The sequence below is a fragment of the Novosphingobium sp. G106 genome, assembly GCF_019075875.1.
GTDB lineage: Bacteria > Pseudomonadota > Alphaproteobacteria > Sphingomonadales > Sphingomonadaceae > Novosphingobium.
On record NZ_JAHOOZ010000001.1, the window covers coordinates 6,088,727 to 6,144,988 of the forward strand.

The window sequence follows — 56,262 nt, forward strand, 5'->3', positions numbered from 1 at the left end:
GCATAGGCGCGGCCGTTCCAGCGCCAGACCGGGAAGCAGAAGCCGGGGCCGCCAAGTTCTACATCCGGCCAGCCTGTCGGCGTGCGGCGCGGCAGGAAAGTGGGGACCGCCACTTCGTTGAACACCAGCTTCCAGGTGCCGCCGGCCTGCTTGCTGACCAGCCAGAAGCTCTGCCCGGTCATGCCGTAGCAAGCGGCGCTGCCTTCCGTGATCACCGCATCGGGCAGGCCGTCGCCGTCGATGTCGCGCACCTGCTCGACCGTGCCCGGCGTATAGCTGCCGGATGAGCCCCCTTCCTCACAGGACTTCTACTGCCGGCCGACCTTCTTGAACCCCGCGGCGCGGAAGGCGGCAGCCTCGTCGACGGGAGTGAGGCGTGTCTGGGCAAGTGCGGGAGTGGCGGAGACGAGGCAGGCGAGGGTTACGGCGGCAACTGTCGAGCGCATGCAAATCTCCGGTCCGGGCGGCTTTGGGGCAGGCTATCACAAGCGCCGGGCCCGGCAAGCCGAATGCCCCTACCCGCATGGGCCGGGACGGACTGATCTCTCAGGCGAAAGTGGTATCCGCGATCTGGACCTTCCATTCGTTGGGCAGGACATTCCAGGCATTGGCGTCGTTACTGACGAAGCCGCCGGTGGGGAGGGCGAGCCAGTCGGTAGAGGCGCCGTTGTCGTTGCGCCAGGTGATGTCGGTGCGGCCGTCGCCGTTGTAGTCGCCGGTCCCGGCCACCTTCCAGCTCGCCGGAAGGACGGCCCAGGCATTGGCATCGTTGCTCGCGAAGCCACCCGAGGACTGCCCGAGCCATTCGGTGAAAGCGCCGTTGTCGTTGCGCCAGACGATGTCGTCGCGGCCGTCGCCGTTGAAATCGCCGGTCCCTACGACGTGCCATGCCGTTGGCACGGTATTCCACGCGTTGGCGTCGTTGCTGGTGAAGCCGCCGCTTTTCTGGCCGAGCCACTCGGTGAAAGAACCATTGTCGTTGCGCCAGATGAGATCGTCGCGGCCGTCGCCGTTGAAATCGCCGGTGCCGGCGACATGCCAACTTGTCGGGACATTGTTCCAGGCGTTGGCGTCGTTGCTGACGAAACCGCCGTTCGGTTGACCGAGCCAGCTGGTGAAGCTGCCGTTGTCGTTGCGCCAGACGAGATCGTCGCGGCCGTCGCCGTTGAAATCGCCGGTGCCGGCGACATGCCAACTTGTCGGGACGTTGTTCCAGGCGTTGGCGTCGTTGCTTACGAAGCCGCCGTTCGGTTGACCGAGCCAGCTGGTGAAGCTGCCGTTGTCGTTGCGCCAGACGAGATCGTCGCGCCCGTCGCCGTTGAAGTCGCCAGCCCCGGCGACGTGCCAACTCGTCGGCAGATTGGCGAAGGCATTGGCGTCATTACTGACGAAGCCGCCGCTCTTCTGGCCGAGCCAGTCGGTAAAGGCACCGTTGTCATGGCGCCAGACCAGATCGTCGCGGCCGTCGCCGTTGAAGTCGCCCGAGAGGCCGTTGTTGGTGTACGACGGCAGATCGGCCGCGAGAGTAAGGTCCACCCCGCCGCCGCCCGCGGCGCTGGCTACCAGGTGGTAGTGGTCTGGAAGCGCCGCCTGCAGCGTCAGCGAGCCGCCGGTGTATGTCAGCGTGGATCCGGAGAGCGCAAAAGCGAAGCCGGCAAGGCTGGCGTCGGTGATGTGGATCTTGTCGCCGACCAGAAGATCCTCGATCGTATCGCCGTTTAGGCCCGCCGCGGTATCCTCGAACACGTCGTTGCCATTGCCGCCGATGAGGTCGTCGTTGCCGTCTTTCCCGGTCAGTACGTCGTTGCCGTCGCTGCCGAAAAGCAGGTTCGCCAGTGCATTGCCCGTCAGCACGTTGGCCAGTTCGTTACCATAGCCCGAAACGACGTTTCCGCCCAGGATCATGTTCTCGACCGCGGCAGGCAGGAAATAACCATCGACGGTCACCAGGACATTGTCGATGCCTTCGTTCGGCCGCTCGACGATCACATCGCTGGTGGAATCGACGATGTAAGTATCGTTTCCGCGGCCGCCGATCATTGTGTCGTCGCCGGCCTTGCCGTTGATCGTATCATCGCCGTCGAAGCCGTAGATAGTGTTGTTGGCGCTGTCGCCCACCAGCGTATCGTTGGCGTTGGTCCCGCCATTGCTGACCGCGAGCGACAGGTCGATGATCTGGACGCCCGCCGCACCCGAGACCGACAGGTAGCGACCGTCGCTGCTCACGACCAGCGCATCGCCGAAGCTCTGGCCAGTGCTGGAGACTGCGGCGCCTACCGGATAGCCGCCCGCAGGCGACCAGTCCGAGGTATTGAGCGCAAAGACCTCCTGCGAGGTGGAATCGAGAACATAAAGCTTGCTGCCGTCCGGGCTGAAGGCGAGGCCGGTGACGGCGCTGTTGAGGAAATATCGATCGTAAAGGCTGGTGATGTAGTGAAGGCTGCCGTCGTAGACGTTGAGCCCTACACCCTGGACCACGAGACTGCCCGACGGCGAAATTGCCTGCACGCCGAAGTTGTATCCCATGACATTGTCGGCGTAGTTCTGGTGCGAGGCAATAACGGCGCCTGACGCGTCATGGATGAAAAGCGGTGCGTCGGAGATGTTCGAGGGCAGGTGCAGGATTTCGGACTTGTTGGGCGTCGCCGTCAGCGTTCCGTTCTGGGCGAAGATTTGTGCGCCGCGGGTGAAGGTGCCTGCCGCAAAATCGAGCGTCGTAACCGGTTCCCAACCGGAGCCCGGGTAGTTCTGTGTGAGGAGAACTTTTCCATTCGGCAGGAACGAGGCGTCGAAGAAATAGCTGTCACCAGTAGTGGTGTATGTGGTGCTCGTTCCCGTGGTCAGATTGAGCCGATAGACGTAGGTTTCCACGACCGAGCCGTTCGCCGGCCCGACCGCCATTTCGGTGGCCACCAGATAGTGACCGTCCGCTGATATATCCATTCCGCCGAGCTTCGTGCCAAGAACCCAACTGCCAGTCGTCGCCCCGCTGACGGCGTCGTAGGCCGTCAGCGTTCCGCCACGCGACACGTAGAGCGTATGTCCGTTCGGAGCGAAGACCGTGTCGTTCGCGGCTCCCGTGGCCAAGCCCTTTATGGCACCGTCGGGTTGCTCCACACCCCATCCGGCAGTTGCATTCGATCCGTCCTGGGCAAGTGTCAGTTCGACACCGCCGGCCGCGCTCGCAAAGGCGGTCAGATGAAAGCCGGTCGGCAGATTCTGCAGGGTGAGCGAACCGCCCGTATAGTTAAGCGTCGAACCCGTCAGCGAAAAGTTGAAGCCGGTGATGTTGGCATTGCTGACGCGAATCCGGTCGCCGAAGGAGAAGTCGGTGATCGTGTCGCCGCTCAGCCCGGCTGCGGTATCCGTGAAGACGTCGTTGCCGCCGCCGCCCGTCAGCGTGTCGTTGCCGCCGGCACCGGTGAGGCGATTATCCCCCCGCATTACCGATGATGACGTTGGCCAGCACATTGCCCGTACCGGCCAGGGAAGCCGATCCGGCCGCCAAGGTCAGCCGCTCTACATTCGCCGCCAGGGTGTAGCTGACCGTGGTGACGACGAGATCGTTACCTTCGCCCGGGAGCTCGACCACGACATCGCCGCTGCTTTCGACATAGTAGGTATCGTCGCCGTTTCCGCCGATCATCTTGTCGTTGCCGCCGTAACCGAACAACTGGTTCGCCGTGCTATTGCCGGTCAGTAGATTGTCACCTGCATTGCCGTAGCCAGTTATGGCGCTTCCGGTCAGCGTCAGGTTCTCGACCTCCGAGGGCAGGCTGTAGGAGTCAACGCTGGTCGTGACGGTATCGGTGCCTTCGCCGGCACGCTCGACGACCTGATCTCCCAGAGAGTCGACGACATAGCTGTCGTTTCCTCGGCCGCCGGTCATGACGTCGTTACCGGCTCCGCCATTGATCGTGTCGTTGCCGTCGAACCCGTAGATATTGTTGTTCGCGCTGTCGCCGGTGAGGGTGTCGTTGGCGCTGGTTCCAGCGTCGCTAACGGCGAGCGATAGATCGATGATCTGGACGTTTGTCGGACCGGTGACCGACAGATAACGGCCGTTGCTGCTTACGCGCAGACTATCCCCGAAGCTCTGGCCGGCTTGATTGACTTCGCTGCCCACCGAATAGCCGCCCGCAACCGACCAATCGGCAGTGTTGAGTACGAAGACCTCTCGTGCGTTGGCATCCAGCAGGTAGAGCTTGCTGTCGTCCGGGCTGAAAGCAAGCCCGGTGACATTGGTGAATTCGGGATAGAACCTCTGGAGGCTACGGATGTAGTGCAGGCTACCGTCGTAGACATTGAGCCCGACGCCCTGGACAATCAGGTTGCCCGACGAAGAAATCGCCTGAACGCCGCCGTTGTAGCCGGAGACATTGTCGGCGTAGCCCTGGTGCGAGGCGATGACGGCGCCTGATGCGTCATGAATGAACAGTGGCGCATCGGAAATGTTCGAGGGCAGGTGGAGTATCTCGGACTTGTTGGCCGTTGCAGTCAGCGTCCCATCCTGGGCGAAGCTCGACGTGTCGCGGGTGAAGGTGCCGGTAGTGAAATCCAGCGTCGTCAGGGGCATCCAGCCCGAGCCCAGGAAATTCTGGGTCAGCAGGACTTTGCCCGTCGAAGTGAACGAAGCATCGAAGAAGTTGGCGTCGTAGCCCTCGGCCTTGGTAGTGAAGGTCGTGGTCACGCCCGTCGTCAGGTCCAGCCGATAGACCGAAACGTCGCGCGCGGTTCCCCAAGGATTGTCGGTGCTGGAAACCGTAGGGCCATAGGTAAGTTCGGTCGCGACGAGGTAATGGCCGTCGGTCGACACGTCCATGCCGCCGAGTTGTGTGCCGACGGCCCATGTCGCCGTCACGGCACCGCTGGCCACGCTGTAGGCAGTGACCGTCCCACCGCTGGATACGTAAAGCTTGCTGCCGTCCGGGGAGAAGACCACGTCTTTCTCCGCCCCTGTTGCCAGACTCACAATTGCTCCGCTCGGCTGAACCACCGCAGCGCTCCCCCTGATTTTAGGCCCGTTTTTGGGGCTAACGAAGCGGTCAGTCATTCGCAATGCCAAAGTCGCCGTCACATGCGTGTTGCATCCATTCCGGAGCCTTCCCACATAGGTTCCGGCCGCCTCGCCCGCCGCGCCGCCGCCCCTTGCCCGAATCGAACAAATCTGGAACACCGCCACGCTATGTCGCTGACTCACATTACCGTGCGCGGTGCGCGCGAGCACAATCTCAAGGGCATCGACGTGGCGCTGCCGCGCGAGAAGCTGATCGTCATCACCGGGCTGTCGGGCTCGGGGAAGTCGAGCCTGGCTTTCGACACGATCTATGCCGAGGGGCAGCGGCGCTATGTCGAGAGCCTGAGCGCCTATGCGCGCCAGTTCCTCGAGATGATGCAGAAGCCCGATGTCGAGCATATCGACGGCCTCTCGCCCGCGATCTCGATCGAGCAGAAGACCACGAGCCGCAACCCGCGCTCGACCGTGGCGACGGTGACCGAGATCTACGACTACATGCGCCTGCTCTGGGCGCGCGTCGGCATTCCCTATTCGCCGGCCACGGGCCTGCCGATCCAGGCGCAGACCGTGAGCCAGATGGTCGATCGGGTCATGGCGCTGCCCGAAGGTACGCGGCTCTACCTGCTCGCGCCCGTCGTGCGCCAGCGCAAGGGCGAGTACCGCAAGGAATTGGCCGAGTGGCAGAAGGCCGGCTACACGCGCGTGCGCATCGACGGCGAGATGTACGAGATCGAGGCCGCACCGGCGCTCGACAAGAAGTACAAACACGACATCGAGGTCGTGGTGGATCGCCTCGCCGTGCGCGAGGGCATCGAGACGCGTCTGGCGGACTCATTCGAGCAGGCGCTGAAGCTGGCCGAGGGGCTGGCCTATGTCGATCTCGCCGAGGGCGTCGTGCCGGGGCGCGAGGAAGAGCAGGCCGGCGGTGCCAACGTCACGGGCGGGGCGATGAAAGGCACCGGCCTACCGCCCAACCGCATCGTCTTCAGCGAAAAGTTCGCCTGCCCGGTCTCGGGTTTCACGCTGGAATCGATCGAGCCGCGGCTGTTCTCGTTCAACGCGCCGATGGGCGCCTGCCCGGCCTGCGACGGGCTCGGCGAGAAGCTGCTGTTCGATCCGCAGATGGTCGTGCCGAACGAGGCGCTGACGCTCAAGCAGGGCGCGATCGTGCCCTGGGCCAAGTCGAACCCGCCGAGCCCCTATTACATGCAGGTGCTCGCCAGCCTGGCCAAGGCCTATGGCTTCGACCTGACCACGCCCTGGCAGGACCTGCCGGGCGAGGTGAAGCTGATCATCCTCCACGGCACCGGCGGCAAGAAGATCCCGCTGACTTTCATCGACGGCAAGAAGAGCTACACGGTCGACAAGGCCTTCGAAGGCGTCATCGGCAATCTCAACCGCCGCCTGCTCCAGACCGAGAGCGCCTGGATGCGCGAGGAGCTGTCGAAGTACCAGACCGCGCAGCCCTGCGAGACATGCCACGGCGCGCGGCTCAAGCCCGAGGCGCTGTCGGTCAAGATCGCCGGCGAGGACATCTCGATGTCGACGCGGCGCTCGGTCGCCGATGCCTATGCCTGGTTCTCGACGCTCGCGGAAAAGCTGAACCCGACGCAGAAGCAGATCGCTCATGCCATTCTCAAGGAAATCAACGAACGCCTTGGTTTTCTTAACAATGTCGGGCTCGACTACCTGAACCTCGACCGCACTTCAGGTACGCTCTCGGGCGGCGAGAGCCAGCGTATCCGGCTGGCCAGCCAGATCGGTTCGGGCCTGTCGGGCGTGCTCTACGTGCTCGACGAACCCTCGATCGGCCTCCACCAGCGCGACAACGACCGGCTGCTCGAAACCCTGAAGCGCCTGCGCGATCTCGGCAACACGGTGATCGTCGTCGAGCATGACGAGGACGCGATCCGCCATGCCGACCACGTGGTCGACCTTGGCCCCGGTGCGGGCGTCCACGGTGGCGAGATCGTCGCCCAGGGCACGCTGCAGGATATCCTGTCGAACCCGAACAGCCTGACCGGCCAGTACCTGACCGGCGCGCGGGCGATCGAGATCCCGGCCAAGCGGCGCAAGGGCAACAAGAAGAAGATCACGGTCGAGGGCGCGCGGGCGAACAACCTGCGCAACGTCACTGCGAGCATCCCGCTCGGCACCTTCTGCTGCATCACCGGCGTCTCGGGCTCGGGCAAGTCGAGCTTCACGATCGACACGCTCTATGCCGGCGCCGCGCGCACGCTCAACGGCGCGCGCGTGATCGCGGGCCCGCACGACCGCATCACCGGGCTCGAGAACTGCGACAAGGTGATCGAGATCGACCAGTCGCCGATCGGCCGCACCCCGCGCTCGAACCCCGCGACTTACACGGGCGCCTTCACCCAGATCCGCGACTGGTTCGCCGGCCTGCCCGAAAGCCAGGCGCGCGGCTACAAGCCGGGGCGGTTCAGCTTCAACGTCAAGGGTGGCCGCTGCGAGATGTGCCAGGGCGATGGGCTGATCAAGATCGAGATGCACTTCCTGCCCGACGTCTACGTCACCTGCGAGGAATGCGGCGGCAAGCGCTACAACCGCGAGACCCTGGAAGTGAAGTTCAAGGGCCACTCGATCGCCGACGTGCTCGACATGACGGTCGAGGATGCCGAGGAGTTCTTCAAGGCCGTCCCGCCGATCCGCGAGAAGATGCACATGCTCAACGAGGTCGGCCTGGGCTACGTCAAGGTCGGCCAGCAGGCGACGACCTTGTCGGGGGGCGAGGCGCAGCGGGTCAAGCTGGCCAAGGAGCTCAGCCGGCGCTCGACCGGGCAGACGCTCTACATCCTCGACGAGCCGACTACCGGCCTGCACTTCGAGGACGTGCGCAAGCTGCTCGAAGTGCTGCAGCGGCTGGTCGACCAGGGCAATTCGGTCGTGGTGATCGAGCACAACCTCGACGTCATCAAGGTCGCCGACTGGATCATCGACCTCGGCCCCGAAGGCGGCGTGCGCGGCGGCGAGATCGTCGCCGAGGGCACGCCCGAGCAGGTCGCCGCCAACCCGCGCAGCTTCACCGGCCACTACCTCGCGCCGCTGCTGGAACGGGGCAGGGTGGCCGCGGAGTAAGAACCTCCCCTGCAAGGGGAGGGGGACCGCCCGCGAAGCGGGTGGTGGAGGGGTGTCCCGCTCTCAGGATAGGGTGATACCCCTCCGTCAGTCGCGACGCGACTGCCACCTCCCCCTCGCAGGGGAGGATCAAAGGAACCGAACCTACCCCCGCGCGTTATCGCGTCAGGCCGGCGCGATCCCCCGCATCGATCTTCCGCAAGGACCCCATATCCGCGCGGCGCCGGCCACTTCCGAGGAGGGGAGTCCATGAGACAGCCTATCGCGATGATCGCCCTTGCCGGCGCGCTGGCCACCGCACCCGCGGCGGCCCAAAGCCCGGTCGCACCCGCCAGCGACATTCCCGCGGCGGTGTTCAACGCCACGCTTACCGGCGCTTCCGAAGTCCCGCCCGCCGACGCCGACGGCACCGGCACTTTCACCGCCAAGCTCAATGCCGCGCACAACCAGCTCTGCTACGAGCTCAAGGCCGACAAGATCGACACCGCCACCGCCGCGCACGTCCATTCGGGCGCGGTCGGGGTCAGCGGCCCGCCGGTGGTCATGCTCGACCCGCCCATCAACGGCGTCGCGGTCAAATGCGCCGCGGTGACGATGGACCTCGCGATGAAGCTGATGGACAACCCAACCGGCTACTACGTCAACGTCCACAACGCCGCTTTCCCGAACGGCGCGATCCGCGGTCAGCTCCACAAGGCGCCCTGACCGTCCCAGGCAAGAGGATAGCGTTCACTATCCTCTTGCTCCGGCTCCCCGGATGACCCATCTTCCCGTGCGATAGCGCCGGGCGGAAAACCGCAGGCGCGGATGGCTTCCCGGGAGAGCACCATGAACATCGACACCCTTAACCGCCGCGCCGCGCTTGGACTCATGGGCGCGGGCGTAGCCGCCACCGCCTTGCCGCCGCTAAGCCTCGCCGCCGCCACCGCACAACCCTGGCTCGCCACCCCCGCGCAGGTCGCGGCCGAGCGCATGCTGCTCGAACTGCTGAAAGATCCCGAGCTCAAGCGCATCCAGGGCGAAATCCGCGCCAAACTGGCCGACAGCCCGCGGGCGAAGAACATCCCCGATGCCATGGCCACGCTCGACGGCGCCATCGCCCAGTGGACCAATTCGCTGATCTTCGCCGAGCTGATGAAGGACACCGCGCGCCCCGGCTTCCTCTGGGCGACCGACGACACCCCGCGCGACTGGCTCGGCCACCATCTCGGCGGCGTCGGCACCTCGGGCGACAACCCCGACAACATCTACCGCACCGCCGGGATCGAGGGCGGCGGCCGCTACGAGATTCTCGGCCAGTACCACCCCGACAGCCGGCCGACCCAGCTGCTGATCGAGATCCACGGCGTCGATCTCGCCCAGCCGAGCACGATGATGACGCCGACCGCCAAGGGCGGCGGCAAGGCGCCCGATCCGCAGGCCTCGTCGCAGATCAACCAGGACGCGCTCGTCGTCGATGCCCAGGGGCGGTTCCGCATCACCGTCGGCGGTGAGCCTTCCGGCCCGAACCATCTGGCGATCCCGCCAGCGGGCTTCGTCTCGGTCGGCGTGCGCGACGTGCTGTCGGACTGGAAGCAGCGCGCCGCCGGGCTGACGATCAACCGGCTCGACCGTGTCGACGCGCCCGCGTTCGGCCTCGAACAGGCGCGCGCGCTCGTCCACCGCGACTTGCCCGGCTATATCGATTTCTGGTCGAACTTCCCGAACATCTGGTTCGGCGGCCTCGCGCCCAACACCATATCGAAGCCGCAGCAGCGCCCCGGCGGCTGGGGCTTCGTCGCGGGGATCAACTACCACCTCGCGGCGGACGAGGCGCAGGTGATCACGCTCGATCCGGGCGGCTCGAGGTACACGGGCTTCCAGATCAACGACCCCTGGATGATCGCGCCTGACGCGCGCGCCCGGCAGGTCTGCCTCAACGGCAGCCAGGTGACGCCCAATGCCGACGGCACCGTGACCTACGTGATCGCCGCGAGCGACCCGGGCGCGGCCAACTGGCTCGACACCACCGGCTACCACGACGGCCTCGCCATCCTCCGCTGGCAGGCGATCCCGCCGGGGCTCAAGGGCGATGGCCTGATCCGCGAGTTCAAGGTGGTGAAGCTGAGCGAGCTTGCGGCGATCAAGGGCCTGCCGCGGGTAACGCCGGCCGAGCGCCGCGCGCGGGTGGCGGCGCGGAAGGCGGACTATGAGACTAGGGTGCGGTGAGGGTTTTCTAAGGCACCGGGCGTGGGTACTACAGACTACGTGCTGCGATTAATAGAGCATCTGTCGATGTGTTCGGACCATTTATGATAGACAAGGCCGTGCTGCTCCGCCCTCGATTTGGTATGATGATTTTGCGTCTGTCTAAATGAATTTCTTCAGCAAAATTATGAGATTTTATCAATGAAACAATGTCTTCGACATACTTAGAGGCTGACGCTGGAAGTCCCCGGTTGAGCGCGCTGTACTGTCTTCCGGATCCTCTTTGTAGGAACAGTTTTCTAAGTACTGTAAGGAGTACTTTGACAGCGGGCGGTAATGTCGATTCTAGAATGGCGTTGTTAGTTCCAGCAAATGCCGCGTATCTTTCAACCGTTGTGTCTCCGCGTAACACATCACTTGGGAGATCTTGCCTGGAAACAACCCCCTCTAACGTATCGATTACGCAATCCAGAAATGTCGGGTAGTTCTCCTCTTCAAGTTTGGAGCTGTCTCGACCCATTTCGACTCGCGAAAAAACACATGATTTAAATGTTAAAGATGAAAAGTTTATATTTGCATCCACGGTTATAGAATCAAAATTTGCATCGGATATTATAATGGGATCACCTTTATAGGCGCTTCCTTTTTCGGTAATTATTGCGATAATGTCCGATGCAGTAATTGATAGTTTGGGGTTTTTGCTCGCCTGAGAAAGGGCGATAGATAACTTGCTTTCCGCATCAGCGATTTTTTCTGAGGTTAAAGAAAGACCCAGTGGCTGGAGGCTTCGTTTTATATCTTCTAGGCCGGCGTGCTCAACGAATGGTGACTCGATAAAGCGCTTCAAGTCACCGCTTCCCGCTGCGTCAGCAAAATCTATATCGATGAATTCGCGTGCTCCGACGCGTCCTGGTACCGCCCCCAGTCCCGGAAGTCGTCCAGCAAGTAGGTTGGCGGGTTCGTCAGCATCTCGTCCAAAGACGGCCCGAAATACCGCTTTAATATCGCTCTCCTGTAATCCTTTGCTACCCTCTGCGCTTTGCCTTGCTTTTGTAGATAGGCCTTCAATGAATAGGCGCAATTCCAAAGCCTCTGCGCCAGCGCCCCAAATTTGCTTAACTTCGCGCTCGCAAATACTATTTAAAAGGTGGTCCCAGCCAGAGGTAGGATTGAGCGCAGCTAATTCTTCGCTATCTTTCAATAGGCCGCTATTAGCTAGGTATCCAAGCAGGAGCGGGCGGGTCGGTAGCCAATTGGGCAGCATATTTGATTTGAGTTTGAGGTATTTTGCAATTTGCTCATCATTAAATCCGGCAAGTTCTAGAACAGTGTCTTTCGTACTGTAGCCTATGGCCTGTCTAGATTCATCTCTACTGTCAAAATAGTTCTCGCGACCTGCGAGAAATATGGATGCATTTCCTGGGGTCTGCTCAAAAAACTTTTTCACTAACTCGACGGCTAATCGACGGGCATGCTTGAGATTTGAAATGGAAACGCCAAATTGCGGAGGGGTTAGCTCATCGAATCCGTCGAGAAAAAGTGTTACAAAGCCCGCTCTCCATGCGGAAATCAGTCGGTTTGGATCTTCAAATCCAATTAGTTGAGCGTGACGGAATAGCGCCTCATCAGGATTAAGTTGAGCTATGTGTTTTCGAAGATTTAGATATATCGGACATTGTATTGTTTTGTTTTCCGAAAATCTATCGCGACACCTTGAGTAAATATCTCTCAAGGTCATGCTTTTTCCAGATCCATAATCACCATAAATTATAAATCGTTGACCGCCGATCGTCTGCTCGGAAAGTTTAAGGGCTGTTTTGTTTTCGCCTGTTAGGACGTTATTAAGGGCTGTTTGTATATAGGATGAAGGTGGAACATTATAGTCATTGTCATCGGCTGGATTTCTAATGCTTCCAAAAAAATGATCTCCCCGCAATCTGATATAATGCCTGCCGTCAAAAAGTCGGGAGAACAGCGTTGAAAACGAAATAATCTCTTTTGGGCAATTTACTTTATATGATCGAACTACGTCGTTTTGATCGGCTGTTGGTTCGTCCAATGTTATCAATATAATTCGAAAGTTATATTCAGAAAATCGCGGAGATAATTTGAGTTGTCTTACCAAATCTCTGCATTTTATTAAATCATATTCGGTCTTATTCTTTTTTTCGCTCTTTAGTTGCCTCGATAACGATCAATTCGGTGCCTGTGTCGATAATTTCGTCACGTTCACGGCCATCGAGAATGATCGAACCGGTGGCTGCTGCGCCTCGGTAAAGGTGGCGAGCGACCTGCCGTACCGAAGCTTCAAAGTGCTCACCGGAAAGTGCATCGGCATGAAAATCGGGCATTGGCTCAGGATGGATTGAGGCAGGTCTGTTCGTCAAGATCGTTAATTGCAAAGCGACCGAAACAGATCTTTTTCGTTTGGGGGCATTCTGTCGCAAGCTCTTATTGGTCTCGCTCAGCCCACCATGAAAAAGGAGTTGGCCGATTTGGAACCCCCGACGTACCCACATCGATTTATGGGAAGATTTGGAGCGGGACACTATGAACTCACCAACCCAAACTCCAACGTCCCAATCCCCTCGAACACCCGCCGCGTGAACTTCCAGCCCTCGGGCGTCCGCACCAGCGTGTCGGCGTAGATGCCGAGGTATTCGACGCTCTCGGCCTTGCCCTTGTACTTGCCGCCCTCGCGGATGCCCGAGCGGGCCGTGGCCTCGTCGCCCGCCACATCGATCACCGCGGGGGCATTGTGCTGGAGGACGAATTCGAGCGGCTCCGACAGCATCGCGAGCGCGCCGCGGATCGCCTCGAGCCCGGCGAAGCGCAGCCCCAGGTGCGGGATCTCCCAGACCGCGTCGGCGGTGAACAGCGCCAGCACCGGCGCCCAGTCGCCGCGGCCGGTCAGCGTGGCATAGGCGCTGATCACCCGCTGCACGGCCAGCTGGTCGGCCAAATCGGCCAGGTTTTGGTCATTCGGCATCGCACGCTTCCTCTCGTTTCGCATTTTCCTACTCATGCCAAATCTGCCTAGTCTTGGCGCGTCCAATCTTCACGAGCGCCGTCATGACGTCATCCACCCGCAACCCCCTGATTTCACCGGACCTTCTCGCGCAAAACCGCGACTCACCGAAACATTTTTGCCTGCGCGACATGGGTGACCTTCCTGAACTTCGCGGGCTTCATCCGGCGCTTTACAAGCCCGCCGCCCCGCCGCATTCTCGCGCCGTCCGCACGAGGGGAGAGCGTGCCATGAGTACCAGCGCCGATCCGGTAGACGTCGTCACGACCTTCCTCGCGCTATGGGAGCAGCCCGGCGGGCTCGACCAGTCGGTGCGCGAATATTTCCTGCCGACGACCGTCTGGGAGAACGTCGGCCTCGCCACGACCACCGGGCAGGACGAGGCGATCGCGCTCAACGCGCAGCTCTGCGCTGCGGTCGGCATGGCGACGATCCGCGTCGACAACCTCGCGGTCGCCGTGACCGGCAACAAGGTGCTGACCGAGCGGATCGACCATATGGTCAATGCCGCGGGCGAAACGACCTACTCGGCGCCGGTCATGGGCATCTTCGAGATCGAAAACGGTAAGATCGCCGCCTGGCGCGACTATTTCGACAGCGCCGGCGCCGCCGCGCTGATGCAGGGGAAGGCGTGATGCAAAGCCCGGCCCAGATCGTCTCGGACTTCATCGCGCTGTGGGAGGAGCCCGACGGCTTCCCCCAGGCGGTCGACACCTATTTCACCCCCGACACGGTCTGGGAGAACCACGGCCTGATCACCACGCGCGGGCCCGAGGAGGCGATCGGCTTCTACGACCAGTTCGGCGCGGCCACGGGCATGAAGGGGATGCGGATCGACGTCCTCGCCATTGCCGAGACCGGCGCGAAGGTGCTGACCGAGCGGGTGGACTACATTCTCGGCGCCGGGGGTGAGACGGTGATGACCGTGCCGGTGATGGGGATTTTCGAAGTGGAAGGCGGGCGGATAACCGCCTGGCGCGACTATTTCGATACAGTCGCAAATTCGCCGCCCGCGGGTTGAGGCAGGCGAAGGCGATAATACAGGAGGGTAAAGCCATGAAGTACAAGGTTCTGACTATCGCGATGCTGGCCGCGGTTTCGCTGGGGGCCTCGGGCGCCCAGGCCGCAACCGTAAAGCTCGGCGCGACCATGACCGGGCCGAACGAGCCCGCGGGCGGCGATCCTGACGGCACGGGGACTTTCGTGGTCGAGATCGATCCCGATGCCGGCGACTTCTGCTACACGATCACCTCGGCCAAGATCGCCGCGCCGACCATGGCCCACGTCCACAGCGGCGCGACCGGGGTGAACGGGCCGCCGGTCGTGACGATCGACCCCAAGGGCAACGACGAATGCATGGCGGTCGAGCCCGGCGTGCTCAAGCCGATCGTCGCCAATCCCGAGAACTACTACGTCAACATCCACAACGCCGAGTTCCCCGGCGGCGCGATCCGCGGGCAGCTGGTGAAGAAGTAGGGGAGGGGGCGCGTAAAGGGGAAGTCCAGAGCGTGATCGCCCGACACTGGCACCGTCATCCCGGACCTGATCCGGGATCCCGCTGCCTTTTCGATCTCACGTCCGCAGGCGATGAGCGGGATCCGGGATCAAGTCCGGGGTGACGAACTGGAGGCAGGCAAAGTCGGGCGGGCTCCAGGCCCCAAAACAGGATGGGGCCGGCATTGCTGCCGGCCCCGCTGTCGTCGCCTACCGCTGTCTACGCAGCTTCCGCTTCCTCGGTTGCCCGACGATCCCAGTTCGAACAGGAGCCTGGCCGCTGTGATGCTTCACCGAGCACCCCGAATGCGTTCCGCACCGTCGGGTACTGCTGCATCGTGATGCTCGTCGCATCGAGCCCGACCGTTTGGTTCCAACCCGCCTGGGACAAGTCCCCGCGCGAAGACCTTCGCGATCGTTACGCCTGTCGCCCTGGTCGGTCTGTCAGTGCCCGAAGGCCATCCGGACCGGCAAAGCTCCGACCCCGACAATGGGAGCCGGCGATGGGTCCCGTCAGGCGGGTGGTCGGGGTCCGAGAACCCGTTCCGTCCGCCTGGCGGTTCCAACCGATCGCTGCATTCCGTCAGGTCCGCATTTCCTTCGGGATTGCTCCCTCGGGAAAGCTTCGCTGCCGTGCCTTCCGGAGTTGTCGTCCGTCCTGCCGAAGCAGGCCTTCCGTCGCTCCTTCCGGGCCGCGGCGATTCGGCCAACGGCTGCGCGCCACTCACTGCATCTGCGGTTCGCCAGGTTCGTTCCGAAGAACTCCCGAGGCGCGTTTTCCGACGCTGCTGCGGGCATCGCTGTCGCTTCGTTTGGGTTGAATTTCTCCAACTCTTTCAGGGGTTTATTCCTTCCAGAGAGGGGAAGTTCTTCCCTTCCGATGGACAGAAGCTGCGCCCACGAACCGAGTCGTGCAAGTATTTTTTATGACACTTATCCACAGATCGCCGTAATGCCTGTGGACAGCGCTGGATAAGTCCGTCAAGTGCTTGGATTCTGCGCTGAACGGATCGGCGCGCTCCCCAAATTTTTATCGATCGCGCTGGGCCAGCAGCCTCAGGCGAAGCGCGTTTAGCTTGATGAAGCCCGCGGCGTCCTTCTGATCGTAGGCGCCGGCGTCGTCCTCGAAAGTGACGTGGCGTTCCGAATAGAGGCTGTTCGGGCTCTTGCGGCCGACCACCGAAGCCATGCCCTTGTAGAGTTTGAGCCGGACGGTGCCCGCCACCTTCTCCTGGCTGTGGTCGATCGCCGCCTGCAGCATCTCGCGCTCGGGGGCGAACCAGAAGCCGTTGTAGATCAGCTCGGCATAGCGCGGCATCAGTTCGTCCTTGAGATGCGCGGCGCCGCGGTCGAGCGTGATCTGCTCGATGCCGCGGTGGGCGCGCGCATAGATCTCGCCGCCCGGGGTCTCGTACATGCCGCGGCTCTTCATGCCGACGAAGCGGTTCTCGACGAGGTCGAGCCGGCCGATGCCATGCTTGCGGCCAAGTTCGTTGAGCGCGGTGAGCAGGGTGGCGGGGCTCATCGCCTCGCCATTGAGCGCGACGCCGTCACCCTTTTCGAAGTCGACCGTGATGTACTCGGGCTGGTCGGGCGCATCCTCGGGATTGACCGTGCGGCTGTAGACGTAGTCGGGCACTTCCTCCCACGGATCCTCGAGCACCTTGCCCTCGGACGAGGTGTGCAGCAGGTTCGCGTCGGTCGAGAACGGGCTCTCGCCGCGCTTGTCCTTGGGGACGGGGATCTGATGCTTCTCGGCCCAGGCGATCAGCGCGGTGCGGCTGGTCAGGTCCCACTCGCGCCAGGGGGCGATGACCTTGATCGAGGGTTCGAGCGCATAGGCCGAAAGCTCGAAGCGGACCTGGTCGTTGCCTTTGCCGGTAGCGCCGTGGGCGACGGCATCGGCGCCGGTCTCGCGGGCGATCTCGATCAACCGCTTCGAGATCAGCGGCCGCGCGATCGAGGTGCCGAGCAGGTAGTCGCCCTCGTAGCGGGCATTGGCGCGCATCATCGGGAAGACGAAGTCGCGGACGAATTCCTCGCGCAGGTCGTCGATGTAGATGTTCTCGTCGGGCAGGCCCATCAGCTTGGCCTTGGCGCGCGCGGGTTCGAGCTCTTCGCCCTGGCCGAGGTCGGCGGTGAAGGTCACGACCTCGCAGCCGTAGGTGACCTGCAGCCACTTCAGGATGACCGAGGTGTCGAGGCCGCCCGAATAGGCGAGTACGACCTTCTTGATGTCCGACATGATGCAGGCTCCGCTTGATTGCGGGGCGCGCCTAACAACTACAGGTTGTCACCGCAACCGTTACTCGGCCGCTTCCCGGCTCTCCGGCCGAAACTTCGGATCGAGATGCCACTCCGGCGCCTCATCGAGCGCCGAGAGCCGCGCGGCCTCGTGGATGATGTAGTCTCGCGTTATCGGCACGGCATCGCGACGCTTCACCGACTGGATCTGGAAGTTGACCATTCCCGCGCCGCGGAAGCTCTGCTCGGCGCCGACCAGGTAGAACTGCCACATGCGGTAGAAGCGTTCGTCATAGAGGTCGACGATCTCGTCGCGGTGCAGCTTCACGCGGCGGTACCATTCCTCGAGCGTGTGCGCGTAGTGGTAGCGCATCACTTCGACGTCGGAGACTTCCCAGCGCGTACGCTCCATCGCCGCGACCATCTCGCTCATCGCGGGCAGGTGATGGCCGGGGAAGATGTACTTGCGCGACCAGGGATCGTCGCCGCCGGGCGCACCCTTGCGGCCGATCGTGTGGGTCAGCATGATCCCGTCGGGGGCGAGCAGCTCGCTGGTCTTGGCGAAGTACTCGTCGTAGTGGCGCGCGCCGACGTGCTCGAACATGCCGACGGAGCTTATGCGGTCGAACGGGCCTTTGACGTCGCGATAGTCGATCAGCTGGAACTTCACCTTGTCGGCGACGCCGGCGGCCTCGGCGCGCTCGTTGGCGAACTTGACCTGGTCGGGGGCAAGGCTGACGCCGAGCACTTCGCAGCCGAAATGGCGGTTGTAATAGAGCCCGAGCCCGCCCCAGCCGCAGCCGATGTCGAGCAGCCGCATCGGGCTGCCGTCGGGGTTGGTGGCGCCGAGCCGCAGCTTGGCCGCGATCAGCGCCTTCTTGTCGATCTGCGCGCGCTCCAGGCTGTTCGCCGGATCGCGGTAATAGGCCATCGAATATTGTCGATCCTCGTCGAGGAACAGCTCGTAGAATTCGCGGGTGAGGCCGTAGTGGTGGACCACGTTCTTGCTCGCGCGGTCGCGCTTGTTCTGCTCCCACTTGTAGGCCAGCGTGTCGAAGGTCTTGCGCAGCGCGCCCTTTGGCTTGCCGATACCGCCACCGCGGTTGGCCTGGCCCATGATGTAGAGCACGAAATCGCGGATGTCGTGCGGCGCCTCGACCACCAGCCGGCCGTCGGTATAGGCCTCGCCGGCGCCCATGCGCGGGTCCTTGGCGATGTGCAGTGCGGCGCCCTTGTCGGTCAGGCGGACCATCAGGATATCGCCGCCACCGGGGCCGTATTCGTAAACCTTGCCGTCATGATCCGTGACGACCAGCCGACCCTCGCGGATCAGCGCCTTGAGCATTTTATCGAGCAACCACATGTGCTTGACCCTAGCTCCTGTTTTGTGGCTGGCAAGTGAACAGGCTTACTCCGCTGCGGCGCGTGCCTCCGGCGCGAGGTGCCATTCGGGCGCCACGTCGCTGGCGCGCAGTCGGGCGCTTTCCTCGTAGACGTAGTCGCCGGTCATCGGGATCGCGTCGCGCCGCTTCACATATTGGAGCTGCCAGTTGACCATGCCGCCGTGGCGGAAGGCCTGTTCGGCGCCGGCGAGGTAGAACTCCCACATGCGGTAGAACCGCTCGTCGTAGAGCGCGGTGATCTCCTCGCGATGCAGCTGCGTGCGGCGGTACCATTCCTCGAGGGTGTGCGAGTAGTGGAAGCGCATCGCCTCGACGTCCATCACCTGCCAGCCGGCCTTCTCGCTTTCGGTGACGAGTTCGGACAGGGCAGGGATATAGCCGCCGGGGAAGATGTATTTGCGCGTCCAGCCGTCGGTCACGCCGGGCCCTCGTGCACGGCCGCAGCAGTGCGAGAACATCACGCCGTCGGCCTTGAGCAGCCGGTGGGTGTGCTGGAAGAAGGCCGGATACTGCGGCGTGCCCACGTGCTCGAGCAGGCCGACCGAGGTGATCCGGTCGAACTGACCCTCGACGTCGCGATAGTCCATGAGCTCGAACTTGACGCGGTCCGAGACACCCGCTTCCGCCGCGCGCTCGCGGCAGAACTCGATCTGGTCGGGCGCCAGCGCCACGCCGAGCACGTCGACGTCGTAATGCTTGTGCAGGTAGAGCGCGAGCCCGCCCCAGCCGCAGCCGATGTCGAGCACTTTCATGCCCGAGCTCTTGCCCTTCTGCAGGTAGAGCTTGGCCGCGATATGCGCCTTCTTGTCGAGCTGGGCCTGCTCCAGGCTGATGTCCGGATCGCGGTAATAGGCCATCGTGTACTGCCGGTCCTCGTCGAGGAACAGCTCGTAGAGCCGGCGGGTCAGGTTGTAGGTATGCTCGGCATTGCGCCGTGCGGCGCGCTGGTTGTTGTAGCTGTCGATCTTCGAGGCGAGGTGGAAGCCCAGCTTGCGCAGCGGTCCGCGCGGGCGGAGATGGGCCTCGGGATCGGCCTCGGCATTGAGCCCGACGAAGTGGACGAGGTCGCGGATATCGTTGGGCGGTTCGATCACCAGGCGCCCGTCCATATAGGCTTCGCCTGCGCCGACCTGCGGATAGCGGCCGACATGCAGCGCCGCGCCCTTGTCGGTGAAGCGAATACGGATCGCCTCGCCGAAACCCACGTCGCCGCCGGGACCATAGGCGTATTCGCGCCCATCATGGTCGGTGACTATCAGCCGGCCCTTGCGGACCAGGCGGCTCAGCATCTTGTCAAGCAACCACATGAGGGCGAGAGACTACCGCCGCTTCGGCGGTGCGCAAGCGGTAATGATACTGAGGCCCGAGTCAGCCCATCCAACCGAGCGCGCTGGCGAGTTGCCACAGGCCGAGCGCCAGGAACAGCAGGGCCGCCGCGGTGCGCGTCGCCTTGAGCGAGATGCGCTTGACCAGTTCCTCGCCGAGGAAAACCGCCGGGCCGTTGGCGAGCATCATGCCGATCGTCGTGCCCGTCGCGACCGCCAGGACGTTGTGGTACTGCGCGCCGAGCGCGATCGTGGCGACCTGGGTCTTGTCGCCCATCTCGACGAGGAAGAACGAGACTAGCGTCGTCAGGAAGGCGCCGCCGCGCTGCTTGAAGCCTTCCTCGTCGTCGTCGAGCTTGTCGGGGATCAGCGTCCAGGCGGCCATGGCGATGAAGCCCAGCGCAACCGCGATGCGGAACCAGGGGGCGTTGACCAGCCCTGCCACTTCACTGCCGACGAAGGCGGCGAAGGCATGGTTGACGATCGTCGCGCAGAAGATGCCGGCGAGGATCTGCCAGGGCGCGCGCAGTTTGGCGGCCAGAACGATCGCCAGCAGCATGGTCTTGTCGCCGATCTCGGCAAAAGCGACCACAGCGGTGGAAGTGAGCAGGGCTTCGAGCAAGTTAGATCTCCGGGCCGGGCGATGGACAAGACAACGACATCGCGGATCCCGCCCAGCCAGGCGGAGCCGCAATGCCATTGGTCTCGCCTGAACGGTGTCCCGTCCTCCCTGCGCCATGGCCTCTCGACCAAGTATGTTGACGCAGGGTTCCGTCTTGCGACGGCTGGCTACTCCCCAGATGACGCCTGGCAGTTAGGTGACGCGCGCCCAGAAAGCAAGGTCATTCGCGTGCCAGAAACAGCACGTCGCGGGGCAGCGAGAGCAGGTGCTGGCCCGAATCGACGAACAGCGTCTCGCCGCTCGCCAGCCAGCCCTCGGCTAGGAACAGCGCGGCGTCGGCCAGTTCCTGCGGATCGGTCAGCCGTTCGAGCAGGTTCATCCGGCCGCTTTTCAGGTGCTCTTCGGGAAGCTGGTCGAAGCTCGGCAGCATGGCGCCGGGGGCGAGGCCGTAGATGCGGTCGGCGGTGCTTTCCTGCGCCATCGCCATCATCCGCACGGTCGCGTCGAAGGCATGCTTGGCCATCGTGTAGGAGAAGAAATCGGGGTTGGGATTGGCGATCTTCATGTCGGTAACATCGATCACTCGGCGCCCGCCCTTGGCCTTGGCCCCGGCGAGGAACACCTGGGCCATGCGCGCCGGCGTCGCGGCGTTGACTGTGACCGCTTCCTCGAACACCGCGGGATCGAGCCGGCGCACCGTGTCCTCGTGAAACACCGCGGCGCAGTTGACCAGCACGCGCCAGTCGTCGAGCCGCGCGGTCAGCACCTCGATCATCGCGGCAGAAGCCTCGATATCGCCGAGATCGCACTGCACGACTTCGGCCGTGGGCAGTTCGGCCGCGAGCGCTTCGGCCTCGTCGTGCGAATCCTTGTGGTGGATCACCACGTGCCAGCCGGCGAGGCCGAAGCTTCGCGCGATCGTGGCGCCGATGCGCCGGGCACCGCCGGTGACTAGAACGGATGGAAGCATCGGCTTACCGAAGCATAGAACGTGCTGGCGGGAAACCGGAAAACGGCTCCGGCGCATGATGCACCGGAGCCGTGTGGGGGCTTAGCGGCAGCTCACGCCCCCGCGGTCGATCTCGCGGCCCAGCAGGGCACCGCCGGTACCGCCGAGCAGCGTGCCAAGCAGACGATCGCCGCGCGTGTCGATGGCGCGGCCCAGCAGGGCACCGGCCGCGGCACCAACGATCAGGCCGGTCGTGCCGTTGTTACGCTTGCAGTAATAGCGGCCGTCGTTGCCACGCCAGACCTGGTCGTTGCGGCCCAGGCGGTGCGGTTCGCGGTAGCGCCCGCTGGAGTCATACATCGACTGCTGCTCGTGCGCACGTCGGCCATGGGCAGGGGCCCAAGGCGGCGGATCGGCGGCGGCGGGCAGGGCGGGAATGGCGACGGCGGCGAGCGTCGCCGCGATGAGTAGCTTGCGCATGATTGCGTCCTCCTGGTGTTGTCGTTCTGGTAGCCGAAGCAACTCAGCGCATTGCCGAAGGCTCCACAACGCCAGATTAACGGGCCGTTGTGTTCACAAATGTACGGTGGGGCGGGCCGCTGGCGCGACGAATCGCCATTTTCTCAGCCCAGCGCGGCCTGCTTTTCGGCGTAGAGCCGGTCAAGCTCGGCACGGCTCTTTTTCTCGGCGGCGGTCTTGAGCTGACCGCAGGCGGCATCGATGTCGCGCCCGCGCGGGGTGCGCACCGGTGCGCTGATCCCGGCCTGGAAGACGATCTCGGAGAACTGCCGGATGCGCTCGGGCGTCGAGCATTCGTAGGGCGCGCCGGGCCAGGGGTTGAACGGGATCAGGTTCACTTTGGCGGGCAGCTTGTACTTCTTGATCAGCCGGATCAGTTCGCGCGCGTCCTCATCGCTGTCGTTCTTGTCCTTGAGCATGACGTATTCGAACGTGATCCGCCGCGCGTTCGAGGCGCCGGGATAATCGGCGCAGGCCTGGAGCAGGTCCTCGAGGCCGAACTTCTTGTTGATCGGCACGATCTCGTCGCGCACTTCCTTGGTCACCGCGTGGAGCGAGACCGCGAGATTGACCCCGATCTCCTCGCCGCAGCGTGCCATCAGCGGCACGACGCCGCTTGTCGACAGCGTGATACGCCGCTTCGACAGCGCCAGGCCTTCGCCGTCCATGACGAGCTTGAGCGCGTCGCGGACATTGTCGAAATTGTAGAGCGGCTCGCCCATGCCCATCATGACGATGTTGGTCAGCAGGCGCCCGTCGGCGCGGTAGTCACCGCCTTCCTCGTCCTCGTCCGCGAAGACGAAATCCATCCGCCCCTTCGGCCATTCACCCAGCGCATCGCGCGCCAGCATGACCTGACCGACGATCTCGCCGGGCGTCAGGTTGCGCACCAGCCTCATCGTGCCGGTGTGGCAGAAGCGGCAGTTGAGCGTGCAGCCGACCTGGCTCGAGACGCAGAGCGTGCCACGGTCAGCGTCGGGGATGAAGACCATCTCGAAGTCGTGGCCGTCGTCGGTGCGCAGCAGCCACTTGCGCGTGCCGTCGGTCGAAAGCTGCGCCTCGACCACTTCGGGGCGGCCGATGACGAAGTGTTCGGCCAGCCAGGGGCGCATGGTTTTGGCGATGTCGGTCATCGCCTCGAAATCGGTGACGCCGCGGTGGTAGAGCCAGTGGTAGACCTGCTTGGCGCGCAGCTTGGCCGCCTTGGCGTCGAGCCCGGCCGCCTCGAACAGCGCGGCGATGTCCTTCTTGGGCAGGCCCATGACATCGACGCGGCCATCCTCGCGCGGGGTGATGTCGCGCGCGACGGGAAGCGGGTCGATATGCCCGGGGATCTGCATCAGCTGGGTGTCTGCCATGGGAGCGGCGCATATAGGCGCATCTTCGCGAAAATTCTACCGCGACTGCACACAGCCGATCGAGGCGGCGTCCATCGCGGTCGCCGCGCCTTCCAGCGCCCAGTTGTTGGCGAAGTTCCGCCCCGCCGCGTCGCGCGCCGAAACGGTCATACGCTGGGCCGAACGCATGGCCGCGACGATTGCGGCGTCCATGCGGCGGTCGACCGCCCAGGCATCGCCGCCGCCGCCCGTCAGCTGGAAGCGGTCGCGGCCGATCGAGAGGGTGATGCGGGAATTTGGTGCGAGTTTGCGCGACAGGCGGAAATGGACCTGTCCGCGCACCCCGCGTCGCGGCCAGGTGCCGACCGCGGCGTAAGGTTGATAGTCGCGCTGCTTGGTACTCGGCTCGGCCATGGCGATGGCATAGCAGCGCGGCACGACCGGGTCGCGGAACGCCCCCCAGGCCGCGAACATGCCGAGACTGTCGCGGGCATGCGCGGGCATGGCCAGCAATGCCGCCGCTGCGATGCAGATGACGATGAAACCCCGGCCCATTGCGCCCGGGCTATTCGCAGAAAGCCGGGCGCCTGGGAAGGTCGATGTAACCGCGGGGCTCAGGCAACCTCGCGATAGACCTCGCCGATCTTCTTGCCGTCCTCGAAATAACCGAGGCCGTAGTCGCCCTTGATCGTCGTGCGCAGCGTCTGGCGCTCGTGCTTGGCGTCGCAGCCTTCGACCGCGTGGACCATCCGCCAGTTGTCCCAGATCACCAGGTCGGTCGGGCTCCAGTCGTGCCAGTAGGCGGCGTTGCCGGTCCCTAGGCGATTGATCGTGTGGCAGATCTCATCATAGACCGCTTCGAATTCCGGGGTCTCGTTGTGCTCGACGCCGACCGACATCCAGGGGCCGATGTGCAGTACTTTTTCTCCTGTCTGGCGCGTCCAGACCGCCGGATGCATCGCCCGCGGGAAGATCGCGACTTCCTTGAGCAGTGCCATGACCGGCGGCGAGGTGTCCTCGAATGCCTTGAAGTTCACCCCGAAGCGCTGCTTGGTCAGCCGCGTGTCGAGCGTGTAGATAATGTTCAGGCCTTCGATCTGGTCGCGCAGATCCTGCGGGAAGTTCTTGTAGAGCTCGATCCCGTCCATGAAGCCGGTGCGGCCGCCTTCGGGTGCGATGATGGGCGAGCGCAGCACGCCGGCGCGGTTGAGCTCGTTGTTGTAGCAGTGGTCGAAATGCCAGGGCGAGAAACGCGCGAGCACCTGGCCGTCGATCTCGACGAGGCTGCCGGCGTCGCTGTTGCCCTTCTTGGGGTCGTAATGCATGTCGATCACGCCCTCGGCTTCATCGCCGGTTTCACCGTCGCGCGGGGTCGACTTGGTCGGGTGGTCTTTGAGCGGGCCGAAGATCTTGCTGACCGCGACCTGCATCTTGGCGCTCGATTCCATGTCCTTGAACACGATCATGCCGCGGTCCTCGAACACCGCATTGATCTGGTCGCGGACGGCCGCGTCGTCGATGTTGTCCCAGTTCAGGCCCTCGATCTGGGCGCCGAAATTGTGCTCGCTGCTGAGGTCTTTGACCTTGATGCCGGCCATGAAACTATCTCCCGCTTGTCCTGCGCCCCTGACAGGGCGCGGCTGATGACGATGCCTCCCGCATTTTTGCATAAGGCGACGAACAAAGCCTAACCCGAGCGCAAGGCCGCGACAATATCCCTTTGCGGGCATTTTGAACGCTTGATCAGCAAGGCTAAATCGCGCCAAGACGGCGCCAGAAGGCCTTGGGGAACGAGGGGGGAACCGGAAGAGCATGCAGCCGCTGCGCGACAATGCCCGCATCCTGGCCGCCGCGATGGTGGGCACGGCGGTCGAATACTATGACTTCTTCATCTACGCGACCGCGGCCGCCCTCGTCTTCGGGCCGCTGTTCTTCCCTTCCGAATCGGCAACGGCGCAGACGCTGCTCGCTTTCATGAGCTTCGGCATCGCATTTATCGCCCGGCCGATCGGTGGCGTGGTCTTCGGCCATTTCGGCGACCGCATCGGCCGCAAGTCGACCCTGGTGGTCTCGTTGATGCTGATGGGCGGCTCGACCCTGGCGATCGCCTTCCTGCCGACATACCAGATGGTCGGCTGGGTCGCGCCGGTACTGCTTTACGTGATGCGCTTCGGCCAGGGCTTCGGGCTCGGCGGAGAGTGGGGTGGGGCGGCGCTGCTCGCGGTCGAGAATGCGCCCAAGGGCTGGGAAGCCCGCTTCGGCGCGGCGCCGCAGTCGGGCGTGCCGATCGGTTTCTTCGCCGCCAACGGGCTGTTTCTCGCCATCGGTTTCTGGCTGTCCGACGCCGAATTCGCCGCATGGGGCTGGCGTATCCCATTCGCGGCGAGTTCGGTGCTGGTCGCGCTCCGCCTGTGGATGCGCCACAAGATCGGCGAGACGCCGCAGTTCCGAGCCGCGCTCGAGCGCGAGCCGCCCGTGCCCGTCCCGCTGGCGCAGGTATTGCGCCATCACTGGGGCGCGGTGCTGGCAGGCAGCGCCGGCGTGGTCGTGGTCTTCGCCACCTTCTACCTCGGCACGGCCTGGGCGCTCGCCGAACTCACTGGCGCGCAGCACCAGCCGCGCGAGGCGGTGCTGGGCATCCAGTTGATCGCCAACCTGACGTTGACCGCGGGCATCTTCCTAGCCGCCTGGATTGCCGATCGTACGCGCCCGGCGACGGCGATCTCGATCGGTTCGCTGGGCGTGGTCGTCATGGGGATCGCCTTCGGTCCGGGTCTCGCCTCGGGCTCGCTGGCGCTGGCCGGGCTGACGCTCTGCGTGACGATGTTCTTCATGGGCATGACCAACGGGCCGCTCGGCTCCTGGCTGATCAGCCTGTTCCCGGTGCGGCTGCGCTACAGCGGCGTTTCGTTCGCGTTCAACTTCGGTGGAATACTCGGCGGGGCAGTGACGCCGATTCTGGCTCAGCTCTTGAGTGGAGCGGGTGGCGGCGTCTATACGGGGCTTCTGCTCTCGGGCGCGGCAGTGCTGTCACTGCTGGGTCTGCAACTCGCGAGACCCCAAACGACCGGAGAATAACGCATCAAATGAATGACGCCTTAGATGAGTGACGCCTCAAATGAGTGACGGGGCCACGGCGCTCAAGATCAGACTCCGCAAGGCCCTCGAAACCGCCAGGCAAGCCCGGCGCGTCGAGGAGCGCAAGCTCCACGCGATCCGCGACGGGGCCCAGGCCTCGCTGCGCGACCTGTCGGTGCAGGAACTGATGTCGTTGCTCGAAGACGAGATCATCGCCTGGCGGGCGGCGGCGGCCGAGTACGATAGGCTGGGCTATCCCGAGGATGCCCGGCGCCTGCAGGCGCAGGCTGCGCTCGTCATGAGCTATCTCGCGGACTGATCACAAGCCGAAGGTAACGCGCCCTTCGGCATCGATCGGCCAGGCAGGATTGAAGGCGATCTCCCAGACATGCTCGTCGGGATCGGCGACATAGCCGCGGTAGCCGCCATGCGGCGGGGCGTCGGCAGCGCGCAGCAGCCTACCGCCGGACTTTACGAGACGGCCTATCACCGCATCGACCTCGGCCTCGCTCGGCACGTTGTGGCCATAGCTGGCGGCGCAGGGCGGTGCGTTCGCCGTCTGCTGCATGTCCGCCTCCAGGCTCACCTGCAGCCAGGTGCCGAGCATCAGCCCGTTCATCTGGTAGAATACGACCTCCTCGTTCTCGAACACCGGCTGCCAGCCGAAGCCCGCGGCATAGAACCGCTTCGAGCGGGCGATCTCGGCGATGCCGAGCGTGACGACGGAAATCTGTTGCTGCATGGCCGTCCCAATGCGTGGGGGCGCCGTTCGGTTCCGGCTCAGGGGTAGGCGATCGCCACCACTTCCCATTCCTTCTCGCCGCCGGGCAGGCGGACGCGGCGCAGGTCGCCGATCGCGGCACCACGCAGCGCGCGGGCGAGGGGCGCGCTCCAGCCGATGCGGCCCTGGCCGGCATCCTGCTCGTCGTCGCCGACCAGCGTGAGCACGCGCTCATTGTCGTCCTCGTCGGCGATCGTCACGGTCGAACCGAACCAGGCGCGGCTCTTGTCGGCCTGCGCCGTCGGGTCGATCACCCGCACCGCTTTCATCCGCCGCGCGAGGAAGGCGAGCTCGCGGTCGATCTCGCGCATGCGCTTGCGGCCGTAGATGTAATCACCGTTTTCCGAGCGGTCGCCGTTCCCCGCCGCCCAGCTGACGATCGCGACGATCTCCGGCCGTTCGGTACCGAGCAGGTGGTCATAGCGTGTGCGTAGTGCCGCAAGACCGGCTGGGGTGATCGGGGGGCCGTCGGGTTTCATGGGGACGCTCTAGGTCATGCTTCGAGCGAGGGGAATGGTCCGAAGAGTGTTGAGATCGTTCGCCTTCGTACAAGCCTCAGCACTTCAAAGCGACCGGCCTCAACACGCGCTGCCGCCGCGCAGCCGCACCGATCAGGCCGAGCCCGACGATCATCAATGCCCAGCTGACGGGCTCGGGCACCGGCGCCCAGGTTCCTACACTGTAGCCGAAGCTGTTCGCGCTGGGACCGGTAACTTTGATGTCTATCGTCATAGCGTTCGGCGATTTCCAAGTATAGCCGCACTTGTTCTGAATGCCGGACACGCGATCGGCCTCTGGAAGATCGAAGCAAATAAATGCATCGTTGGACTTGGACCAGTCTACGAAAATCTCGTTTGCGACAACCTTGATATCGAGCGTGGCAAAGAGCGATATCGGATAAGCGGGGCTCTGAGTGAAAAATTCGTCATGGCATGTACCATCTTTGACAGCGCACTCGACGATCGTGCCTCCATTGTAGTCGTAGATCCACTTGCCCCTATCAAATTCCCACCAATAATGATTGAAGTATCCGGAGTTGCCGGAGACATCGACTACATCGCTATCGGTCAAGCCGGTCAGGGTGATTTTCTGATGCACACCCTGACTGGAGGCGGTGCTGCTCAGCGTGATCGTCGTCACGGCTGCGGCGGGCATCGTCCATAATGCGGCCAGAGCGGCCATTAACCAACCGAATCGCATGATCGAGCCTCCTGAAGGGCGGAGAACGTCCATCTTGGGAAGCCAGATGTCGATTCAAACTCGATCCAAATTCAATGTCTTGGAACGGACATGAAGCGCATCACCCCGGCGTGCGCTTGCCGATGAAGTGGCTCAGCGGCGCATTGCCGGTGTAGCGCGCCCGCGTCGGGTTCATCGCTTCGTAGACCACGGCATTCTCGAGCACGCGCTGGACGTAGTTGCGCGTCTCGCTGATGTCGATCCGCTCGATCCAGTCGACCCAGTCGACCGAACCCGTTCGCGGGTCGCCGTTGTTGCGCAGCCACTTGTTCACGTTGCCCGGACCGGCGTTGTAGGCGGCCACCGCGAGCGGATAGGAGCCGCCGTAATAGTCCATCATCCGCGCGAAATAGGCGTCGCCCAGTCGCAGGTTGTAGCTGGGATCGGCCATCAGTGCGCTGGCGTCGAATGCGAGGCCGATCTTGCCCGCCTGCTCGCGCGCCGTGCCCGGCATGAGCTGCATCAGCCCGCGTGCGCCGGCGTGGCTGACCGCGTTCTGCGAGAACTGGCTCTCCTGCCGGCTGATCGCGTGGACCATCGTCCAGTCGGTCCCCGCGGGGGCGGGCAGCAGCGGGTAGGCGACCTTGGTCAGATTGACGAAGCCTTCGGCGTGCGCCGCCTGGCCCAGGATCACGCCGAGGTCGCGCCGTCCCAGGCTGGTGGCGAGGTCTGCCACCAGCACGTGGTCGCCTTCGCTGACGGCCTGGTCGCTGATCTCGCGGAAGAAGCGCACCGTCGTCTGCCAGTCGGACGCGCGGGCGACTTCGCGCACCGCGGCAGTGATCGGCTTGGCATTGAAGGCGGCGCGTTCGGCCTGGTTGGGCACCTGCACCGGGGCGCTGGTCAGCGGCGGGATCGGCCGGCCGAGCCGTTCGAGCGCGAGTTCGCCGTAGAAGGCCGTCGGATAGGCCGCGGCCATTTCGAAATAGCGGTTGGCCCCGGAGGCGTCGCCCGCGCGGCCGAGCGCGCGGCCGGCCCAGTAGAAGCCCTTGGCGCGCGTCTGCGGGGTCTGCGCCGCAGCGCCGTAGCGGTAGAACAGCGGCGCGGCGGCGCCCGGGCTGTTCATTCCCATCGCCTTGGTGCCGCCGAGCCACATCAGCGAGGTATAGTCGTCGCGCAGCTTGAACTTCATCCGGCTGACGTCGGTGCCGGGTGGGAAGGTATCGTCGATCGAGGCCGCGATGCGCGTCGCGCTAGCGCTGTCCGCACTGCGGGCGACCGACAGCAGCGTGCCGATCCACTTTTCGGGATCGAGCGGCGGCGTAGTCGCCGGTGGGCGTGTCGCGAGGAGCTGGACCGCGCCGTACATGTTGCCCGAACGCTGCGCCTGGCGGACGCTGGCATAGACATAGCCCGCGTCGCGCAGCGCGTCGCCCGGCACCGGCAGGCCGAGCGTGCCCGGCGCGGAGCCCTGGATCAAGGTCAGCCGCGCCATGAAGCCGGCGCGCGCCGCGGGCGAGACATAGGTCATCTGCCGGGCTGCCGCCGTGGCGTCGCCGGCCCAGAGCAGCGCGTTCATCCGCGCGTCTTGGTCGGCCGGGGTCAGGCTCGCGCCCAGGAGCGAGAACAGCGCCGCTTCCGAGGCGTCGCTCATCGAGCCGCCGCGCCAGGCCTGCAGGCCCATCGCGCGCGCCTCGCCGCGCTGGAGCGAAGCCAGCGCCAGGGCATAGCGCGCGCGCGCCGGATTGGTCAGCGGCGGGAAGCGGTCGAAGTAGCTGACCAGCCGATTGAGATCCGGCGATTCGCGGCCCAGCGCCTGCTCGGCATAGGTCCGCAGCTTATCCTCGTCGGGGTAGCCCGGATAGGCCATGAGGAAGCCGGCATAGGTGTCGAAGCCATAGACTCCCGGCGAAGCGGTGAGTTGCCGCCAGCGGTCGATCGCCTGGGCGACGCCGCTGCTCTGGCTGCCCATGAGCTGCTGGCGGGCGCGGTCCCACTCGCCGCCGTCCTGACAGGCGGCGGGGGTGGACATCGAGGCCAGACCGAGCAGCAGCAGAAGCGAAGTCGCACGCATGCTGGACATAAAGGGGGAAGGCTCCTTATCAGGCGCTGAATGACGTGGCCGCAATTGGGCCGAAATTTAGGCCGAACCCCGCCGGCCGCAGCGCCATAGTGGGGCACAATCGAGGGCAAAGTCCATGTTTTCCGGTTCCATTCCCGCGCTCGTTACACCGTTTCGCGACGGAGCGTTCGATGAAAGCGCCTTTCGGCGGCTGGTCGAATGGCAGATCGAGAACGGCTCTTCGGGCCTGGTTCCCTGCGGTACGACGGGCGAGAATTCGACGCTGTCGAACGCAGAGCACCACCGCGTGATCGAGGTCTGCGTCGAGCAGGCGGCGGGCCGCGTGCCCGTCATCGCCGGCTGCGGCAGCAACGACACGATGAATGCGCTGCTCCACATGAACTTCTCGAAGAAGTGCGGCGCCCAGGCCGCGCTGCTCGTCGCGCCCTATTACAACCGGCCGAGCCAGGAAGGCCTGCTCGCTCACTTCGGGTACCTGGCCGAGCACAGCGACCTGCCGATCGTGCTCTACAACGTGCCCGGCCGCACGGTGACCGATCTCAAGCCCGAGACCGTCTGCGAACTGACCCGCCGCTTCCCCGGCCGTTTCGTCGGCATCAAGGATGCGAGCGGCGACCTGTCGCGCGTGACCGACCACCGTATGGGCATCGAGGGCGACTTCGCTCAGCTCTCGGGCGACGATGAACTGGCGCTGCCGTTCAACGCCGCCGGCGGTGTCGGCTGCATATCGGTGACCGCTAACGTTGCGCCGAAGCTTTGCGCCGAGTTCCAGGCGGCCTGCCGCGACAACGACCTCAAGAAGGCGCGCGAGCTCAACGACAAGCTCTATCCGCTGCACTACGCCATGTTCGAGGATGCCTCGCCGGGGCCGTGCAAGTACGCGCTCGCCCAGGTCCACGACTGGATCGCCGAGGAACTGCGCCTGCCGCTGGTCCCCTGCGGCGAGCCGGCGCGCAAGGCCGTCGACGCGGCGCTGAAGCACGCCGGGCTGAAGTAGGGATCAGTTAGCCGGGTTGTTCTTCTCCACGAAGGCCACGGCCGCCTCGAGCATCTGCTGGCGCGTGGCCGAGCGCGACAGCCAGTGGTCCTCGTTGGGCATGACGACGAGTTCGTAGGGTTTTCTGGCATCCTTCAGCGCATCGGCCATTGCCGAACTCTGCTTGAACGGCACGACCGTATCGTCTTTGCCGTGGATCAGCAGGATCGGTGCATCGGCCTGGGCGGCCCGCTTACGCGGGGAGACTTCGGCAAAGGTTGACGGATTGCCGAGGCTCTCGCGCAATGAGTTCTTGAGCATGTTGCTGCCGCCGCTGACGCGCAGGTCGGTCAGGTACATATCGGAGAGATCGCTGACCGGCGCCACGGCCACTGCGCAGCGATATAGCCCGTGCTGGAGCGTCACGCCCGCCAGCGCGGCATAGCCGCCGTAGCTTGCGCCGACGATGCAGGCGCGTTTCGGATCGACCAGGCCGCGCTTGGCCAGTTCCGCCAGGCCGTCCGAAATGTCGCTCTGCATCTTGCGGCCCCACTGGCCGTTGCCCGCGCGGCGGAAGGCGTCGCCGCGATTGGTCGAACCGCGGAAATTGGGCTGGAACACTGCATAGCCGCGCGACGCGAAGGCTTGCGCCCACCAATCGAAAGCGACCGGATCGTAGGCCGTCGGGCCTCCATGTGGCAGCAGGACGACTGGCAGGTTCTTTGTCACGCCTCCGGGCGGCAAGGTCAGGATACCGTCCATTTCGAGCCCGTCGGCGGCCTGGTAGGTCACTTTCGAGACCGGCCCTACGTTTTCGGTCGCGATCATCGGATAGTCGTAGCCTACCGGGTCGGCCCGCCGCCCCGTGACATCCACCACATACCAGGTCCCGCTGTCCCCATTGCCGCTCGTATGGACGAGGAAATGGCTGAAGTCGGGCGTCCATTCGACGATGCGGAGGTCTCGGTTGGGAAACGCCTGGTAGACGCGGCTGATGATCGCCTGCTGTCTGGGATCGAACAGAACGGGCTTCGACGGCGCTCCGCGCTCGAGATAGCCTAGCAACTGCCCGTTGTTGGGATCGACATAGGTGCGTTCGATATCCGCATCGGCCAGGACTTCCTTGGGCGTCCCCCCCCGACAGCGGAACCTCATACCAATGCGTTTCACCCTGTGCGTCGTCCTCCTGCGAATAGATGACGCTGGCGCCGCCCTGCCCGAGGCTGACGAGGCTGACGTCGCCCGTCGGATCGATCCCGGTGGCGACGGGGGTGCCCTGTCGATGCCTGATCTGCCAGCGGCCGGTGCTACGATTGAGATCGAGGACCGCCGCGACGCTGCCATCTCCGCTGACGAGCCAATCGCGATAGTTGCTTTCCGAGGCGGCGTCCGAAACTTTGCGCGGCGTGTTGGTCTTGAGGTCGACGGCGAACAGCGCCGGGCGTCCATGATCGAACTCGTAGCTCAGATGATCGGCCGATTGCTTGAATTGGATGCCGCCAAAATAGCCTGTCCACTGGCCATTGATCTGGCGTGTACCATAGTTGCCGAAGATCGCGCCGGCCATCGAGCTCCGCTTGCCGAAGACCGTCTGTGCGCTGCTGCCGTCGGCGGCGACGAGGATGGCGGCATAGAATTCGTGCTTGTCCTCGGTGAAGCCGATGCCGAGCGCTTCCGTGGCGCTTTTGACCACGAGCACGGCATCCTCACCGACCCAGCGGACGTAACGCAGCTTGATGTCGCCGAGTGGGAGGGCTGCTTGAAGTTTGTGCGCGGCGCCCAGGATCATGAGCCGCCGCTCGTTGCCCATGCGGGCGACGATCGCCAGGCCCTTGCCGCTCGGCGAAATCGACATGTCCTCGATCCCCGGCAGTCCGCCATAGGCTTTCAGCGGCGGCGTCTCTGCGGCAACTGGCAGGGCGAGCATCAGGCACAGCGCGGCCCAGGCTGCGCACACGGCATTTTTGAAATTCATTTTTCCGTTTGATCCCCCAAGGCCCCAGTACAGCATGCAAATTTGTACGACTGCGACAAGTCCGGACTTGCCACTTCGGACGCAGCGTCGAAGATGATGCATCGAAAATGGAGACGATCGCCCCGTGACCAGCACCAGAGACAAGACCACCGTCACCGGCATCTACGCCCGCAAGGTCCTGCAGTACGGCGAGATCATCGAGCGCACGGTGCGCGCGGCGAAGGAACCGGGCTTCACCGAGGCCGGCTGGGATGAGCTGGCCTCGCTTCTAGACACGGCGAAGTTCGAGCGCGTCGGCAACGATAAGGTGGCGATGGGCTGGGACGTCTACCGCAGCCTGCTGACGATGTGGGCGACCACGACCGATTTCTGGAGCGAGTTCCACCGCATCAGCGAGGTGGGCAAGCTCGTGTTCCTCGAACTGACCGAGCACAACACGCCCCGCGGCGGTGCCGAGAGCGTGGTAAACTCCTGCACGCTCTATGAATTCGACGAGGCGGGCAGGCTCGTGCATCTCGACATCTACCTGCAGCACGATTGATCGAAGCGGCGGTCCGCTCAGGGTTCCCTTTTGCGCCCGCCGCCCCTACATCCCCCTCGATCATGGCCCGTCCGACACCCGAGAAGTTCGACAAGAAGAAGACCGTCGCCGAGAACCGGCGCGCGCGATTCGACTATTATATCGAGGACGTGTTCGAGGCCGGCATCATGCTGACCGGGACCGAAGTGAAGAGCCTGCGCTTCGGCGAGGGTTCGATCGCCGAATCCTATGCCGAGATCCGCGGCGGCGAAGCCTGGCTGGTCAATTCGAACGTCCCCGAGTTCAGCCACGGCAACCGCTTCAACCACGAGCCCAAGCGCCCGCGCAAGCTGCTGCTCCATGAGCGCGAGATCGATCGCCTGCAGGGGGCGGTCGAACGCAAGGGCATGACGCTGGTGCCGCTGTCGGTCTATTTCAACGGCCGCGGCCGTGCCAAGGTCGAGCTCGCCCTCGCCAAGGGCAAGAACGCAGCGGACAAGCGGAACACGATCAAGGAACGCGACTGGAAGCGTGAACAGTCGCGAATAATGCGGGATCACGGTTAGAATCACGGGTTAGATCATAAGCTAATTTTCAGTCATCCCTGCGAAAGCAGGGACATGCCAGCACATGGAATCATGCAGAACAAGTTCGCCACCTGGTTGCATCGCGCGATGCCCAAGCGCGAGGAGCTCGAGGCCAATCGCTTCGTGGCCCCTTTCGCGCGCCGCCAGGAGCTGTGGCGTTTCACCCGCCGCTCGGTGCCGCGCGGCGTCGCTGTCGGCCTGCTGGTCGGCATCTTCGCGCTGATTCCCGGCATCCAGATCATCGGTGCGGCGCTGATGTGCGTGCCCTGCCGCGGCAATATCCCGATCGCGGCGGCCATGACCTTCCTGTCCAACCCGCTGACCACGCCGATGATCCTGGCCGCCTCGATCTTCCTCGGCAACAAGCTCGGCTTCCATGCCGACCTCACGACCTTCTATAGCCTCTACGAGCACAGCGCCTCGCTCAAGGAGTGGGCCTACTGGCTACTGTCCGACGCGGCGCCTGCGCTGTTGATTGGCCTGTTCATCATCTCGACCGTCGCTGCCGCGATCGGCTACCTGGTCTCGGCCTTTGTCTGGCGCTGGTGGATCGGGCACAAGGTGCGGGGCCGGCGCGAGCGGTTGGCCGTCGTCGTCGAGAGCGCCGAATGAAATGAAGGTAGGCAAGGCATGAAGGCAGAGGCTAGCGCACACCGACCGGCCGACTGGATGCTGGTCGCCGGAGCGCTGGTCCTGAGCCTTCTGCTGATCTGGGCAATCACCCGCGAGCCGGTGGTCGCCGCGGCCTTCGGTGCGGGCATCCTGGTTCTCGGCGGTGTCGCCTTCGCACTGACGCGCAGACGTCCGGTCGAGAAGGAAGTCGAGTTCGCGCTGCCCGACTGGTCGGTGACCGTCGCCGCGATCGAGAATGCCGATCTCGCCGTCGCCATCATCGACCGTGCCGGTCGGCTGGTCTGCGCCAACGGCCGCTACGAGGAATGGTTCGGCGCCGCCTACGCGCCGCCGCGGCTGCCGGTCGACGAAGCTTCGCTCGAACGGCTCGGCCGCGCCGCACGCTCGGCCTGGCGCGACGGCAAGGGCCAGACCGACCTCGTCGAAGGCGGCAATGTCGAGAACGTCGGCCGCCGCTGGAAGGCCGAGGCCCAGCGCACCGGCCGCGGGGACGACTTCCTGGTCTGGCGCTTCGCTCCGGTCTTCGCCGCCGATCCCGTCGCCGAGCTCGTCCAGCATCTCGACGGCAAGTTCGGCCGCGCGCTCGACCGCGCCGGCATGGCTGCTGCCATTGTCGATCCCGACGGGGTGATCCGCGCCGCCAGCACGGGCTTCGCCGCGCGCGCTTCGGGCGATGCCCTGGCCTCGCCCGTGGGGCAGGACTTCGTCGGCCTGCTGCGCCAGGAAGAGGGCGACCGCATCTCCTGGGCGCGCGAGGGACGCCGCGGCGGGCCCGTCACGCTCTACTACGTGCCCGTCGCCGATCCCGATGCGCGCGGCGAGCCCGATCCCGATACCACGCCTTCGCTGATGCTCGTGGTCGATGCCGGCGTCGGCCTTGGCGGCGGCAACAGCGAGGTCAGCGCCGCGGCGCCGCACCTCGAGGCGCTGCTCGGCCAACTCCCGCTAGGCCTCGCCATGGCCGACCGTGACGGCCGGCTGCTCTTCGCCAATCCCGCCTTCATGCGTGCCGGCGGCCGCGAGGGCGAGGCGCCGCCGACCTATCCGACCGACCTCGTCGTGCGCGAGGACAAGGGCGCGCTGTCCGACGCGATCCGCCGCTATGCCCAGGGTTCGGCCGCGGCGGGCGACATCGCCGTGCGGCTGGTCAGCCAGCCCGACGATCCGGTTTCGCTGAGCCTCGCCGGCGTGCGCGGGCTGGGCGAGGCGGCGGTGCTGCTGGGCCTGACCGACAGCTCGGAAGAAACACGGCTCAAGCGCCAGGTCGCGCAGGCGACCAAGATGCAGGCCGTGGGCCAGCTCGCCGGTGGCGTCGCGCACGATTTCAACAATGTGCTGACCGCGATCCTCGGCACCTGCGACCTGATGCTGCTGCGCCATACGCCCGGCGATTCGGACTATGACGACATCCAGCAGATCCGCGCCAATTCGAACCGCGCCGCTTCGCTGACACGCCAGCTGCTCGCCTTCTCGCGCCAGCAGACGCTACGCCCCGAAGTTCTACAGCTGCCTGACGTCGTCGCCGAGATCTCGCAGATGCTGAAGCGGCTGATCGGCGAGAAGATCCAGTTCGAGGTGAGCCACGACCGCGATCTCGGCCCGGTCCGCGCCGACCCCTCGCAGCTCGGCCAGGTGGTGATGAACCTCGTGGTCAATGCCCGCGACGCCATGCCGCGCGGCGGCAAGCTCATGCTGACCACGCGCCGCGTCACCGCGAACGACGTCCGCGCCATGCGCAGCGAGATCGTGCCGATGGGCGACTATACCGCGCTGATCGTCGAGGATACCGGCGGCGGCATTCCGCCCGAGCATCTCGGCAAGATCTGGGAGCCCTTCTTCACCACCAAGGAGCAGGGCAAGGGCACGGGCCTGGGCCTCTCGACGGTCTATGGCATCGTCAAACAGTCGGGCGGCTTCATCTTCGCCGACAGCGAGCTGGGCAGGGGCACCAGGTTCACCATCTACCTGCCCGTCCACCACGGCGCCCCGGCCATCGCCGCGCCCGTGGCCACGCCCGCACCGAGCGTCTGGGCCGGGGGCGGCTCGATCCTGCTGGTCGAGGACGAGGATACCGTCCGCATGGTCGCCGAGCGTGCGCTGACCCGCCAGGGCTACCAGGTCACCAGTGCGCGCGACGGCGAAGAGGGGCTCGAGGCGGTGGAGCAGGGCGGCCAGTTCGACCTCGTGCTCAGCGACGTCGTCATGCCGAGCATGGATGGCCCCGCCATGGCCCGCGAGATCCGCAAGCTCGCGCCTGATCTGCCCGTGCTGTTCATGTCGGGCTATGCCGAGGAACAGCTGCGCCGCCAGATCGACATCGAGAACGTGCACTTCATCCCCAAGCCGTTCTCGGTCCAGCAGATCTGCGACAAGGTGGGCGCGGTGCTCGCGGCGGGCCGCTAGGTTCTTTTTTCCACTTACGTGAAAGCACCCGTTTCAGTGCAACCGAAACGGAGTCTAAGCGTCCTGTACGAAATGGGTCGCGTGGGTGATGGCGCCGCCCGCACGGATCGCCGCGGAGACGAAGGCCGTCTCGGCCATTTCCTCCTCGCTCGCACCCGCCTTGCGGGCAGCCTTGGAATGAATCTCGATGCAGTAGGGGCACTGCGTCGTCAGCGCGACGGCGACGGCCATCAGTTCCTTGTACTTCTTGGGGATCGCCCCGTCGGCGAGCGCGGCCTTGTCGAAGGCGAGGAAGGCCTCCCAGGCCGCCGGTGCGTGTGAGCCGAGCGTGGGAAGCTTCTTGATATTGTTTACGTCGTACATCGCCTGCTCCTCGGTTGCGGCCGGCACTTTCGCCGCCAGGGAGCAATGGATGGCACCGGATGCGTGGACGCGCCAGTTGTACGATCTCAATCGGTGCCGGGTTATGCCGAGGAACGGATGTGCCTACCCAGGCCTCACGGCTCGACAGGCGGATCGTCCTGTGCTGTCGCGTCGGTCGGTGCTGCTTCCGGCGGTGCCGCGTCGAGCAGGAGCTGGTCGAGTTCCGGATCGGGATAGAGCCCGGTCAGATCATCCTCGCCGTTGACAACGCGCTCGGGTACGTAAAGCGTGGCCAGCCAGGATTTCTTTACCGGATCGAGTTCGATCGCGCGGCGCACCGCTGCGACGATCGTGTTTCGCGTCGCTATCCGGTCGGGCGCCGGTGCGTTCTGGTTGACCAGAGCCTTGTATTTCTGGCCATTGGCGCAGGCGATCCAGGTCTGCACCCAGGAGTCGTCGGCTTGGCCATCGTGCTTCAGCAACAGGTCGAGCGCGACGAGTGCGTCGGTGTAGGTCTTGCCCTTGTTGGCATAGAGCCCGTCGTGCACGTCGCCGCGCAAGGTGGCGATGTCGATCTTGCGCTGCGTTTCCGCATTGGCGACGGGGGCGTTGAGCGAAAAGGCGGGAGCGGCGGCGATTACGTTCTTGGCCGTGTCCTGCCGCCCGGCCATGGCCAGCACCTGCACGTACTGGCGGACGAGTTCGGGCGACGGTGCGGGGCTGCGGCTGACCAGATCCTGATAGATCGACAGAGCCGGCAGCGGCTTGTTGTCGCGTGCAAGCGCGTTCGCACGTGCCTGCAGCTCCTCGTCGGTGACCAGTTCGGATAGCGGCCGCTGGACCATGATCTCGTCGGCCAAGCGGATTTTCTCGCGCGTCGGCGCATCGACCGCATCGGAGATCGGATCGGCGGCGGCGGCGGTGACGGCGGCCTCCGCCTTCTCGCGCATCTCCCGGCCGTCTGCCCCCAGTATCTTGCCGTCGCTGGTATCGATGTTGTGCCGCTGGCTGGTCGTGAAAACGAGGCTGAGTTTCACCCGCGTGCCGACATAGCCGAGGAAGAAACCGAGGATGAGGAAATAGAGCCCGCCGCCGACTGCGAAGACGTGGCCGCCGAACCCGAAGTAGTCATTGACCCGATCACCGAACTCCCCAAGCTTCGCCGGGATGGTTCCCAGTTGGGTCAGTCCGACACCGACGATGATCTTGGTTAGCCAGTCGCTGATCTGCTCGAGATTGGTGTTGACGTCGCTGAAGGCGGTCTTGCCTTCGGGAGGAGCCGGATTGGGTTGGGCCGGGGTGCCGGCGTTTGCCTCCTGCTTTCCCGCGGCATGGGCGCCGCGCAGTTCGTTGCTGGTCAAGGTGCGCGGCAGGCCGAACAGAAAGCCGGCGAAGATGCCTACGCTGGACGCCCCGCCAACGATCGCCAGCGCGAGCAGGCCGCCGCAGAGATTCGCGATGATCGATGAAGAATTATCGTTCTTGATCCCTACGGCGGCGCCGTAGACGAAGGACGCGATAATCCCGGCGACCGCGAGCAGGACGAGCAATCGATCGAATCCGCCCAGATAGCCGGTCCACAGGGCCTGGTTCCTTTGGGATTCGAGCTGGTCGAACGTCGCCCCGCCTGGATCGGCCCTCGTCCCTCGAAATGGAACTACTCTACCGGTCTCGATCGCCGCCATGCCACCCCCCTGCGGATAGGCCAATATCAATAGGTTATTGCATTACTTCGGAAATACAGGCTGTTGACCTGACCATCGCAGGAAATCGATGCCCGAACCCAAATGTAAATCATGTCGGCAGTGGCTGATTTTCAAACAATATCCATAACGGATACTTAGTGGCTCCGGCTGCCATTCCTGGTGAACCGGCCAGCTTGTCTCGAAAGGGGAGGGGGTAATAACCGATCGGTCCATTGTGAACACGATTGGCCCGCGGGTGGGAACGGCGCAGCGGGTTCTGGCCGGCCCTTGAAATTTTTTTGTTCCCCTCTTGTTCGATGGGAACAAACGCGATACATGAAGCGCCAGTTGACCTTCCCGGTCGGTGCTCTAGGCAGGAGGACGTGAAAATGGCTGCTCAGCTCAAGCTGATCCAGGAAGGCAAGGAAAAGGACTCCATGGACCGTCAAAAGGCGCTCGAAGCAGCGCTGGCTCAGATCGATCGCGCCTTCGGCAAGGGCTCCGCGATGAAGCTCGGCTCGAAGGAGACGATGCAGGTGGAGACGATCTCTACCGGCTCGCTCGGGCTCGACATCGCGCTCGGCGTCGGCGGCCTGCCGCGCGGACGCGTGATCGAAGTCTACGGTCCGGAAAGCTCGGGCAAGACCACGCTGGCCCTGCACGTCATCGCCGAGGCGCAGAAGACCGGCGGCACCGCGGCCTTCATCGATGCCGAGCATGCGCTCGATCCGGCCTATGCCAAGAAGCTGGGCGTCAATATCGACGAACTGATCGTGTCGCAGCCCGACACCGGCGAGCAGGCGCTCGAAATCGTCGACACGCTGGTGCGCTCGAACGCGATCGATGTGCTCGTGGTCGACTCGGTCGCCGCGCTGGTTCCCCGTGCCGAGATCGAGGGCGAGATGGGCGACAGCCACGTCGGCCTGCAGGCGCGCCTGATGTCGCAGTCGCTGCGCAAGCTCACCGGCTCGATCAGCCGCTCGCGCTGCATGGTGATCTTCATCAACCAGCTGCGCATGAAGATCGGCGTGATGTACGGCAATCCCGAGACGACGACGGGCGGCAACGCGCTCAAGTTCTATGCCTCGGTCCGCCTCGACATCCGCCGCACCGGCCAGATCAAGGACCGCGACGAGATCACCGGCAACGCCACGCGCGTCAAGGTCGTCAAGAACAAGGTCGCGCCGCCGTTCAAGCAGGTCGAGTTCGACATCATGTACGGCGAGGGCATCTCGAAGATCGGCGAGATCCTCGACCTCGGCGTCAAGGCCGGCATCGTCGAGAAGTCGGGTGCGTGGTTCAGCTACGACTCGATCCGCATCGGCCAGGGTCGCGAGAATTCGAAGCAGTATCTCAAGGACAATCCCGAAGTTGCCGACCGCCTGGAAGCCGCAATCCGCGGCCGCACCGACGGTCTTGCGGAGGAAATGATGGCAGGCCCGGACGCGGACGACGACATCTGACCTCCAAGGAGCGCCGGCGTCAAAACCGGCACTCGAGGGAACGGGACCGGCGCGGGCCAAGTGGCTGCGTCGGTCCTTTTCATTTGCGCCGGAATCGGCGCGTGGCTGGAAACGAGATCGGCTGAACGGTAGAGAAAGTGCGGCGATTGGCTTGGTGCGGGATATGGACTGCCTGCCGCGGTCGATGGCACACTGGCGGAAGCAGCATCCACCAGGAAAAAGCCGATGGCGACCTCCCTTTATGATCTCAGCGTGCCGACTTTCCTGCAGACCGTGCGGGCGATGGGTGGCTTCCTCGATCGTGCAGTCGCGCACTGCGCCGAGATCGGCACCGACCCCGACGATTTCGTCGATGCCCGCCTCTATGACGACATGGCGCCGTTCCATTTCCAGATCGAGGCGGCCTGGCACCATGCCGTATGGGGCGTCGAAGCTTTGATCACGGGCGCCTTCGCGCCGCCCGGGCTGGTCGGACCGGTTCCCTTCGCCGAGCTCAGAGCCATGATCGCCAGCGGGGAAAAGGCCTTGCAGGCGTTCACGCGCGACGCAGTCGACCGCTGTGCCGGCAAGGCGCTCGACATGCAGATCGGCCCGCGGCTGCTCGCCTTCACCGCGGAGACCTTCATCCTTTCGTTCTCACTGCCCAACTTTCATTTCCACGCGGTCACCGCCTACGACATCCTGCGCAACCGCGGCGTGCCGATCGGCAAGCGCGACTACGAAGGGCAGCTTCGCACGCGATCGGCTGAGCTATCCGATATGGTGCCATGATCTTGACATTTTATCCCGAATAGGTTATTTACCCTCGCGATGGGTGTGTGAGGGCGACAGGCCTTCGTCTCTTGCTCTCCCGCACAGTGGCCGGTGCGCGCGGCAGCGCGCTCCCCGCGACGAAGGATCAGGGCGGAGGTTTCACTCCGTAGGACGATGGCAGGGCAGCGAGCCGGCCCGTCGTTCAAGCCTTCGCGCCGCAGGCCGTGCCGGAGATTTGTGCGATCTTGCTCCGGCCGTTCGCAACCAGACGCGCACGCATAGTCTCAAGCGCCGCAGGGAGGCGCACCGGCCGCACCGTCACCGATCAGCAGGAGAGGCGCACCGTCAAATCCAACATTACCCGTCGCTCCTGCGCAGGCAGGGCCCAGATGACGGCGCGTTCGAACGCGGAGCTTGAGTTGATCAGCCGAGCTTATCTAGGCCCCTGCCTACGCAGCGGTGACGAGGTAGGAGTGGACGGTAGTTGGGGGCGATGGCCCCCACATCACCCTTCTGCTCAGGCCGCCTCGGCAGTCCGCGCCTTCACGACGTCATCGGCATGTTTCCCGCCGAGTTCCTGCAGGTGATCGAACCCGGCGGTGAACCCCGCCAGCCCCTGGCTCAGCGAGCGCAGCTCTGCGTCCAGCCCGTGCAGCGCCGCCTCGGGCAGCAGTGCCTCGACGCGTTCCCAGCGCGCCCAGTCGGGGTGCGGCGAGAGGCCGAGAATCTGCCCGCGCCGGCTCGACAACACCGAGCCTGCTTTCGATCCGGTGCCAGAAGGCGTGTCGACCGCGACCTTGCAGATCGGTTCGAGCAGATAGGGAGCGGCCGAGGCCAAGGCTTCCGACATCGCCATTCGCCCGGCGATGCGGAAGGCCAATTCCGACGAATCGACCGTGTGGAACGAGCCGTCGGTCAGCGTCACCGCCACGTCGACCACGGGGAAGCCCAGCGGGCCTTTTTCCATGGCGTCGCGGATACCGGCCTCGACCGCGGGGATATATTGCTTGGGGATCGCACCGCCGCTGATCTTGTCGGTGAACTGGAAGCCTTCACCGCGCCCCAGCGGCCGGATCTCGATCACGCAGTCGCCGTACTGACCGTGCCCGCCCGACTGCTTCTTGTGCCGCCCCCGCTGGGTCGCCCCTTTTCGGATCGATTCGCGGTAGGCGATGCGCGGCGGCCTGGTGTCGACCGAGACGCCGTAGCGGCGCTGCAGCCGGCCGAGCACGACGGCCAGGTGATCGTCGTTGACCCCGCGCAGCAGGGTCTCGTGGGTGGCATCGTCCTGCGACCATTGCAGCGCCGGGTCCTCCTCGCAGAGCCGGTGCAGCGCGGTCGAGAGCTTGACGTCGTCCTTCCGATCGCGCGTGGTGATGGCGAGGCTGGCATTGCGCGCCGGATATTCGACGAGCAGCGCCGAGGTGCATTTCGCCCCCTTGCCGGGCAGCAGCATGCCGCTGCGCGCCGCATCGACCTTGGCCACCGCGACGACGTCGCCCGAGGCGGCCGCGGCCTGCTTGGCGGTCTTGTCGCCCTGGAGCACGAACAGCGAGCCGGTGCGTGCCGATTCGTCGCCGACGATCAACTCGTCGCCCTCGTGGATCCCTGCACCGAGCACGCGGCCGAGCGCGAGCCGGCCCATGGCGCCGCCGTTGGCGATCTTGAACACGTGCAGCGCGGTGCCGTTCTCGACGCCGAGCCGGATCGCGGCGATCTCGGGCTCGGGCACTTCGTGGCGCAGAAGCTTGAGCAGCCGGTGCACGCCGCCGCCGGTCAGCGCCGAGCCGAGCAGCACGGGCACGACCTTGCCCGTCGCCGTATCGATCGCGAGGTCGGCCATGACCAGTGACGGATCGGGCGTTTCGTCCATCAGCAAGGTCTCGAGCAGCGCGTCGTCGAAATCGGCCAGCGTCTCGAGCAGATGGCCGCGCTCCTCGCGCTCGCGCTCGAGCAGTTCGCCGGGGATTTCGACGCGTTCGGATTCCTTGCCCGGCCGGTAGCGGTAGGCGCGCTCCATCGCGAGATCGACATAGCCGGTGACGTGCTCGCCCTCGCGAATCGGAATCTGGCGCAGCGCCAGCGGCTCGCCGCTCATCGGCTGCAGTTCGGCGATCAGGTCGCGGATTGCGCCCGCGCGGGCGTTCTCGATCTTGTTGACGAAGATGGCATGCGGCACGCCCAGTTCGTCGAGCCGGCGCAGCATCGGTTCGGCCAGCGCCGCGCGCTCGGGCGCGGGGTCGATCACGACGAGTGCCATGTCAGCGGACTGCAGCGCGGCGAGGCCGTCGGCGGCGAAGCCGGTGCCGCCGGGCATGTCGATCAGGGCGAAGTGGTCGCCCAGGTAATCGAGATGCATGAGGTTGATTTCGGTCGAACCGCGGCGGGCCCGCGCCTCGGGGCTGGCATCGCCGACCGTGGTTCCGGCCTCGACGCTGCCTTGTCGGTTGATCGCGCCGCTGGCGAAGAGCAGCGCCTCGGCGAGGCTGGTCTTTCCCGTGCCCGCCGGCCCCACCAGCGCTATGGCGCGTGTCAGGGGAGCACGGGCAGAACTGCTGCCGTTGGCGGAACCTTTATGTGTGACGTTGCCCATCGTCGCCTCCTCTCTTTGTGAAGGCGCGCTGGCGCTGTTTTGCGCTCAGACGCGCAAGACGGGATGGGGATGCTGTGCCTCTATGCGATGAGTCGCAAGTGGAATCTTGTTGTGCCGGGCGGCCTGTCTTCCTACTTTCCTAGGTTCCGGCGCGAGGAACAGAGTCGCCTCGCGGCGCATTGTGGCGATTGTCATGGCGAGCCCGCTTCCAGTGCTGATCAACCATGCCGGCGGCACCGCCGCGGCGCTTGGCGAATCGCTGCGTGAGACGGTGGAACAAGCCTTTGCCGCGGCCGGCCAGGAGATCGAACTCGAGCTGGTCGACGGGGCCGGGATGGCCGAAGCCGTGGCGCGCCACCGCGGCAAGCCGCGCGTGGTAGTGGGCGGCGGCGACGGTACGCTGGGCTGCGCCGCGACCGTGCTGGCCAATACCCCTACCGCTCTCGCGATCCTGCCGCTGGGCACGCGCAACCACCTGGCGCGCCAGCTAGAGATTCCGCTCGAACTCGACGCTGCGGTGGCAGTGGCGGTCGGCGGCCAGCGCCGGCGCATCGATCTCGGCGCGGCGGGCGAGCGGGTGTTCGTCAACAATGCCTCGTTCGGCATCTACACGCGGTTCGTGCGCCAGCGCGACCAGCAGAACGGGCCCAAGTGGCTGAATTCGATTCCGGCGACCTGGCACGTGCTGCGCCATATGCGCGCGCAGCAGTTCACGCTCGACCTCGACGGCGAGCCGCGCACGGTGGCCACGCCGCTGCTCTTCGTCGGCAACAACCAGTATTCGATCGACCCAGGGCGCCTCGGCGAGCGCGAGGCGATGGACGATGGCCAGCTCTCGATCTTCGCCGTGGCCGCGCAGGGACCGCACAAGCTGGTCGCTTTCGCCCTGCGCGCACTGGTCGGCCTGGCCCGGCCCGAGCGCGACTTCGCAGAGTGCGCAAGCGCGGCCGAAGTCGTGATCGACGGGCAGGGCTGGATCGAAGGCGCCTTCGACGGCGAGCTCGAATGGATGGCCTTGCCGCTGCGCCTGCGCAGCCTGCCGAGCGCGCTCGGCGTGGTGACTCCGCGGGAAACCACGCAACCCGAACGGAATCTGTTCAAGATTCACGGTTCCAGGACGCACTGAGCCCCGCTTCCTGCTTGTCGCACGCCCGCGCGTCGCTTATCGGCGCGTCTATGAGCTCGACCAACGAAATCCGCCGGTCCTTCCTCGACTATTTCGCGGCCAACGGCCACGAGGCCGTGCCGTCCGCACCGCTGGTGCCGTACAACGACCCGACCTTGATGTTCGTCAACGCGGGCATGGTCCCGTTCAAGAACGTCTTCACCGGCCTCGAAGCGCGCGGCGTGCCGCGGGCGGCCTCGTCGCAGAAGTGCGTGCGGGCGGGCGGCAAGCACAACGATCTCGACAACGTCGGCTATACCGCGCGGCACCATACCTTCTTCGAGATGCTGGGGAATTTCTCCTTCGGCGACTATTTCAAGGAACAGGCGATCACCCACGCCTGGACCCTGCTGACCAAGGAATGGGGCCTGCCGGCGGACAAGCTGACCGCCACGGTCTATCACACCGACGACGAGGCCTTCGACCTCTGGCGCAAGATCGCCGGCCTGCCCGAGGAGCGGATCATCCGCATCGCCACCTCGGACAACTTCTGGTCGATGGGCGACACCGGCCCCTGCGGACCCTGCTCGGAAATCTTCTTCGACCACGGCGATCACATCTGGGGCGGCCCCCCGGGATCGCCCGAGGAGGACGGCGATCGCTTCATCGAGATCTGGAATCTCGTGTTCATGCAGTTCGACCAGCAGTCGGGCGGGGATCGCATTCCGCTGCCCAAGCCGTCGATCGACACCGGCATGGGGCTGGAGCGCATCTCCGCGGTCATGCAGGGCGTGCACGACAACTACGACACCGACACCTTCAAGGCGCTGATCGCGGCTTCGGAGAGCCTGACCGGGGTCAAGGCCGAGGGCGATACCCAGGCCAGTCACCGCGTCATCGCCGACCACCTGCGCTCGACCTCGTTCCTGCTCGCCGACGGCGTGCTGCCTTCGAACGAGGGCCGCGGTTACGTGCTGCGCCGGATCATGCGCCGCGCCATGCGCCACGCGCACCTGCTCGGCGCCAAGGATCCGCTGATGCACCGCCTGGTGCCCGCGCTGATCGCCGAGATGGGCCAGGCCTATCCCGAGCTCGGCCGTGCACAGCCGCTGATCGAGGAAACGCTGCAGCGCGAGGAAGTCCAGTTCCGCCGCACCTTGACCAACGGCCTGCGCCTGCTCGACGAGGCGACGCAAAGCTTGGGCGAGGGCGACAGCCTGCCCGGCGACACCGCGTTCAAGCTCTACGACACCTTCGGCTTCCCCTACGACCTGACCGAGGACGCGCTGCGTGCCCGCGGCATCGGCGTCGACAAGCAGGGCTTTGATGCTGCGATGGCGCAGCAGAAGGCAGCGGCACGCGCGGCCTGGAAGGGCTCGGGCGACGCAGCGGCGGGCGAGGTCTGGTTCGACATCGCCGAGCGCGAAGGCGCGACCGAATTTACCGGCTACACCGCGACGAGCGGCGAAGGCAAAGTCGTGGCGCTGGTCAAGAACGGCGCCGAAGTCGATGCGGCCCAGGCCGGCGACGAGGTCATCGTCCTGACCAACCAGACGCCGTTCTACGGCGAGAGCGGCGGCCAGAGCGGCGATACCGGCGTGATCAGCGGCGGTGACGGACTGAAGCTCACCGTGTCCGATACCGCGAAGCCGCTCGGCCGGCTCCACGCGCATCACGCCAAGGTCGAGAGCGGCACGATCCGCACCGGCGACACCGTCCACCTCGAAGTCGATCTCGAGCGCCGCGACGCGATCCGCGCCAACCATTCGGCGACGCACCTGCTGCACGCCGCGCTGCGCGGCCGCCTCGGCGGTCATGTCACGCAGAAGGGCTCGCTCGTCGCCGCCGACCGGCTGCGCTTCGACTTCTCGCATCCCGCCGCGCTGACCGCCGGGGACATCGCTGCGATCGAAGCCGAAGTGAACGCGGAGATCCGCCACAACGAACCCGTCACCACGCGGCTGATGACGCCCGAGGACGCGATCAACGCCGGCGCCATGGCGCTGTTCGGCGAGAAGTACGGCGACGAGGTTCGCGTGCTGTCGATGGGGCGGACCAACTGGCAGGACAGCGGCCATAACTATTCGGTCGAGCTCTGCGGCGGCACCCACGTTGCCGCCACGGGCGACATCGGCGTGTTCCGCGTGATCAGCGAGAGCGCGGTCAGCTCGGGCGTGCGCCGGATCGAGGCGCTGACGGGTGAGGGCGCGCGCAAGTGGCTGGTCGGCCGCGAGGACGCGCTCAAGGGCACCGCGAGCCTGCTGCGCACCACGCCCGAAGACGTCGAGGCGCGCGTCGCCGCGCTGCTTGACGAGCGCCGCAAGATGGAACGCGAACTGGCCGAAGCGAAGAAGGCGCTGGCGCTCGGTGGCGGCGGGGCGAAAGCCGAGGCGGCCGACGAGGAAGTCGGCGGGGTCAAGTTCTCCGGCCAGGTCATCGACGGACTCGACGCCAAGGAACTGCGCGGCCTGCTCGATCAGGAGAAGCAGCGCATGGGCTCGGGTGTGGCCGCGATCGTCGTGGTCAACGAAGGCAAGGCCAGCATCGCGGCGGCGGTGACCGAGGACCTGACCGGCAAGGTCAGCGCGGTCGACCTGGTCCGCGCTGGCGTCGAAGCGCTCGGCGGCAAGGGCGGCGGCGGCCGACCCGACATGGCCCAGGGCGGCGGTCCCGACGGCGCCAAGGCGGCCGAGGCGATCGCGGCGGTGAAGGCGGTGCTTGTAGGCTAATGCGCGCGGGCTGGCTTCTCGCTATGCTCGTATCGCTAGCCCCCGGTACTGCATTGGCCAAGGCGCCGCTGTCTTGGCCGATCGGACTTTTCAGCAATGTGCGAACGAGCCACGAAACCGGCGATCTGATCGGTCTCGAGGTGCGGTTCTACGAGGAAGCGGGGCGGCACATGGCCGAGCTCGCCAATTGCGAGGGCTGGTGCAACGAAACCCATGTCACCGAGGTTACCCGCGGCGACAGCGGCTTTGTCCTTCACTACACCGAGATTTTCACTGGCGCGCAGGGCGACGTGCCGGTCGAAATCCGCTTCGTCGTCTGGCCTGCGGGAACGGGACTAAACTTCTCGACCTATCAAGGCGGTGAGAACATCGACCCGAACGGCAAGCCCCAGCGCCTGCGCCGTGCAACCAAGCTTTTCGGGATCGCCGTCGCCAAGAGCGGCAAGGAATAGGCGACTACGCCAGCCGTTCGCTGAGCGAGGTGCTCTTGAGCTTCGGCTTCTCGACCAGTTCGCCTTCTTCCATGATCTGCGCGCGCAGTTCGTCGCGCTTCTCGTGGATCGAGGCGATCACCGGGCCCATCGCCACGCCGAGGTCGACGAGCACGGCTTCGGAAAGCTGCAGCGAGGCTTCGAGCGTCTCGGGCACGGCATGGCTGGCGCCGGCGCGGTAGAGCTGGGCGGCGTGGCTGGCGTCGCGCGCACGGGCGATCAGCGGCAGGACGGGGTAGCGCCCGCGCAGCTTCTTGACGAGCCGCTGGATCGCGACCGGCTCGTCCATCGTAAAGATGATCGCGGTCGCATTGTCTGCGCCCAGCCGTTCGAGCGCGTCGGCGCGCGAGGCATCGCCGAACACGGCGCTGTAGCCCTCGCGCTGCCCGTCGCGGATCAGGTCCGCATCCGAATCGACCGCGACATAGGGCTGCTTGTGACTGGCGAGCATGTCGGCGACGAGCCGGCCGACGCGGCCGAAGCCGACGATGATCGCATGGCGCTCGGCCACGTCGGGCTGCTGCATCGCCGCGGCATCGACGTCAACCGAGCGCGCCAGCCTGCGACCCGCGAGCGCCAGCAGCGGGGTGACCATCATGCCGAGCGCGGTGACCGTCTGCCAGAACCGTCCCGTCTCGGGCGAAATCAGCTGGGCCGAAAGCGCGGCGGTCAGAACGATCAGCGTGGTTTCCGACGGACTCGACATCAGGATGCCGGCCTCCGTCGAAGTGCCGCGGCGGGCGCCCATCACGCGCAGCAGCAGCGCTGTGACCACCGCCTTGAGCAGCAGCACGGCGGCCGTCGCGAGCAGGATCGGGCCGAGGTCGTCCCACACGGCTTCGAGGTCGATCGACATGCCGATGGTGATCAGGAAGATACCTAGGGCGAGGCCCTGGAACGGCGCGGTGATCGCTTCGACCTCGGTGTGATATTCGGTCTCGGCGATGAGCAGGCCTGCGATCAGCGCGCCGACAATGGGGGATAGTCCGACCCCCGCGGTCGCCAGCGCGGCGACGATCACCACGAGCAGGCTGGCGGCGAGGAACACCTCGGGGCTCTTGGTCCGTGCCGCCTGGGCGAACAGCGGCGGCAGCAGGAAGCGCCCGAAGACGAGCAGCCCGAGGATCATCGCCAGCCCCAGCAGCAGGGTGTGCAGCAGGTCGCCGATGCCGCCGCCCGCCGCCGGGGCGAGCGCGCCGAGCAGGAAGATGATCGGGACGAGCGCGATGTCCTCGAACAGCAGCATGGCGAGCGCCGCCTTGCCGACCGGCGTGCCGCTGTCGGCGATCTTCAGGACCAGCGCGGTCGAGGACATGGCGAGCGCCAGGCCCAGTGCCAGCGCGCCGGTGGGCGTTTCGCCCGTTGCGACGAGGCCGATGGCGAGCGCCACGCCACAGACGATCAGTTCGAGCGCGCCGACCCCGAACACCTGCTTGCGCATCTGCCAGAGGCGGTTGAACGACAGCTCTAGCCCGATCGTGAACAGCAGCAGGATGATGCCGAACTCGGCGAAAGGCCCCAATCCTTGTGGATCGGTGATGGTGAAATGGACCAGCCACGGATAGTCGCGGACATGCGCGCCGAGGCCGTAGGGGCCGACCAGCAGGCCGACGAAGATGAACCCGATGATCGGCGTGATCCGGAAGCGCGCGAACAGCGGGATGACGATCCCAGCGGCCCCCAAAATGACAAGTGCGTCGGAAAGTACGGGCGAATAAAGTTCTGAGCCTGCCATTGTCCGGCATTATGGCATGATGCGCCGAATTGTCACGGAGGCAGCATGACACAGGCAGACAAAAAGCCCGATGTGATCCCCGACGTCATCATTGTCGGCGGCGGGCCGGCGGGCATGATGGCGGGCATGCTGCTCGCCCGTTCGGGCATTTCCACGCTGGTCCTGGAGAAGCACGCGGATTTCTTCCGCGATTTCCGCGGCGACACGGTGCACCCCTCGACGATGGAGCTGCTGTCCGAGCTCGGCATGCTCGATCGTTTCCTGGCCCGGCCGCACCACCGGCTGAATGGCGCCGAGATTTCGTGGGAAGGGCGGCTGTTCAAGGTCGCCGACCTCAGCCACCTGCCGACGCCTGCACCGTTCATCGCGATGATGCCGCAGTGGGATTTCCTCGATTTCCTGCGCGACGAGGCGGCGGCTTTCCCTGCGTTTCAGCTGCGCATGACGGCCCCGGTCACTGGCTTCATCGAGGAAGCCGGCCGGATCGTCGGAGTAACCGTGGCGCCGGGCGAGGACCTGCGCGCGGGCAAGCTCGTGCTCGCCTGCGACGGGCGCGATTCGCTGGTGCGGGGGCAGCAATTGCTCCCGGTCGAAGACCTCGGCGCGCCGATCGACGTGTTCTGGTTCGCGGTGCCCAAGCCTAAACAGGGCCACGCGGTGCGCGGTGCCATTCGCGGCAACCACATGATCGTCCAGATCGACCGCGGCGACTACTGGCAATGCGCCTATGTGATCACCAAGGGCAGCGCCGAGGCCATTCGCGAGCGCGGGATCGAGGCGTTCCGCGCCGAAGTGCGCGCCTCGGCGCCGCAACTGGAGAACCTGGAGAGCGCCTTGCCCGATTTCTCCGCCGTAAAGCTGCTGTCGGTCTCGCTCGACCGGCTGACGCGCTGGCATCGGCCGGGCCTGCTGGCGATCGGCGACGCGGCCCATGCGATGAGCCCGGTCGGCGGTGTCGGCATCAACCTGGCGATCCAGGATGCCGTGGCGACCGCGAACCTGCTGGCCGAGCCGCTGACCTCTGCGGGCCATGCCAATGCTGACGATGACCTGCACCGCGTCCAGGACCGGCGCCTGCTGCCCACGCGCGTGATCCAGGCCGGCCAGCGCGCCGCGCACGAATCGCTGCTGCGGCCGCTGATCTCGGGCGAGCCCGAGCAGCGCAGCGAGCCGCCGGCCTTCCTCAAGCTCTTGAACCGTTTCGCCGTGCTGCAGCGCCTGCCGGCGCGTGCAATCGGCCTGGGCTTCCGGCGCGAGCATCTGACCGCGCCGAAGGCCTGATGCACACAAAGAAAAACCCTCTCCCCGGCGGGGGAGAGGGTTTTCTGTTCAGCCCGAAAGGGGCGTGAGGCTTAGTTCCACTTCGCCATTTCGGCGTCGAGGCCCTTGACGATTTCCTCGAAGAAGCCCTCGGTCGTCAGCCAGTTCTGGTCGGGACCGATCAGCAGCGCGAGATCCTTGGTCATCTTGCCGGCTTCGACGGTCTCGATGCAGACGCGCTCGATCGTCTCGGCGAACTTCACCACGTCGGGGGTGTCGTCGAACTTGCCGCGGTACATCAGGCCGCGCGTCCAGGCGAAGATCGAGGCGATCGGGTTGGTCGAGGTCGACTTGCCCTGCTGGTGCATGCGGTAGTGGCGGGTGACCGTGCCGTGGGCGGCTTCGGCCTCGACGGTCTTGCCGTCGGGCGAGAGCAGCACCGAGGTCATCAGGCCCAGCGAGCCGAAGCCCTGGGCGACGGTGTCCGACTGGACGTCGCCGTCGTAGTTCTTGCAGGCCCAGACGAACTTGCCCGACCACTTGAGCGCCGAGGCGACCATGTCGTCGATCAGGCGGTGCTCGTAGGTGATGCCGGCAGCGTCGAACTTGGCCTTGAACTCGGCGTTGAACACCTCTTCGAACAGATCCTTGAAGCGGCCGTCATAGGCCTTCATGATCGTGTTCTTGGTCGACAGGTACAGCGGCCAGCCGAGGTTGAGCGAATAGTTCATCGAGGCGCGGGCGAAGTCGCGGATCGAATCGTCGAGGTTGTACATCGTCATCGCGACGCCGGAGGTCGGGAAGTCGAATACCTCGAGGTCGATCGTCTTGCCGTCGGCGCCGTCGAACACCATGCGCAGCTTGCCGGGGCCCGGGATCAGCGTGTCGGTGGCGCGATACTGGTCGCCGAAGGCGTGACGGCCGATGACGATCGGGTCGGTCCAGCCGGGCACCAGGCGGGGCACGTTCGAGATCACGATCGGCTCGCGGAAGACGACGCCGCCCAGGATGTTGCGGATCGTGCCGTTGGGCGACTTCCACATTTTCTTGAGCTTGAATTCCTCGACGCGCTGCTCGTCGGGCGTGATCGTCGCGCACTTCACGGCGACGCCGAATTCCTTGGTCGCGTTGGCCGAATCGACGGTGATCTGGTCGTTGGTCTCGTCGCGCTTCTCGATCGACAGGTCGTAATACTTGAGGTCGATGTCGAGGTAGGGGAGGATCAGCCGCTCGCGGATCCACTGCCAGATGATCCGCGTCATCTCGTCGCCGTCCATCTCGACGACGGGGTTCTTCACCTTGATCTTAGCCATAGCGCTCAACACTCCCGGGGATTGGAAAACGGGGAGCCTCTGACACGTCCTAAACCGGCTGGCAAGGCCAACCGCGGCGCTAATATCGACTGGACAGGGGCGCAAGTGCGGGCCACTTCGAGGTAACGAAACACGAGAGGAGCATTCGATGAGCGAGGAAGTTCTGGTCAGCGTCGCCGACGGCGTCATCGAGGTGACGATCAACCGGCCCGAAGCGCGCAACGCCATGTCGAAAGCCGCTGCCGAGGGCATTTCCGCGGCGATGGACCGGCTCGATGCCGAGAACGACCTGCGTTGCGCGATCCTGACCGGCGCGGGCGGCACCTTCTGCTCGGGCATGGACCTCAAGGGCTTCCTTTCGGGCGAGATGCCGGTCGTGCCGGGGCGCGGTTTCGGCGGGCTGACCGACTGGACGCCGAAGAAGCCGGTGATCGCCGCGGTCGACGGTTTCGCGCTCGCCGGCGGCATGGAACTGGCGCTGGCCTGCGACCTCATCGTCGCCAACGTCAACGCCAAGTTCGGCGTCCCCGAAGTGAAGCGCGGCCTCGTCGCCGCGGGCGGTGGCGTGGTCCAGCTACCGCGCCTGCTGCCGCGTCCGCTGGCGATGGAACTTGCGCTGACCGGCGATCCGATCACCGCGCAGCGCGCTTATGATCTGGGGCTGGTCAATCGCGTCACCGACGGCCCGGCGATCGAGGCGGCGCGCGAACTGGCGCGCACTATTGCCGAGAACGGCCCGCTGGCGGTCGCCGCATCGAAGGGCATCGTGCGCGACTCCTGGCTCTGGGACGTGTCGGAGATCAATGCCAAGCAGGGCCCCTACATCGCCCACGTCTTCACCTCCGAGGATGCGCGCGAGGGCGCCACCGCCTTCGCCCAGAAGCGCAAGCCTAACTGGCAGGGTAAGTAAGGGCCTTTCCAGCCTGACGGGTGCCGCAAGGCAAGGACGGATGTCCTTGCCGTACCCGATAAAAACGAAAAAGGCGCCCCGGGTGCGGCGCCTTTTCAAGCCTGGCGAATGGTGGGCGTAGCAAAGGATTGAACTTGCGACCCCTACGATGTCCTCGACAATGTCACGCCGTTCTGGCTGACCAATACGGGCGTCTCGTCGGGCCGTCTCTACTGGGAAAACAAGACCGGCTTTTTCAGCCCCAAAGGCGTCAAGGTTCCGGTGGCTGTGAGCGATTTCACTGACGAAATCTACGGCACGCCGCGCGCGTGGGCCGAGCAGGCATATCCGGGCCTCGTCTACTACAACCAGCCGGCGAAGGGCGGTCACTTCGCCTCCTGGGAACAGCCCGAACTGCCGGTCCACGATCTCCGGGAAGGCTTCCGTTCGCTTTGCTCGGTCTGACCGTTGCCGGGCGGAGCTTGGGCGCGGCACCTGCATTCCCCGCAGGTGTCGCGCCCACCTTCATCGACATGCGCGAGGTACCATATGTACCCGCGCGCAATGGAGGCATTCATGACCCAGTATCGCAAGACAACAGAAGCCGTCGCCGCCCTTTCATCCGAAGAGTTTCGCGTGACGCAACAGAGCGGCACCGAGCGGCCCGGCACCGGTAAATACCTGAACAACAAGGAATCCGGTATCTACGTCGATATCGTATCCGGAGAACCGTTGTTCGCATCATCCGACAAATACGGATCGGGCTGCGGCTGGCCGAGCTTTACCAAGCCGATCGAACCAGCGAACGTCAGCGAGCTCAAGGACAACACGCACGGCATGATCCGCACCGAAGTGCGCTCGGCAGGCGGCGACAGCCACCTCGGCCATGTCTTCGACGACGGTCCGCCCGATCGTGGCGGGCTGCGCTATTGCATCAACTCGGCCTCGCTCCGCTTCGTCCCCCGCGCCGAAATGGAGGCGCAAGGCTACGGCGCTTATCTCGATCAGGTGGAGGACGTGGCATGAACCAGGAACGCGCTATCCTCGCCGGGGGCTGCTTCTGGGGCATGCAGGATCTCGTCCGCCGGCAGCCCGGCGTAATCTCGACCCGCGTCGGCTATTCGGGCGGTGAAGTGCCCAACGCGACCTACCGGAATCACGGCAACCATGCCGAAGCGCTGGAGATCATATTCGACCCCGACCAGACTAGTTTCCGCGCTCTGCTGGAGTTCTTCTTCCAGATCCACGACCCGACGACGGTCAACCGGCAGGGCAACGATATCGGCGCCAGCTATCGCTCGGCCATCTTCTACACGAGCGAAGAACAGAAGCGGGTTGCCGAAGATACTATCGCCGATGTCGAGGCTTCGGGGCTCTGGCCGGGCAAGGTCGTGACCGAAGTGACCCCAGCTGGCGATTTCTGGGAGGCAGAGCCCGAGCACCAGGACTATCTGGAGCGGATTCCGAACGGTTACACCTGCCATTTCCCCCGGCCGGGCTGGAAATTGCCGCACCGTTCCGTTGCAGGCTGACGCATCAAAGGAAGGCGCATCAAAGCCGGAGATGCGCCTTCCGTCCAATCTCGGGATCCGGCGCGCGACTTTCAGGATCATCGTGATGAAGGGCTATATTGAGGCTTTGCTCGCCGCTACGGTTGTCACGTTCTCCGCCCCGTCTGGAGCGCAGGTTTCCCCTGGAGGTGTCACGCGCACGGATCTTCAACGTCACGATCTCTCGATTGCCGGGCATGAGACAGTTCAGGCGCGGATTGATATTGCCCCCGGCGCTGTCGCGCCGTGGCACAGACATCCTGGTGAAGAGGTGATCTACATAATCGAGGGGACGCTCGAATATCAGCTTGAGGGACACCAGCCCGTCACGCTGAAGGCAGGACAGATTCTCTTCGTCCCCGCTGGCGTGGCGCATATGGCGCGCAACCGCGGGAGTACCAATGGCGCGGAACTCGCGACCTATATCGTGGAAAAGGGCAAGCCACTTCTCGTGCCCGCGCCCGACATCACGCCCTGATACCGTAGGAAGTCCCAGCTTATTTGGCTTGGCGGTCAGTGCCGACAAAGCCGACATTCAGCCGGCGCTACCCGCTCCCTGAAAGCGGTCATTCGTTCATGCCGCATCTCTGCTGCCTTGCGCTGAAATTACTTGGGTGGGCGTGAAGGTGCCAAGTCCAGCGCTTGTCCATTTCCGACGAGCTTTAGCCCGATCACGCCTGCGAGGATCAGTGCGATGGACAAGATCTTGAGGGGCGACGCGGACTCACTCAAGAGTGCGATGCCGATGATTGCGGTGCCTGCCGCACCGATACCCGTCCGCACAGCGTAGCCGGTCCCAACCGGTAAAGTGCGGAGCGCGTTCGAGAGAAGGACGACACTCGTCAGACCCGTAATGACGGTGAGAGCCGCGGGAGGCCCGCGCCGGCACGTTGG

53 protein-coding genes and 1 riboswitch (2 of these 54 only partly in view) are annotated in these 56,262 nt (G+C 64.9%); of the genes, 25 read left to right on the forward strand and 28 right to left on the reverse strand.

The features are described 5' to 3' along the window. The 4 genes from KRR38_RS36560 to KRR38_RS29740 form a co-directional block, all read right to left on the reverse strand. On the reverse strand, positions 1-251 hold the 5' portion of the coding sequence (locus tag KRR38_RS36560) for a hypothetical protein (RefSeq protein ID WP_309141173.1). 49 nt of this gene lie to the left of the window's left edge; only the first 251 of its 300 coding nucleotides appear in the window; its start codon is at positions 249-251; its stop codon lies off the left edge, out of view. Positions 252-308: 57 nt separating this feature from the next. After that, positions 309-446, reverse strand: a complete 138-nt coding sequence (locus KRR38_RS36565; RefSeq protein WP_254515037.1) for a hypothetical protein — start codon at positions 444-446, stop codon at positions 309-311. Positions 447-546: 100 nt separating this feature from the next. Continuing rightward, positions 547-3,444, reverse strand: a complete 2,898-nt coding sequence (locus KRR38_RS29735) for an FG-GAP-like repeat-containing protein (RefSeq protein WP_217406993.1) — start codon at positions 3,442-3,444, stop codon at positions 547-549. Beyond that, entirely contained in the window at positions 3,431-4,942 is a 1,512-nt protein-coding gene (locus KRR38_RS29740) for a calcium-binding protein (RefSeq protein ID WP_217406994.1), read from the reverse strand. Before KRR38_RS29740 ends, KRR38_RS29735 begins: the two co-directional genes overlap by 14 nt. A 243-nt stretch (positions 4,943-5,185) precedes the next feature. On the opposite strand from KRR38_RS29740, the gene uvrA reads away from it, so the two are divergent. The 3 genes from uvrA (at position 5,186) to KRR38_RS29755 (ending at position 10,324) form a co-directional block, all read left to right on the forward strand. Further along, on the forward strand, positions 5,186-8,116 hold the full coding sequence (uvrA, locus tag KRR38_RS29745) for an excinuclease ABC subunit UvrA (protein WP_217406995.1): 2,931 nt from the start codon (positions 5,186-5,188) through the stop codon (positions 8,114-8,116). Between the two features lie 249 nt (positions 8,117-8,365). Beyond that, positions 8,366-8,821 (forward strand): CHRD domain-containing protein, encoded by a 456-nt coding sequence (locus KRR38_RS29750; protein WP_217406996.1) that lies wholly within the window; start codon positions 8,366-8,368, stop codon positions 8,819-8,821. Positions 8,822-8,944: 123 nt separating this feature from the next. Beyond that, entirely contained in the window at positions 8,945-10,324 is a 1,380-nt protein-coding gene (locus tag KRR38_RS29755; RefSeq protein WP_217406997.1) for a hypothetical protein, read from the forward strand. Between the two features lie 28 nt (positions 10,325-10,352). On the opposite strand, the gene KRR38_RS29760 is transcribed toward KRR38_RS29755, so the two are convergent. From KRR38_RS29760 to KRR38_RS29770, 3 genes are all read right to left on the reverse strand, one after another. Continuing rightward, the gene (locus KRR38_RS29760) at positions 10,353-12,362 is read right to left on the reverse strand and encodes an NACHT domain-containing NTPase (RefSeq protein ID WP_217406998.1); all 2,010 of its coding nucleotides are present in this window, start codon (positions 12,360-12,362) and stop codon (positions 10,353-10,355) included. A 97-nt stretch (positions 12,363-12,459) separates the two neighbouring features. Further along, the gene (locus tag KRR38_RS29765) at positions 12,460-12,852 is read right to left on the reverse strand and encodes a hypothetical protein (protein ID WP_217406999.1); all 393 of its coding nucleotides are present in this window, start codon (positions 12,850-12,852) and stop codon (positions 12,460-12,462) included. Next, complete coding sequence (locus KRR38_RS29770; protein WP_217407000.1) at positions 12,852-13,292, reverse strand: nuclear transport factor 2 family protein; 441 nt, start codon at positions 13,290-13,292, stop codon at positions 12,852-12,854. Before KRR38_RS29770 ends, KRR38_RS29765 begins: the two co-directional genes overlap by 1 nt. A gap of 269 nt (positions 13,293-13,561) precedes the next feature. Here KRR38_RS29770 and KRR38_RS29775 point away from each other — a divergent pair, with 269 nt between their 5' ends. Genes KRR38_RS29775 through KRR38_RS29785 form a run of 3 tightly spaced genes read left to right on the forward strand, consistent with a single transcriptional unit; the run spans position 13,562 to position 14,807 of the window. Then, complete coding sequence (locus KRR38_RS29775) at positions 13,562-13,966, forward strand: limonene-1,2-epoxide hydrolase family protein (protein WP_217407001.1); 405 nt, start codon at positions 13,562-13,564, stop codon at positions 13,964-13,966. Continuing rightward, positions 13,966-14,352 (forward strand): limonene-1,2-epoxide hydrolase family protein, encoded by a 387-nt coding sequence (locus KRR38_RS29780; RefSeq protein ID WP_217407002.1) that lies wholly within the window; start codon positions 13,966-13,968, stop codon positions 14,350-14,352. Before KRR38_RS29775 ends, KRR38_RS29780 begins: the two co-directional genes overlap by 1 nt. A gap of 35 nt (positions 14,353-14,387) precedes the next feature. After that, positions 14,388-14,807 (forward strand): CHRD domain-containing protein, encoded by a 420-nt coding sequence (locus KRR38_RS29785; protein ID WP_217407003.1) that lies wholly within the window; start codon positions 14,388-14,390, stop codon positions 14,805-14,807. A 1,048-nt stretch (positions 14,808-15,855) separates the two neighbouring features. On the opposite strand, the gene KRR38_RS29790 is transcribed toward KRR38_RS29785, so the two are convergent. From KRR38_RS29790 to KRR38_RS29830, 9 genes are all read right to left on the reverse strand, one after another. Continuing rightward, positions 15,856-17,070 (reverse strand): argininosuccinate synthase, encoded by a 1,215-nt coding sequence (locus tag KRR38_RS29790; RefSeq protein ID WP_217407004.1) that lies wholly within the window; start codon positions 17,068-17,070, stop codon positions 15,856-15,858. Between the two features lie 60 nt (positions 17,071-17,130). Next, positions 17,131-18,432: a cyclopropane-fatty-acyl-phospholipid synthase family protein gene (locus KRR38_RS29795; protein WP_217407005.1), complete on the reverse strand. Its 1,302-nt coding sequence runs from the start codon at positions 18,430-18,432 to the stop codon at positions 17,131-17,133. A 45-nt stretch (positions 18,433-18,477) separates the two neighbouring features. After that, complete coding sequence (locus KRR38_RS29800) at positions 18,478-19,779, reverse strand: cyclopropane-fatty-acyl-phospholipid synthase family protein (protein ID WP_217407006.1); 1,302 nt, start codon at positions 19,777-19,779, stop codon at positions 18,478-18,480. A gap of 61 nt (positions 19,780-19,840) precedes the next feature. Beyond that, positions 19,841-20,356, reverse strand: coding sequence for a TMEM165/GDT1 family protein (locus tag KRR38_RS29805; protein WP_254515764.1), 516 nt, complete (start codon positions 20,354-20,356; stop codon positions 19,841-19,843). Positions 20,357-20,430: 74 nt separating this feature from the next. Next, a riboswitch (yybP-ykoY riboswitch) is annotated at positions 20,431-20,608 on the reverse strand. A 31-nt stretch (positions 20,609-20,639) separates the two neighbouring features. Further along, the gene (locus KRR38_RS29810) at positions 20,640-21,389 is read right to left on the reverse strand and encodes an SDR family oxidoreductase (protein ID WP_217407008.1); all 750 of its coding nucleotides are present in this window, start codon (positions 21,387-21,389) and stop codon (positions 20,640-20,642) included. Between the two features lie 81 nt (positions 21,390-21,470). Continuing rightward, on the reverse strand, positions 21,471-21,848 hold the full coding sequence (locus KRR38_RS29815) for a glycine zipper 2TM domain-containing protein (protein WP_217407009.1): 378 nt from the start codon (positions 21,846-21,848) through the stop codon (positions 21,471-21,473). A gap of 143 nt (positions 21,849-21,991) precedes the next feature. Continuing rightward, positions 21,992-23,245, reverse strand: a complete 1,254-nt coding sequence (rlmN, locus tag KRR38_RS29820) for a 23S rRNA (adenine(2503)-C(2))-methyltransferase RlmN (RefSeq protein ID WP_217407010.1) — start codon at positions 23,243-23,245, stop codon at positions 21,992-21,994. 36 nt (positions 23,246-23,281) lie between these two features. Further along, positions 23,282-23,779 (reverse strand): hypothetical protein, encoded by a 498-nt coding sequence (locus KRR38_RS29825; RefSeq protein ID WP_217407011.1) that lies wholly within the window; start codon positions 23,777-23,779, stop codon positions 23,282-23,284. Positions 23,780-23,838: 59 nt separating this feature from the next. After that, positions 23,839-24,822, reverse strand: coding sequence for a TauD/TfdA family dioxygenase (locus KRR38_RS29830; protein ID WP_217407012.1), 984 nt, complete (start codon positions 24,820-24,822; stop codon positions 23,839-23,841). A 214-nt stretch (positions 24,823-25,036) separates the two neighbouring features. Here KRR38_RS29830 and KRR38_RS29835 point away from each other — a divergent pair, with 214 nt between their 5' ends. After that, complete coding sequence (locus KRR38_RS29835; protein ID WP_217407013.1) at positions 25,037-26,302, forward strand: MFS transporter; 1,266 nt, start codon at positions 25,037-25,039, stop codon at positions 26,300-26,302. Between the two features lie 40 nt (positions 26,303-26,342). Next, positions 26,343-26,621, forward strand: coding sequence for a hypothetical protein (locus KRR38_RS29840; RefSeq protein WP_217407014.1), 279 nt, complete (start codon positions 26,343-26,345; stop codon positions 26,619-26,621). Here the strand turns inward: KRR38_RS29840 and KRR38_RS29845 are convergent, their stop codons facing one another. The 4 genes from KRR38_RS29845 to KRR38_RS29860 all read right to left on the reverse strand — a co-directional run bounded on the left by KRR38_RS29845 (position 26,622) and on the right by KRR38_RS29860 (position 30,345). Further along, on the reverse strand, positions 26,622-27,044 hold the full coding sequence (locus KRR38_RS29845) for a VOC family protein (protein ID WP_217407015.1): 423 nt from the start codon (positions 27,042-27,044) through the stop codon (positions 26,622-26,624). Between the two features lie 38 nt (positions 27,045-27,082). Further along, positions 27,083-27,562 (reverse strand): GreA/GreB family elongation factor, encoded by a 480-nt coding sequence (locus tag KRR38_RS29850; RefSeq protein WP_217407016.1) that lies wholly within the window; start codon positions 27,560-27,562, stop codon positions 27,083-27,085. A 76-nt stretch (positions 27,563-27,638) separates the two neighbouring features. After that, the gene (locus KRR38_RS29855; RefSeq protein WP_254515038.1) at positions 27,639-28,283 is read right to left on the reverse strand and encodes a PEPxxWA-CTERM sorting domain-containing protein; all 645 of its coding nucleotides are present in this window, start codon (positions 28,281-28,283) and stop codon (positions 27,639-27,641) included. Between the two features lie 100 nt (positions 28,284-28,383). Beyond that, positions 28,384-30,345, reverse strand: a complete 1,962-nt coding sequence (locus tag KRR38_RS29860) for a lytic transglycosylase domain-containing protein (protein WP_217407017.1) — start codon at positions 30,343-30,345, stop codon at positions 28,384-28,386. A gap of 115 nt (positions 30,346-30,460) precedes the next feature. Here KRR38_RS29860 and dapA point away from each other — a divergent pair, with 115 nt between their 5' ends. Further along, positions 30,461-31,342 (forward strand): 4-hydroxy-tetrahydrodipicolinate synthase, encoded by an 882-nt coding sequence (dapA, locus tag KRR38_RS29865; RefSeq protein ID WP_217407018.1) that lies wholly within the window; start codon positions 30,461-30,463, stop codon positions 31,340-31,342. Positions 31,343-31,345: 3 nt separating this feature from the next. On the opposite strand, the gene KRR38_RS36570 is transcribed toward dapA, so the two are convergent. Continuing rightward, positions 31,346-32,476, reverse strand: a complete 1,131-nt coding sequence (locus KRR38_RS36570; protein WP_254515039.1) for a S9 family peptidase — start codon at positions 32,474-32,476, stop codon at positions 31,346-31,348. 4 nt (positions 32,477-32,480) lie between these two features. Here KRR38_RS36570 and KRR38_RS36575 point away from each other — a divergent pair, with 4 nt between their 5' ends. The 5 genes from KRR38_RS36575 to KRR38_RS29890 all read left to right on the forward strand — a co-directional run bounded on the left by KRR38_RS36575 (position 32,481) and on the right by KRR38_RS29890 (position 37,439). Further along, positions 32,481-33,308, forward strand: coding sequence for a hypothetical protein (locus KRR38_RS36575; protein WP_254515040.1), 828 nt, complete (start codon positions 32,481-32,483; stop codon positions 33,306-33,308). A 112-nt stretch (positions 33,309-33,420) separates the two neighbouring features. Then, the gene (locus KRR38_RS29875; RefSeq protein ID WP_217407019.1) at positions 33,421-33,837 is read left to right on the forward strand and encodes a hypothetical protein; all 417 of its coding nucleotides are present in this window, start codon (positions 33,421-33,423) and stop codon (positions 33,835-33,837) included. Between the two features lie 62 nt (positions 33,838-33,899). After that, positions 33,900-34,382 (forward strand): SsrA-binding protein SmpB, encoded by a 483-nt coding sequence (smpB, locus tag KRR38_RS29880; protein WP_217407020.1) that lies wholly within the window; start codon positions 33,900-33,902, stop codon positions 34,380-34,382. A 72-nt stretch (positions 34,383-34,454) separates the two neighbouring features. Beyond that, positions 34,455-35,015: a DUF2062 domain-containing protein gene (locus KRR38_RS29885; RefSeq protein WP_217407021.1), complete on the forward strand. Its 561-nt coding sequence runs from the start codon at positions 34,455-34,457 to the stop codon at positions 35,013-35,015. 18 nt (positions 35,016-35,033) lie between these two features. Further along, positions 35,034-37,439 (forward strand): PAS domain-containing sensor histidine kinase, encoded by a 2,406-nt coding sequence (locus KRR38_RS29890; RefSeq protein ID WP_217407022.1) that lies wholly within the window; start codon positions 35,034-35,036, stop codon positions 37,437-37,439. Positions 37,440-37,493: 54 nt separating this feature from the next. On the opposite strand, the gene KRR38_RS29895 is transcribed toward KRR38_RS29890, so the two are convergent. Next, complete coding sequence (locus tag KRR38_RS29895; protein WP_217407023.1) at positions 37,494-37,802, reverse strand: carboxymuconolactone decarboxylase family protein; 309 nt, start codon at positions 37,800-37,802, stop codon at positions 37,494-37,496. Between the two features lie 134 nt (positions 37,803-37,936). Next, positions 37,937-39,487, reverse strand: a complete 1,551-nt coding sequence (locus KRR38_RS29900) for a hypothetical protein (protein ID WP_217407024.1) — start codon at positions 39,485-39,487, stop codon at positions 37,937-37,939. Between the two features lie 389 nt (positions 39,488-39,876). Between KRR38_RS29900 and recA the strand changes: the two genes are divergently transcribed. Continuing rightward, positions 39,877-40,950, forward strand: coding sequence for a recombinase RecA (gene recA, locus KRR38_RS29905; RefSeq protein ID WP_217407025.1), 1,074 nt, complete (start codon positions 39,877-39,879; stop codon positions 40,948-40,950). Between the two features lie 225 nt (positions 40,951-41,175). After that, positions 41,176-41,721 (forward strand): DUF1993 family protein, encoded by a 546-nt coding sequence (locus KRR38_RS29910; protein WP_217407026.1) that lies wholly within the window; start codon positions 41,176-41,178, stop codon positions 41,719-41,721. Positions 41,722-42,220: 499 nt separating this feature from the next. Here KRR38_RS29910 and KRR38_RS29915 read toward each other — a convergent pair whose 3' ends face one another. Next, positions 42,221-44,296, reverse strand: coding sequence for an elongation factor G (locus KRR38_RS29915; RefSeq protein ID WP_217407027.1), 2,076 nt, complete (start codon positions 44,294-44,296; stop codon positions 42,221-42,223). Positions 44,297-44,489: 193 nt separating this feature from the next. Here KRR38_RS29915 and KRR38_RS29920 point away from each other — a divergent pair, with 193 nt between their 5' ends. Genes KRR38_RS29920 through KRR38_RS29930 form a run of 3 tightly spaced genes read left to right on the forward strand, consistent with a single transcriptional unit; the run spans position 44,490 to position 48,582 of the window. Further along, the gene (locus KRR38_RS29920; protein ID WP_217407028.1) at positions 44,490-45,422 is read left to right on the forward strand and encodes a diacylglycerol kinase family protein; all 933 of its coding nucleotides are present in this window, start codon (positions 44,490-44,492) and stop codon (positions 45,420-45,422) included. Positions 45,423-45,472: 50 nt separating this feature from the next. Further along, complete coding sequence (gene alaS, locus KRR38_RS29925) at positions 45,473-48,130, forward strand: alanine--tRNA ligase (RefSeq protein ID WP_217407029.1); 2,658 nt, start codon at positions 45,473-45,475, stop codon at positions 48,128-48,130. Between the two features lie 23 nt (positions 48,131-48,153). Further along, positions 48,154-48,582 carry a hypothetical protein gene (locus KRR38_RS29930; RefSeq protein ID WP_217407030.1) on the forward strand — a complete coding sequence of 143 codons (429 nt, stop codon included), beginning with the start codon at positions 48,154-48,156 and terminating at the stop codon, positions 48,580-48,582. A 4-nt stretch (positions 48,583-48,586) separates the two neighbouring features. On the opposite strand, the gene KRR38_RS29935 is transcribed toward KRR38_RS29930, so the two are convergent. Next, the gene (locus tag KRR38_RS29935; RefSeq protein ID WP_217407031.1) at positions 48,587-50,356 is read right to left on the reverse strand and encodes a cation:proton antiporter; all 1,770 of its coding nucleotides are present in this window, start codon (positions 50,354-50,356) and stop codon (positions 48,587-48,589) included. A gap of 45 nt (positions 50,357-50,401) precedes the next feature. On the opposite strand from KRR38_RS29935, the gene KRR38_RS29940 reads away from it, so the two are divergent. Then, positions 50,402-51,637 (forward strand): FAD-dependent oxidoreductase, encoded by a 1,236-nt coding sequence (locus KRR38_RS29940; RefSeq protein ID WP_217407032.1) that lies wholly within the window; start codon positions 50,402-50,404, stop codon positions 51,635-51,637. A gap of 71 nt (positions 51,638-51,708) precedes the next feature. On the opposite strand, the gene KRR38_RS29945 is transcribed toward KRR38_RS29940, so the two are convergent. Then, positions 51,709-52,929: an NADP-dependent isocitrate dehydrogenase gene (locus tag KRR38_RS29945; protein WP_217407033.1), complete on the reverse strand. Its 1,221-nt coding sequence runs from the start codon at positions 52,927-52,929 to the stop codon at positions 51,709-51,711. 148 nt (positions 52,930-53,077) lie between these two features. Here KRR38_RS29945 and KRR38_RS29950 point away from each other — a divergent pair, with 148 nt between their 5' ends. From KRR38_RS29950 to KRR38_RS29970, 5 genes are all read left to right on the forward strand, one after another. Next, positions 53,078-53,839, forward strand: a complete 762-nt coding sequence (locus tag KRR38_RS29950; protein ID WP_217407034.1) for a crotonase/enoyl-CoA hydratase family protein — start codon at positions 53,078-53,080, stop codon at positions 53,837-53,839. A 267-nt stretch (positions 53,840-54,106) separates the two neighbouring features. Next, entirely contained in the window at positions 54,107-54,283 is a 177-nt protein-coding gene (locus tag KRR38_RS29955; protein WP_217397397.1) for a hypothetical protein, read from the forward strand. A 111-nt stretch (positions 54,284-54,394) separates the two neighbouring features. Then, positions 54,395-54,844 (forward strand): peptide-methionine (R)-S-oxide reductase MsrB, encoded by a 450-nt coding sequence (msrB, locus tag KRR38_RS29960; RefSeq protein ID WP_217397399.1) that lies wholly within the window; start codon positions 54,395-54,397, stop codon positions 54,842-54,844. Next, on the forward strand, positions 54,841-55,350 hold the full coding sequence (gene msrA / locus KRR38_RS29965) for a peptide-methionine (S)-S-oxide reductase MsrA (RefSeq protein WP_217407035.1): 510 nt from the start codon (positions 54,841-54,843) through the stop codon (positions 55,348-55,350). Before msrB ends, msrA begins: the two co-directional genes overlap by 4 nt. Before the next feature lie 85 nt (positions 55,351-55,435). Then, on the forward strand, positions 55,436-55,846 hold the full coding sequence (locus KRR38_RS29970; RefSeq protein ID WP_217397408.1) for a cupin domain-containing protein: 411 nt from the start codon (positions 55,436-55,438) through the stop codon (positions 55,844-55,846). Between the two features lie 128 nt (positions 55,847-55,974). Here the strand turns inward: KRR38_RS29970 and KRR38_RS37945 are convergent, their stop codons facing one another. Together KRR38_RS37945 and KRR38_RS29975 are read right to left on the reverse strand one after the other, a co-directional pair. Then, entirely contained in the window at positions 55,975-56,223 is a 249-nt protein-coding gene (locus tag KRR38_RS37945; protein ID WP_375293447.1) for a DMT family transporter, read from the reverse strand. Beyond that, a protein-coding gene (locus KRR38_RS29975; RefSeq protein WP_217397410.1) for a hypothetical protein crosses the window boundary here: on the reverse strand, positions 56,211-56,262 show its end. 134 nt of this gene lie beyond the right edge of the window; 52 of the gene's 186 nt are visible here — the last part of the coding sequence; its start codon lies off the right edge, out of view; its stop codon occupies positions 56,211-56,213. Before KRR38_RS29975 ends, KRR38_RS37945 begins: the two co-directional genes overlap by 13 nt.

Bases quoted from the DNA above. Each gene is read 5' to 3' on its own strand.
- KRR38_RS29850 (WP_217407016.1), bottom strand. From the start codon at position 27,562: ATGAAACCCGACGGCCCCCCGATCACCCCAGCCGGTCTTGCGGCACTA.
- smpB (WP_217407020.1), top strand. From the start codon at position 33,900: ATGGCCCGTCCGACACCCGAGAAGTTCGACAAGAAGAAGACCGTCGCC.
- alaS (WP_217407029.1), top strand. From the start codon at position 45,473: ATGAGCTCGACCAACGAAATCCGCCGGTCCTTCCTCGACTATTTCGCG.
- KRR38_RS29815 (WP_217407009.1), bottom strand. From the start codon at position 21,848: ATGCGCAAGCTACTCATCGCGGCGACGCTCGCCGCCGTCGCCATTCCC.
- KRR38_RS29755 (WP_217406997.1), top strand. From the start codon at position 8,945: ATGAACATCGACACCCTTAACCGCCGCGCCGCGCTTGGACTCATGGGC.
- KRR38_RS29940 (WP_217407032.1), top strand. From the start codon at position 50,402: ATGACACAGGCAGACAAAAAGCCCGATGTGATCCCCGACGTCATCATT.
- rlmN (WP_217407010.1), bottom strand. From the start codon at position 23,245: ATGGCAGACACCCAGCTGATGCAGATCCCCGGGCATATCGACCCGCTT.
- msrB (WP_217397399.1), top strand. From the start codon at position 54,395: ATGACCCAGTATCGCAAGACAACAGAAGCCGTCGCCGCCCTTTCATCC.
- KRR38_RS29805 (WP_254515764.1), bottom strand. From the start codon at position 20,356: ATGCTGCTGGCGATCGTTCTGGCCGCCAAACTGCGCGCGCCCTGGCAG.
- KRR38_RS36570 (WP_254515039.1), bottom strand. From the start codon at position 32,476: ATGAGGTTCCGCTGTCGGGGGGGGACGCCCAAGGAAGTCCTGGCCGAT.
- KRR38_RS29910 (WP_217407026.1), top strand. From the start codon at position 41,176: ATGGCGACCTCCCTTTATGATCTCAGCGTGCCGACTTTCCTGCAGACC.
- KRR38_RS29890 (WP_217407022.1), top strand. From the start codon at position 35,034: ATGAAGGCAGAGGCTAGCGCACACCGACCGGCCGACTGGATGCTGGTC.
- msrA (WP_217407035.1), top strand. From the start codon at position 54,841: ATGAACCAGGAACGCGCTATCCTCGCCGGGGGCTGCTTCTGGGGCATG.
- KRR38_RS29915 (WP_217407027.1), bottom strand. From the start codon at position 44,296: ATGGGCAACGTCACACATAAAGGTTCCGCCAACGGCAGCAGTTCTGCC.
- KRR38_RS29845 (WP_217407015.1), bottom strand. From the start codon at position 27,044: ATGCAGCAACAGATTTCCGTCGTCACGCTCGGCATCGCCGAGATCGCC.
- KRR38_RS29795 (WP_217407005.1), bottom strand. From the start codon at position 18,432: ATGTGGTTGCTCGATAAAATGCTCAAGGCGCTGATCCGCGAGGGTCGG.
- dapA (WP_217407018.1), top strand. From the start codon at position 30,461: ATGTTTTCCGGTTCCATTCCCGCGCTCGTTACACCGTTTCGCGACGGA.
- KRR38_RS29785 (WP_217407003.1), top strand. From the start codon at position 14,388: ATGAAGTACAAGGTTCTGACTATCGCGATGCTGGCCGCGGTTTCGCTG.
- uvrA (WP_217406995.1), top strand. From the start codon at position 5,186: ATGTCGCTGACTCACATTACCGTGCGCGGTGCGCGCGAGCACAATCTC.
- KRR38_RS29950 (WP_217407034.1), top strand. From the start codon at position 53,078: ATGAGCGAGGAAGTTCTGGTCAGCGTCGCCGACGGCGTCATCGAGGTG.
- KRR38_RS29770 (WP_217407000.1), bottom strand. From the start codon at position 13,292: ATGCCGAATGACCAAAACCTGGCCGATTTGGCCGACCAGCTGGCCGTG.
- KRR38_RS29835 (WP_217407013.1), top strand. From the start codon at position 25,037: ATGCAGCCGCTGCGCGACAATGCCCGCATCCTGGCCGCCGCGATGGTG.
- KRR38_RS29830 (WP_217407012.1), bottom strand. From the start codon at position 24,822: ATGGCCGGCATCAAGGTCAAAGACCTCAGCAGCGAGCACAATTTCGGC.
- KRR38_RS29860 (WP_217407017.1), bottom strand. From the start codon at position 30,345: ATGTCCAGCATGCGTGCGACTTCGCTTCTGCTGCTGCTCGGTCTGGCC.
- KRR38_RS29900 (WP_217407024.1), bottom strand. From the start codon at position 39,487: ATGGCGGCGATCGAGACCGGTAGAGTAGTTCCATTTCGAGGGACGAGG.
- KRR38_RS36575 (WP_254515040.1), top strand. From the start codon at position 32,481: ATGCGTTTCACCCTGTGCGTCGTCCTCCTGCGAATAGATGACGCTGGC.
- KRR38_RS29855 (WP_254515038.1), bottom strand. From the start codon at position 28,283: ATGCGATTCGGTTGGTTAATGGCCGCTCTGGCCGCATTATGGACGATG.
- KRR38_RS29780 (WP_217407002.1), top strand. From the start codon at position 13,966: ATGCAAAGCCCGGCCCAGATCGTCTCGGACTTCATCGCGCTGTGGGAG.
- KRR38_RS29945 (WP_217407033.1), bottom strand. From the start codon at position 52,929: ATGGCTAAGATCAAGGTGAAGAACCCCGTCGTCGAGATGGACGGCGAC.
- KRR38_RS29735 (WP_217406993.1), bottom strand. From the start codon at position 3,444: ATGCGGGGGGATAATCGCCTCACCGGTGCCGGCGGCAACGACACGCTG.
- KRR38_RS29920 (WP_217407028.1), top strand. From the start codon at position 44,490: ATGGCGAGCCCGCTTCCAGTGCTGATCAACCATGCCGGCGGCACCGCC.
- KRR38_RS36565 (WP_254515037.1), bottom strand. From the start codon at position 446: ATGCGCTCGACAGTTGCCGCCGTAACCCTCGCCTGCCTCGTCTCCGCC.
- recA (WP_217407025.1), top strand. From the start codon at position 39,877: ATGGCTGCTCAGCTCAAGCTGATCCAGGAAGGCAAGGAAAAGGACTCC.
- KRR38_RS29895 (WP_217407023.1), bottom strand. From the start codon at position 37,802: ATGTACGACGTAAACAATATCAAGAAGCTTCCCACGCTCGGCTCACAC.
- KRR38_RS29775 (WP_217407001.1), top strand. From the start codon at position 13,562: ATGAGTACCAGCGCCGATCCGGTAGACGTCGTCACGACCTTCCTCGCG.
- KRR38_RS29810 (WP_217407008.1), bottom strand. From the start codon at position 21,389: ATGCTTCCATCCGTTCTAGTCACCGGCGGTGCCCGGCGCATCGGCGCC.
- KRR38_RS29825 (WP_217407011.1), bottom strand. From the start codon at position 23,779: ATGGGCCGGGGTTTCATCGTCATCTGCATCGCAGCGGCGGCATTGCTG.
- KRR38_RS29800 (WP_217407006.1), bottom strand. From the start codon at position 19,779: ATGTGGTTGCTTGACAAGATGCTGAGCCGCCTGGTCCGCAAGGGCCGG.
- KRR38_RS29970 (WP_217397408.1), top strand. From the start codon at position 55,436: ATGAAGGGCTATATTGAGGCTTTGCTCGCCGCTACGGTTGTCACGTTC.
- KRR38_RS29840 (WP_217407014.1), top strand. From the start codon at position 26,343: ATGAGTGACGGGGCCACGGCGCTCAAGATCAGACTCCGCAAGGCCCTC.
- KRR38_RS29935 (WP_217407031.1), bottom strand. From the start codon at position 50,356: ATGGCAGGCTCAGAACTTTATTCGCCCGTACTTTCCGACGCACTTGTC.
- KRR38_RS29885 (WP_217407021.1), top strand. From the start codon at position 34,455: ATGCAGAACAAGTTCGCCACCTGGTTGCATCGCGCGATGCCCAAGCGC.
- KRR38_RS29750 (WP_217406996.1), top strand. From the start codon at position 8,366: ATGAGACAGCCTATCGCGATGATCGCCCTTGCCGGCGCGCTGGCCACC.
- KRR38_RS29930 (WP_217407030.1), top strand. From the start codon at position 48,154: ATGCTCGTATCGCTAGCCCCCGGTACTGCATTGGCCAAGGCGCCGCTG.
- KRR38_RS29790 (WP_217407004.1), bottom strand. From the start codon at position 17,070: ATGTCGGACATCAAGAAGGTCGTACTCGCCTATTCGGGCGGCCTCGAC.